A 56,548-nucleotide genomic window follows, 5' to 3' on the forward strand; every position below is an offset into this window, starting at 1 on the left:
CTGCTGTCGCAGGTGAAGAACGCCTATCAGCTCAACATGGATGGGCTGACGAAGCTGGCCGACGCGATCAACTACGTCGCCGACTCCGCGGGTGCATCCGAAAAGGATTTGATCGATATCCTCCTGCGCTCGGGCGCCACGGCGAAGACGTTCGGCCTCGGCGCCCAAGACGTCCTTGCCTTCGGCGCCTCGCTTCGAGAGGTCGGCATCGAATCCGCGATCGTCGGCACGTCGATGAAGGCGATCCTCACGAAGATGTCGGGGCTCGCCTCCAACAAGAAGGCCGTCAAGGCGCTCGATGCCATCGCCGGTAAGGGCTATTCGCGCAAGCTGCAACAGAAGTTTTATGAGGCGCCGGTTGAGGCGCTGACGACGTTCTTCGAGCTGACCAAGTCGCTCGGCGCGGAGCAGCGCTCCGGCCTTCTCACGGACTTCCTCGGCCTCGAATATGGCGATGATGGCGCCGCGATCGCGGAGAATGTCGACAAGATCATCGGCCGGCTGAAGGCGCTGGCGAACGAATCGAACTATGTCGGCAGCGTCGACCGCGCCTTCGCCTTGACGAGTGCCGACGCCGACGCCGCGCTCAAGCGATTGTGGAACAACATTTCCAGAATCTCGACGGGGTTTGGTTCGACCCTTCTTCCCGCGATCGCCGACTTCGCCAACGCTGCCTCGGATCGCCTGGGCGGGATCGGACGAGCGAACGACACGGTCGTGACGCGGATCGGCGCGGCCTGGCGCGGGCTCGCCGAAGGGCTCGGCCTCGGCGGCACCGACCTCTTTGCCGGTCTCCGAGCGCAGTTTGAGGCGTTCGATAGCTACCTTTTCGGGACCAAGATTCCCGAGGTCGGCAAGCGGATGGTCACCGCCTACGCGAAGATGCGAGCCGAGGCAGAGCGCGGTGGATTCGCGCTGCCGATTCCCAAGCCGAACGAAACCGACCGTTCCACCGATCTTCCGATCGACCCGACCCTGATCAAGGCGTTGCGCAATCAGGCCGGCGATCAGATCGAGGGGGTGACGGCGCGCTTCAGAGCACTCGGCGAGGCGCTGGCCGGCCTTTGGTCGGGCGACCTCTCGAAGCTCAACGACCTCGGGACGTCGCTCAAAAAGCTGACCGACGGGCTTGGCTTCTTCGGCACGGCGGGTGCGTTGACGGCGATCAGCATCTTAGAGCGCCTCGGCTGGGCCGCGAGCCTCCTCGCCCTAAAGCTCGCCTTCTCGCCGATCGGGAGCATCGCCATCCTCGCCGACGGCATCGTGCGCTTGCGCGATGCGCTGAAGGGGGCGGACAGCATCGCCGAGTTCTTCGACAACCTCGCCGATAATCCTTGGTGGGGTATCGCCACCGGCATCGGCGCCGTGGGCATCAGCCTATGGACGGTGACGAAGGCCTTGCGCGGAATGAAGGGGCTCTTCAGTGGCGGGTGGGGCTTCTTGAAGGCGCTCGGCGCCATCATCGGCCTGGGCGGTGTGGCGGCCGCGGGCGCCAAAGCGAAAGGGAAGGGCAAGGGGACGGGGAAGGGCACGGCGCCCACCGTCCCGACGCCCGAGGGCAAGCCGGCGGCGCCGCGCGGGCCACGCGTCGGGCGTGGTGCCGTTCGGGTCGGGGCCGGCGCGGTCGGTGCGCTCGGCGCCATTGGGCTATGGGACCAGATCCAGGAGGTCGCGAAGGGCGCACAGGCGAACCGTTCGGACGACGAGGGCAAGCTCGTCGGCGCGGTGCACACCCTCGGCCAGGGCCTCATCGGAGCGATCAACAGCTTGCTCGGGAAGTTCCAGGACTCGCCGCCGCGCGATTGGCAAAGCGAGTGGGCGAGCGGTGCCATCCAGCGCGACGTGGTCAACCTCGAGGCGCCGACGAGCCCGGAAGCGCTCGCCGAGGCCGAGGCGCGCGCCGAGCGCATCCTGACGCTGTCCAGAGAGATCGCCGCCATTCAGTCGGAGGCGAGCACCGCGCGGGGCATGCGGCCGACGGAAGAGCAAAAGGCATCCCTCGAGGCGGCGCGGTCCGAGCTCGACGGGCTCCTCGTCGGCGCCGAGGACAGCCTCCGGCAAAAGGTGGACTCGTTCATCGGCATTCTGCGCGAGGGCGGCGGGCAGACGTCCGCGGCGGCGCAGGCGATGGCCGAGGAGATCCGCAACGGCATCGCGCAGGGTATGGCCGGGGCCGTCTCCGAGGCGCAGAGCGGGGCGCTCCGCATCATCGGTGCGTTCGACGGTCTGAGCGGCCGGCTCTTTGCCTCAGGGGCAACGGCGGTGTCGCAGCTCGCCGCGGGGATGCGGTCGCGGGCAGGGGAGGTGAACGCGGCCTCGACGCAGCTCGCGCAGGCCGTGGCGAACAAGTTTCCGGCGAGTCCGGCGAAGGAAGGCCCGTTGCGCGAGCTTCCCTTGATGGGCCGCAAGATCGTCGAGCAGCTTGCCGGCGGCATGCGGTCTGGCCCCGCGTCCGCGGCGGCCACGGGCATTGCGGCCTCGATCGCCGCGGCGTTCCCGGCACACGCGGTGCAGGCGCCACCGGCGGCGCTCTCGGAGATCGTGGCGGGCATTCGGGGCATGTCGGGTGGCGTGGGCGCGGCCGGGTCCGGGCAGGCGTCCAAAGGCGTCGGTGACGTCTATGTCACGATCGGGGCGCCGCAGATTGTCGTCTCGGGTGGCAACGATCCGCGCGCCACGGCCGAGGAAGTCGGTCGCCGGCTGGCAGAGAGCACCGCCCTCGCGATCCGGGCGCACTTTACCGATCTGTTGTAGGGCGTCGGCGGCGGGGCGGGCTTACTGTTGAGTCCGCTCGCGCATCCGCTGTCCGATACGCGACACGGTCATTGCCGAGACACCGTAGAACTTAGCAATGTCACGAGTGCTGCGGCCTTCGCTGATAGCGCGCTCGATGCGGTCTGTCGTTTCGCTCGCCGTTTTCGGTCGGCCGCCTCGGGGTTTTCGCGCCAAGATCTGCTTTTGGAGACGCGCGATCTCGGCCGCTTGCTTGCTGATGGTGACCTCTTTCTGTGCCAGAAGGTCTAAGAGGTCCGCGGCGGCATCGACCAATTCAGTTGTATAGGCTTTCCAGGCTTCCTTTGAGCTGCCGCGCCCAGAGGCTGGAGGGTGGTTAACGACGAGCCTTTCGATCTTTTCGACCGGATCTTCCATTAGACCAGCTCCTCCGTAACATCATCCAATGATACCCCTTTGGCGAAAGGCTGCAACGACTGCACAATGTCGATTGCTGCGCCACAGAGCGCCGTGGGGAAGTTTCTCGCTGGTTACGGGGTGGGAGCTTCCGCTGTGCTCCAAGGGGATCCTCGCGCTCCTGAGGCGTTCGTCGCGAGTCGGGATTGATCGGCCTGCGAAGAAAAAGGCCGGCGCTCACACGCCGGCCGAGGTGCCCATGATTGGGTTTCGAATTGCCAGAGCATCACAGGCTCTATCGACCCGACGGGAGGTGCCGGATGTCGGGCTCGATAGCTGAGCAGGTAGAGCTGGTTTCCGTCGCGTAAAGCGAATCCTTCAAAATTCCTCAATCCGGCCAGGTTGTGGTCAACTTGATCCCGAACCCTTGAGGGAGAGCCATTAGGGGAGGTGTTGGACATGACGGACCTCGACCGGCGGACATGCCCAATCTGCAAATCGGCCTACACCATCAGCTACCATTTAGAATTTTCCGACCGTTGGGTGATCGACTGCGACCATTGCGGCCCTTTCGAAATCACCAATGCTTCGCTCGCGATCGTCGCGAGGCTTCCTGAAGCGGTTCGGCACGAATGGCTGGAACGAGCCCGTGAGGAGGTGTCCTCCGACCATCCGGTTCCGATGGTGTCGCTTTACCGGCTCGACCGGATCATGCTCGGCTGATCGATCGAGCCCAGGCGCCGGCGCCGTGAAACAGTTTTACCCGCAGAACATGGTGACGGGGCTCGGCGCCGTCGCCAGCTCTGTCGTCAAGGCATTTCGCGTTGCCGCTTCTCCATCTCCGTCAGCTTCCCCAAGATCCGCTTGCACAGCATCTTGTCGTTCGTGACCAGCGCGAGCATCAGCTCCACACCCTCGACGGTGAGCTTCGGCCGTTCGCCCCAAGCCTCATAGACGGCACGGGCTCGCGTCCTCGCCGACCATTCCCCCATAAGGCTCAGCACGTCCTCGGTCGGCACGTCCGCCGCCACCGCCAACGCCTCGGGCGTCATGCACACGCCGCCGGCCGTCATCCACACCTCGATGATTGGCTCACCCTTCGGCATCGGTATCCATTCTTTATGCGTCTCCGATTTCACTGCTTAGTTTCGTGACCAAGGCCCTCTAATCAATACAAGTTTTTTGGGGTGGGAACGTCCGTGAATCCACAGCGAGAGAACGAGTTTCCTTCCGCTTTGAAACTTAAGTCCAGATGAAAGCTTGGTTGGGCCGGCAAAATGAATAGATTTCTTGCTCTGGGGTGCTATTTCAAACGGTTTAATTTCTTCGAAGCTGGCTTCGATTCTGCTTGCTGTGCTCCCCCAGCGCGGCGTCCAAGATAGCTCCCAATTCGAGACAAATATTTTTGCTGACGACAGATTCACAATCGTTATCTCATCGTCGCCGTCCGGATCGCCGGTGAACCGGTGGGAGACACTTAACCGAACGCGTTCTTTCAAGAATTCTCGAGCCGCTAGAAGCGTGGATAGAACGGCCCCCCAACCACCGATAGCGAGTGCAATAAATTCGGGGTCCTTCCAACTCATGGGATTCTCCTAAGGCGAACCCCAGCGCCCCCGCCATTCTCGGGAATGAACTCGACGCCGGCGTCCTCAAGGGCGCCTCGAATGGTGGCGAGCGTGGTTTGCTTCACGGTCTCGCCCTTCTCGATCCGCACGATCGTGTCGTGCGAAACAAGGCAGCGTTCGGCCGCCTCACGAACCGTGAGTCCGAGCGCTGCACGCGCCATCCTAAGCTGCACTCCGTTCATTCTGAATTCCGTTCAGTTTCTGATTGACAGTCAGAAAGTGCCTCGATATCACTTTCTGATCATTATACAGAAATGGTTACCGGAGCAAGACAATGCCGAACCCATCCGTTTCGGCCGCCGGCGGAGCTATGCCCACGGCGGATCCCCTCCACCTTCTGCTCACGTCCCTCGTGCCCCTGGAACGCGATTGGCGCCGCCTGGCCGAGGCGACGAACACCGACGACGAGCAGGCACAGATCTATTACGCATCGGCCCTGAAGGACGTGCAGGACCGTTGGTGGCGCATCCTCAACGCCGCGTCCTGCTTCCCGGCGCGGACCACCGAGGGCGCGCTCTTTCAGATCAGCGCCGTCTGGCACCTGCTCGACGATCTCAACTGCCACGGCGACATGACCGTTCAGCAGGAATGCGTGGCCCAGGATGCCCGTCGCGCGGTCGACCGGCTCGTCGCCTCCGTCCGCGGGTATCTCAACGCCACGGCCCCGGAATCGCTTCAGAGCATGGGCCTGCCGGATTTCATTTCCTCGAGCACCGACCCGTGGCTCGACGTCGACGCTTGCCTCGACCTCGTCCAACGCGGCTTCAATCGGAAGGAGAACCAGAATGCAGACTGACCAGCTTCACGAGTCCGGCCTTACCGGTGCCGACGCGGTCCAACAGGCTCGCCAATTGGGGATGGACGTGGACATGAACCGGGTGGCGCACCTCGAGGAGGATCTCATTGCGCTCGTCAATCGCGCCGCGGCGCTCGACCTCGCGCTCGACGGCTACCAATGGCGTCACGATGCCGATTGCAACGACGACGACCTCATGGCGCTGCGCGACCTGTCGGAGAAGGTCCACCGCGGCGTGCAGGGACTGATTGCAACGCACGTGGCGGCGTTCAGCAAATGACCCAGAACGCACCACTCACCGACGCCCTCAGCTCCGTCATGGCGGCGAGGGACATCGTGCAGCTCATTCACATGGGCGCCGACAAGCTCCACGAGGAGCGTTGCAACGAGGCGAACGCGATCCAGCAGGCGGCCCGGATGGTGCTCGATCTCCTCGACGAGGCGACGGAGGAGATCGTCATGCGTCAGTCGCTGGATGCCTCGACCACTTAAGGTGTGGTAAAAATCACCATGGATTTCTGGGCCGGTGGATCGCCGGCCCGGTGACTTGCTTTCGTAAAACCCTGGTATCACAAGTCTGGGATTGTGGTTGCATGAACGAGTCGAGACTGCGCGCGTTTTAGACCTGCTTTAAATAAGCGGGGGGTGGCGTCGTGGACGGACTGAAGTCGATCCGGTGCATCGTCTGCGGCGCCCTTGGAACGATCTGGTCTCGTTCACCGAGCCAATCAGAATATCAAGTGGATTGCCCCGAATGCGGGATCTTTGAGATCGAATGCGAGTTCGAAACGACATTCGCCGCCCTCGATCGAGCAGAGCGGCGAATTCGTTTGCAGGCGGCACGCGGCCAACTTCTGTCCCCGATCGATGTCCCGCGCCTTCGGCGCTAGTTGGACGACGATTCAGTATCTCGCCTAAGACGATCGTCGCTCCTGGACTTACGTCTCGACGCTCGACCTAAGCGAGCAATTCCCGTATGGTGCTACCTGAATTGCGGCGCCGCCGACGATACTGTCGGGGAGGACGAGTAGACTATGGCCGACAATGAAAATTGAAAGCCTCGCGGGACACGGCGGCGTGGTGACGGTCTTCCTGTCCGATGAAAGCGAGCAAGAGCATCTCCTCCAGCTCAACAGCCAAGAGGTGGCCACGCTCGTCAGTATGCTCCAGAAGGCACTGGATGAAGCTCTGAACACGAATATGGCCGATCAGGAGTCCCTACTGGCACCCGCGATTGGAGTCACCTTCGGGCGAGGGCGCATGCCGGACGGCGAGCAGGTTCGCATTTTCCGTGTCACCCTCGATGGCAACATCCATCATGACTACTATGCGGCGGCGGGGACCGGGTTCGCGGACGCCGTGGCGACAATGGAGGAGGCGCTCGAGGATGTCTTCGACATCAGCGAGGTGCCACCGCCTTCACGCTTGTCGTGATGGCGATAGCCGAGGATCACAACGCCCTTCCGGTATCGGAATACCGCCCGTATCTGCTATATCTCGACCAGCAGAGGAGGCCGCCGCATGCCCGTCGCCGAAACAGTCACGATCGCCGGACACTCCTCTAAACCGCCCTCGGCGCCGCTCAGTGCCATCCTCGCCGACTACGGTGTCGAGATCCTTTCGTGCGAGATGACCCGCGCCAAGCCGCGCCAGACGTTCGCCAAGCGGACATTGGAGAAGATCCTCGGCCGCTATGGCGAGGCCCATCTTCGCGACACGCTCAACGTCATCCTCGAAAACGACCACCCGATGAACGGCTTCGCGCTCACCAAGCCGGTCGTCGAGGCCGTCTCGAGCCTACTCCTCGCTCATCCCGAATGGTTCCAGCGCGACGCGACCGCGTGGTTGGAGGTGATGGACCGGACCGACCTCGTCGCGCTCCACGAGCGTGCCAAGCGCAACAGGAGGGCAGCGGCGCCGCGGGCGGCAATCGCGACGTTGCTCTATGACGAGCTGCGCACCGCGTTCGAGGAGTCCGCCGAACCGTCGGCGCCGGCGACGATTGACCACGTGCACAAGCTGTCGGCCATCATGGCGGACGCTCTCCGGAGCGCCGAGTGGAGTGGGGGAGCGTGGCGGATTCCGAGCTGGGCGAACGGAGCAGTGCGGAAAGCGCTTTGTCGGCGGGGAATGGTCGAGGAGGGCGAGGGCGACGCGCTTACGGCGCTCGGCCGCGAGGTGATGGAGGAGCTGCTCGCGCCCGTGGACGACGTGGACCCGATGCGCGCGGCGGCCTGATCACCGTTCTCGTGCGGGGTTAGTATCCGACCCCGCCGATTTGGCGGGGTCATTTGTTCAGGCATTTTGTAAGAGGCGATCGCGGCCGTCGCAGGGGACCGAAACCTTTCTCGGTGCCGACGTGAAGCTCCTCGCCCTGTGGGAGAAGCATTCGCGGCGCGGGCGGGGTGGGCAGGTCGGCAACAGCAACGCCGCATCGGAAACGAATGTTGACATTGTACACGTTCGTTCAGACGGGAAACCCGCCCGCCGCACAGGCAACACCGCCTCCGCCGGCATGTGCCGCCTCCAGACGGCGGCAGAAACGCAAGATTCCGGTATCGAGCTTGGTCCCTCGGATGAGCGCCATGGCCTCGGGGCACACCTTGGCGCCGCGCTCGGCGTCTCGTCGGATCGAGCGCTCCTCGCGCCCTGTAGATCTCGCGGTTTCTTTGGCGAAAGTAGCAGCGGACAACTTGTCCGCCGCTGACGCATGTCGTGCTTTGCCCCCGGCGACATGCTCTTTCGTCTCCGGGTGCAGCTCCTCGTAGATCGCCTTCCGCCGCGCGGTCAGCTCCGCCCGTTCGGACGGAGACAGCTCCGCCCGACACAGGTTCTCGTCGATCTCCCATAAACGAGGGTCAGTCTCGTCGGGGTTGATGACGTGGAAGGTGGCGCTTTCAATCCCGAGAGGCCTCATCGCCTCCAGACGATGCGCGCCCGTGACGAGGATCAACGCGGCCTCGTCGTCATCAGCCTTTCGGCCGGACCTCGTTCTCATCCCGCTCGCCTTCGATGAGCGTGGGCGCGATTCCGTGTCGCGCCATGTCGCATCCATGTCGCGTGGAGCGGCCGGACCTTCTGGAAACTCCAGGAAATCCGGTGTCATTCGATGCAACATGACGCGACATGAAAAAGCGCCCAATCCGAAGGATGGGCGCCTCTAACGTTCTGATTTATCAGAGGAAATTGGTGGTAGCGGAGGAGGGACTCGAACCCCCGACACGCGGATTATGATTCCGCTGCTCTAACCAACTGAGCTACTCCGCCGCCGGTGAGCGCATAAATCTGGAATCGACGCCCGCTGTCAAGCGGTTCGACGGAAAACCAACAGGGTGATCAGCCCGGCTGGCGGAAGGTCCTCGCGTTTTTCCAATGTGAGGCCCGGAACGTCGAGAACGCCGTCGATCGGCATCGATGGATTCCAGCCGAGACGCTTGGAAAATGGGGTCAAAAGCCGGTCCGTGACCTGCCAGGGGCCGGACTTCGCCTCGAAGTGGCTGGCGATCATCACGATCCCGCCGGGGCGCACCACGCGGGCGAATTCGCGCATCACCTGCCGTGCGTCGGGCACGGCGGTGATCGTGAACATACACACCACGCCGTCGAAGGAGGCGTCGGCGAAGGCGAGGGACATCAGGTCCATCTCGACGATCGCCTCGACGTTCGGCAGACCCTTCGCCACCCGCTCGCGCGCGATCTTCAGCATGTCGTGCGAAAGGTCGACGCCGACGAGGGAGACGTTCGGATCGTAGAGCGAGAGCGCGGAGCCGGAGCCGACGCCCGCTTCCAGAAAGCGCCCACCCACCTCGTTGACGCGCTTTGCCGCGATCTTGCGGGCGGGGACCGTCGGGGTCGCGATCACCTCATAGACCGGCGCCCAGCGCGCATAGGCGGACTTCACGTCCTTTCCTTCCACGGAACGGGGCGTGGTCTTCGGACCGGACGGGTCGGATACGGTCATTGAGGATCCAGTTTACTCAAGCATGGATGGGGTGGGGGACGACAGGCGAGGTGGCGTCCGCCTTGTGCGCCTCGCGGATGAAGCCGCCGCCGAGAACTTCGGCCCCCGCTTCGTCGGAGGCGTAGAGGACGCACGCCTGACCCGGCGCCACACCCTCCTCGCCACCATCGATATCGACTTCGTATTCGGCGCCATTGCGGCGGATCGTGGCCGGACGGGGCGGCCGCGTCGACCGAACGCGCGCATAGACCGGCCGCGCTTCCTCCTCGCCGAGCGGCGTGCCGAGCCAGTTCGCGTCGCGCAGGACGACCCTGTGGGACTTCAGCGCCTCACGGGGGCCGACGATCAATTCGTTGGCCTCGGCGTCGATCTTGACGACGAAAAGCGGCTCGCCCACGGCGATATTGAGGCCGCGGCGTTGGCCGACCGTATAATTGATCACACCGTCATGCGTGCCGAGAACACGCCCGTCGAGATGGCGGATGGCGCCGGAGCGCGTCGCCTCGGGGCGCATCGCGGCGACGACGCGGGCATAGCGGCCATCGGGCACGAAACAGATGTCCTGGCTGTCCGCCTTGTCGGCGACGACGAGGCCCATCTCGGCCGCGAGCTCGCGCACCCGGTCTTTCGGCATCTCGCCGAGGGGGAAGCGCACATAATCGAGCTGCTCGGGCGTCGTCGCGAAGAGGAAATAGCTCTGGTCGCGCTTCTCGTCGTGCGGGCGGAAGAGGTGGCGCCGCCCGTCGATCTCGCGGCTCGTCACATAGTGACCGGTGGCGAGCGCGGAGGCGCCGAGCGTGCGGGCGGCGGCGAGAAGGTCGGTGAACTTGACGGTCTGATTGCAGGCGATGCACGGCACCGGCGTCTCGCCGCGGACATAGGCGTCGGCGAAGGCCTCGATCACGCCCTCATGAAAACGGCTCTCATAGTCGAGCACATAATGGGCGATGCCGAGCTTTTCGGCGACGAGGCGCGCATCGTGAATGTCGGAGCCGGCGCAGCAGGCGCCCTTTTTGCCTACCATCGCGCCATGATCGTAGAGCTGAAGCGTCATCCCGACGACTTCGAAGCCCTCGCGGGCGAGCAGCCCGGCGACGACGGACGAATCGACACCACCCGACATCGCGACCACGACGCGATGGTCGGCCGCCTTGCCGGGGAGGCCCAAGCTGTTTTCTGAATGAGGTGCCGTCGAATGCATAACGTCTGTTAGCTAAGCACAAACCTTCCTCACGGCAACGGATGCCGCAATTAGGTATGCGTTAAGCGACCCTGCGCTTTAACGGAGATCGAAATATCTGCTTCGTCGAGTGCGTCATGTCTGAGTATCCACAGCCACGTTATCGTTATGTCATCGGTCCGGACGGCACACCGCTTACCTTGGCCGATCTTCCCCCGGCCGACACCAAGCGCTGGGTCATCCGTCGAAAGGCCGAGGTCGTCGCGGCCGTCCGAGGCGGCTTGTTGTCCATCGACGAGGCGTGTGAGCGCTACACGCTGACCGTCGAGGAGTTCCTGAGCTGGAACGCGCTCATCGACCGGCACGGGCTTGCCGGATTGCGCGCGACCAAGGTCCAACATTATCGCGCCTGATAGCGCGTTTTGGGCCGGTCAGTCGAGGACCGGCGCAAAGTCGAGTTCGGTGATCTCGATCGAATCGATCGGACCATCGGCCCTACGGAAACCACGGCGCGTCATTCGCGCCGTGTTCCGTGCGAAATCTATGTCGATCAGCGCATAGCTGGCCATCGGATAGCGAGCCCCGTCCGACGAGGCCGAGGGAACGCCGACGATCGCCGCCCGCCCGCGCGGCGTGTCGAGCCACTTGAGCGAGGCCTCGTGCGTGTGTCCGTGCAGGACGAGATTGACGCACCCCGCCGAGAGAACGTCCCTGACATCCCCGATATCGGTGAGCCCGCGCCGCCCGGCCGCCAATCCGGCGTCGGGTGGATGATGGATCATGACCACCTTGAAGGCGTCGTCATGGCGGTCGAGAAGCCGGTCGAGCGCGGCGAGCTGCGCCGATCCGACGCGGCCGCTCGCATAAAGCGGCGGCGTCGCCACCCCGGTCGAGACGCCGAAGAGGGCGACAGGGCCGATTCGCCGGCAATAGGGAAACGATTCGCCATTGTCGCCGCGGGCATAGTCTCCCCAGAAATCCACCGCGCGCTTCACCGCGCCGGGGACATAGGCGTCATGATTGCCGGGAATCACCGAAACGTGGTCGGCCGGTCCGAGTGCGGTCAGCCACGCGGCCGACTGGGCGAACTCCTCGGGCAGCGCGATATTGACGAGATCGCCGGTCACGCACACGTGGTCCGGCGATTGCCGGGCGATATCGTCGACGATTTCGGCGAGGATGTCCTCACCGAGGGCATGTCTCCGGTTCTTCAGCCAATTCAGATAGCCGAAGACCCGTTTTGACAGGAGCGCCCTCGCAGAGGGAGAAGGAAGGGGGGCGAGATGAGGATCGGACAGGTGGGCCAAACGGATACGCGTCACGAAGCATCGTCCTTTAGCTCTTCCGGCTACGGTCGGTCCCCCGTCATCGCGGTCTGCCGGCTTCGGTTCAAGGCCCTTGGTCGATAAGTCCGAACTCCTGGGGAAAGTCGCCTGGCGGCTCGGGGCCCTCATTCGCCCGAAGGTGACGCTCGGCGTGCGCTGTGTCCTCATCGACGCGGCCGACAGGGTCCTTCTCGTGCGCCACACCTATTTGCCGGGTTGGCATTTCCCCGGCGGCGGCGTCGATCCGGGCGAGACCACGCGCGAGGCGGCGGTGCGCGAACTCTGGGAGGAAACCGGGATCGCGATGGAGGCGATGCCGGAATTTTTCGGCCTTTATTGGAATCGCGCCCTCGAACGGCGCGACCATGTCGCCGTTTATGTCGCAAGGGGCCACCCGCCGATCGACGAAGCGGTTTTCAAGCCGCACGCGAAGGAGATCGCCGAAGTGCGCCTTGCGCCGCTCTCGGCGCTTCCCGACGGGTTGACGGGCGCGACACGCCGCCGCCTCGACGAGCTCGTCGGCGGTGCCCCGCGCGCCGAGCTGTGGTGACAGGGCCGAACCGGCCGGACCTGAATAAGGCGGCCGGATCGGGAGCGCGTCGTTCTTAGACGGCCTTCATCGCGTCGAGGAACGAGGTCGATTCGCGGGACAGATTGTCGTTCGCCTCCCGCAACTCTTCAGTTGCCTGTGTGAGCGCGTTCGCGGTGGCGCGGTTGCCGGCGGAGAGCGATTCGACGCGGTTGATCGTCTGCGAGGCGGTTTCGACGCCGTTCGACGCCTGTTGCGCGTTGACGGTGATCTCGTGCGTCGCCGACTGCTGCTGCTCGGCGGCGATGGCGATCGAGGCGAAGGTTTCGTTGATATCGTCGATGACGCGGGCGACGTCGGTGATGCCCTCGACCACCCGGTTGATCTGACCCTGAATGGTCGTGACGTGGCCGGCGACCTCCTCCGTCGCGCGCCCGGTCTGCGTGGCAAGGCTCTTCACCTCCTGGGCGACGACGGCGAACCCCTTGCCCGCTTCGCCAGCACTCGCGGCCTCGATGGTGGCGTTCAGCGCGAGGAGGTTGGTCTTGTTGGCGATGCTGGAGATCGCGTCGACCACCTCGGTGATGCGTGAGCTCGCGGCCGCGAGTTCGCTCGCCCGCTTGGAGACGTCCGCGGTCGATCGCGCCGCCTCGCTCGCGCGGGCGGAGGATTGGGAGAGGCGGGCCGAAATCTCGGTGATCGACGATGTGAGCTGTTCGGCGGCGGAGGCGACCATCTGCACGTTGGCCGAGGCTTGCGTGACCGCGGCGGCGCCTGCGGTGAGCTGTATCTGGGTGCCGTTCACGGCGTCGACGATGGTGTGCACCTGTTGGCGCATCGAGCCGAACGTGCCGCTCATGCTGCTGATGGTGCCGAGCACATTGGTCTCGAAGCTGCGTGCGCTCTTCACCTGGTGGCTGTTGATCGACCAGGTGAGCAGCGCGCCGGAATAATCCCCTTGGCGATTGCGCAAAGGCGAGGTGCAGAGCGCCATGAACTCGTCCCCGAGCGCGATCTGCGCCCGCCAGGGCAGATTGGCAGGATCGGCGAGGATCGCACGCTGATGGGCCGGATTCTTGTGCAGGATGTCGATCGACTGACCGCGTAACGCCTCGACAGGGACGGGCAGATAATGCTCGATTCTGTGGAGCAGTTCGGTCGCGAACTGGTTGATGTAGGTGATGCGATAGTCATCGCGCGGATCGGCGAGGATGACCGCGATCGGCACCTGATCGATGATCTGAGCGCGCAAATAGGCATCGTCGAGTGCGGAGCGAAGGCGGCCGAGCGCCGTCCAGATCTGGCCGAATTCGTCCGTGCTGTTCGACTCGCGAACGGAAAAATCGGTGCGCCCTTCGGTGAGGTCGTTGAGGCGACGGGTGAACGCTGCGATCGGGACGGCCGTCGAGCGGACGAGCAAGGTGCCGACGAGCGCGGCGATCAGCGTCGCGCTCGCTGCAAGGATCAGCGTGTTTCGCTTCGTCGCGGCGATCACGGCGGGGGTCGTCTCGTCGACCGAACGCTGGCGGGAGAGTTCGCGCGCGTTCATCGCGGCGATCGTCTCCGCGAGATTGGCGAGGAGGGGGTCGAAGCGGGTCGAAAGGAGCGCCTCGCGGGCCTGTGTGACCTCCACCATGGCGGAGAACATCTCGTCTTGATGGGCGAGGAGGGCGAGGAGCGGGGCGGCTTCGCGCTGGTTGCGCGGGTCGGCCCCGGCGAAACGTTCGAGGCCGGCCATCGCTTTTGCGAACGCCGCGTGGGCCGCGTCCGCCGATTCCCGGTTGACGAGATAGCGCAAAACGCTCTGCTCGCCGATGAGGGTGTTGCGCTCGACCTCGCCGATTTCGCGCTGTTCGCCCAGCGAGTTGGCGGGAATGTCATGAAGGCGTGCAAGCTCGTTGGTGAGCTTTCGATCCGTCTCGCGCAATTCCCGTCTGAGGCGCACGCTCTCCTGTTGGACGCGTGCGACGTCCTCGAACAAGGCGCCGAACCCGCGAATATCGTCGGTTAGGCGCTGGGCGAGGGCGGCGGATGGTCGATCCGTCCCGCCGAGTGAGGCGGAGGCCGCGCCGAGTTCGCTCATCGATGCGATCTGCTCGCGAACCGTGTCGGCGGAGGTGTCGCCTTGAAGCGACACGAAATCGGCGAGGCTGGTGCGCAGCGCGTTCATGTTGCTTTCGAGCGATTTTAGCTGGAGGAGCCCGATGGCACTGGTGCGATAGGTCCCGAACAGGGCGTGGACCTCGCCGATGCCACGCCATCCGCCGATCGCGACGGCGACCAGCATCGACAGGATGAGCGCCACCGATGCGGCGAGCTTCCACGAAAGTCGCATGTTGTTGAGTAGGCTTCGCTTACGACCGTACGTCATCGGGCCTCGTCCAGATTGGCGATGGAGGGGAGCGGAAAGCGCATCAAGCGCGGGTGACGGTGCGTCCGCCGCATGGCGTGCCGCGCGCCGGTCTTGCTCTCGGCGGAGACATCGCGTTGCACGGGGGCACGGATCGGGGGCCTCGGACGGCCGGGGCGTGCCTGAATGGGGGCGATGACGGGTGTGGGCGAGCGCTGATCGACGCCGTTTTCGATGGCCCGCGCATGGCCGGAGCGCGGCCGGGGCCGGCTGGAAATGTCCGTCGATGCGGTGCCGCCATCGCTTACGCCCCGTTCGGTGTCCGGGTTCAAGCCGCATCGCGCGACGGCGCGCGCGGCATGAACGTTCCCGATCGAGGCTAGCGGGTGGGGCTGGATCGAAGCTGGATACTGCCCTCGCGGCGCGAGGCGGGGCGAGGATCGCGCGCGGATCGTGCCCGCGCCGTCACGTTATCGCGGCAGCGAGCCCGGCGTTGCCTGGGCCCAACGCGTCGGAATGCCCGCGGGCGCGGCCTCGGAGACCGCACGCGCCTCCATGAGGTCGAGCTTGTGGTGCACGATGCGGGCATAGGCGTAGCGGATGCGGTCCTCGAAATCGGGCGAGGCGGCGGCCTCGGCCTCGAGCGCGTCGAGGATCTCGCGGACGGCGGCGGCGCCTTTGTCGGCCGATAGCGAGAGGAGGGCGATATCGCCGCCGGCGCGCACCATCTGCTTGGTCGCTTCGATCGCATTCCAGTGGCTCGACACGGCATCCATCGACAGATCGTCCGAGACGACGAGGCCGTCATAGCAGAGCGTGTCGCGCAGAAAGCGGTCGATCGCGTTCGGGGAGAGGGACGCGGGCCATCCGTCCGGCCCGCTGAGGCCGTCGAGTTCGAGATGGCCGATCATGATCATGTCGGCCTTGCGGTCGACGATCATGTCGCGGAACGGGATCATCTCCTTGCGCGACCAGGTCGGCGTCAGGTCGGTCGCCCCGTCATGGCTGTCATCGGTGGACGAGCCGTGGCCCGGAAAATGTTTGAGCGCGGTCGCGACGCCGGCATCCCGGTGCGCGTCGACGAACGCCTCGCCATAGTCGACGACGGTTTGGGGATCGGCGCCATAGGCGCGTCCGAAGCGGGAGATCACCGGATTATCGGGATTGAGGTCGAGGTCGACGACCGGACCGAAATTCGCGGTGAAGCCGGCCGAAGCGAGGCTTTCGGCCATCGCGTCATAGGTTTCGCGCGCGGTATCGGGCGGGGTCTGGGCGACGTCGCGGGCCGACGGGGTGTCGGGCGCGCCTTCGCTCGGCTTCAGCCGCATCACCGCGCCGCCTTCCTGGTCGATCGCGATCATCGGCGGAAGGTCGGGGCTCGCGGCGAGGAGCCGTGCATTGATCGCGCGGACGTCCTCCGCGGTGCCGACATTGTGCCGGAAATAGAGGACGCCGCCGATTTCGGACGCGGCGAGCGCGTCGGCCGCGAGGGCGACGCCGGCGCTGTCGGCGGTCTTGCCCGAAAAGCTGACGACGAGAAGTTGGCCGATCATCTGCCGCAGCGGAACCTCACGCAGGTGACGCGGAAGGGCGGCCCAGGCGAGTTCTGGATGCGGCAACACGCATTGGCTCGCGAAACTCTCCACGATCGACGGTTTTGCGGACGGGACGGGCTCGAAATCGGCGCCCCGTTCGATGAGACCCCCGATCGGCGGGAAGGGAACCGTCGCTTGTGAGAGGGCAGGGCTCGTCATCATTGCGCTGGCCGTCAGCGCAACGAGCGTTCGAATCGGTCGACGCAAGTCGCTCATCGGTTCGCTCCCGTTTCCGGAGGGGCGCGACTCCCCGGTTACGACCCTATTACGAAATAGGGTTAACGCATCGTGAATGGCGGCGGTGGGCCGGGGATATCCCCGGCATCGTCTCACTCCGCGGCGATGCGCGTCCGTTCGCTCTGATACTTGTGGCGCGGACGGGCCTTCAAACGCAACTCCTTCAATTCCTCGCGGGCTCGCGGCGCATTGCGGAAGGCCTGATCGCGTCCGGCCCAATATTGCGGCGGGCAATCGACGTCGGTGACGCCGTATTCGGCGGCGGCGTGCAGCGTGAAGAACGGATTGACGAGGTGTGGCCGGGCGAGGGCGACGAGATCGGCCCGGCCCGCGGCGAGGATCGTGTTCACCTGATCGGCCGAGGTGATCGCGCCGACGGCGAGCGTCGCGATCTTTGCCTCGGCGCGGACCTGTTCGGCGAACGGGGTCTGGAACATGCGGCCGAAGATCGGCTTCGCCTCCGGCACCGTCTGCCCCGACGAAACGTCGATGAGGTCGACCCCATGCGCGATGAAGGCGCGGGCGATGTCCACCGTGTCGTCCCCGACGATGCCGCCCTCGGCCCAGTCCGTCGCCGACAGGCGGACCGACATCGGCTTATCGGCCGGCCAGACGGCGCGCATCGCGTCGAACACCTCGAGCGGGTAGCGCAGGCGATTCTCGATCGAGCCGCCATACTCGTCGCCGCGATGGTTGGTGAGCGGCGACAGGAAGCTCGCGAGAAGATAGCCGTGTGCGCAATGCAACTCGATCATGTCGACGCCGAGCCGCGCGCACCGCTCCGTCGCGGCGACGAAATCGGCTTTCACCGCATCCATGTCGGCCCGTGTCATCTCACGCGGCACCGGCGAGTGCGGATGATAGGGAAGGGGCGAGGCGGAGATCGTCTCCCAGCCGTCGGTCTCGAGCGGCTCGTCGATCCCCTCCCACATCAGCTTGGTCGCGCCCTTGCGGCCGGAATGGCCGAGCTGGATGCAGAATTTCGCCTTGGAATGCTGACGCACGAAGCCGACGACGCGCGCCCAGGCCGCCTCCTGCTCGTCGCTATAAAGGCCGGCGCAGCCGCGCGTGATCCGCGCCTCGGGCGAGACGCACACCATCTCGGTATAGACGAGCCCCGCCCCGCCCATCGCCCGCGTGCCATAATGGGCGAGGTGGAAATCCTGCGGCACCCCGTCGACCGCCGAATAGGTGTCCATCGGCGAGACGACGACGCGGTTCGCGAGCGTCATGTCGCGCAGGCGGAAGGGCTGGAACATCGGCGGCTTCGGGTGCGCCGTGTCGACGTCGAAGCCCGCCGCCTTCACGTCCGCGGCGAAATGCTGGGCGACCTTCGCGACGAACTCCGGCGCCCGAAGCTCCAGATTGTCGTAGGTGATCGCCTTCGCGCGGGTCATCAGGCCGAAGGCGAACTGGACGGGGTCCATGTCCCAATAGCGCTTCAGCCGCTCGAACCAGACGAGGGACACGTCGGCGGAGTGCTGGATCTTCTCCACCTCCTCCCGCCGGCCCTTCTCGAAGCCGGCGAGCGCCGTCGCGACGTCCGCATGGCGGGTGAGCGCGCCGTTTAGCGCGATCGCATCCTCCATCGCGAGCTTGGTGCCGGAGCCGATCGAGAAGTGGGCCGTCGCCTTGGCATCGCCGAGGAGGACGATATTGCCGATCGTCCACCGCTCGTTGCGGATCATCGGGAAGTTGCGCCACATCGAGCGATTGACGAGGAGGGGGTGACCGTCGAGCGCCTTGGCGAACACCTTTTGAAGATAGTCCGCGCTCTCCTGCTCGCTCATCGCGGCAAAGCCTGCCCGGTCATACGTCTCCGGGTCTGTCTCCATCACCCAGGTCGAGGCGCCCGGCTCGTATTGATAGGCGTGGGCGATGAAAAGGCCGTCATCATTGCGCTCGAAGAAGAAGGAAAAGGCGTCGAGCGGACGGGTCGAGCCCATCCATGAAAAGTGGTTCGGCCGCAGATCGGTCGACGGCTTGAAGTGCTCGATGAAATGCTGGCGCACCACCGAATTGATCCCGTCGGCGGCGACGACGAGGTCGTTTTCCTCGGCGAGAGCGAGCACCGCGTCGATCGACAGGTCGCGGGCGTTGTGGATCGCGACGCCGAGTTGCGCGGCGCGATAGTTGAGGAGTTCGAGCAGTGTCTTGCGCGAGCAACCGCAAAAGCCGTTTCCGCCGATGCGGAAGACTTCGCCTTTGAAGTCGACCTCGATATCGTCCCAATAGGCGAAACGGTCGGTGATCAGGCGGTAACTTTCCGCGTCGTGCGCCTCGAAATTCTGTAGCGTTTCATCGGAGAAGACGACGCCGAAGCCGAACGTGTCGTCCGGGCGGTTGCGCTCGTAGACGTTGATCTCGGCGCTGGGGTTGGCTTTCTTGTAGAGGATCGAGAAATAAAGGCCGGCCGGGCCGCCACCGATGACTGCGATGCGCATGTCCACCCCTCCTGCTGACAACATTATTTTAGACTTGAAGTAACATGACCACAAGCGCACAGTGCGAGCCATGACGGGACATGTGTTGATCACGGGTGGTGGCACGGGGCTCGGCCGCGCCGTGGCCGAGATGGTCGGAGCCTCGCAGCGCGTGTCGCTCATCGGCCGCCGCGCCGGGCCGATCGAGGAGACGGCGGGCACCTTGCAAGAGGCCGCCGCCTTCGCCGCCGACGTGACCGACGCGGACGCGCTCGCCGCTGCGGTGCGCGCCGCGGAGGAGCGTTTCGGGCCCGTCACCTCCCTCGTCGCCGCGGCCGGAATCTCCGACACCGCGCCCATCCAAAAGACCGAGCCCGACATGCTGCGCCGCCTTTTCGCGGTCAACGTGGAGGGCGTGCTCAACGCCGTCCGTGTCGTTCTGCCGGCGATGGTGGCGGCCAAGCACGGGCGCATCGTCACGATTGCCTCGACCGCGGCGCTCAAGGGTTACGCCTATGCGGGCGCCTATGCGGCCTCAAAGCATGCCGTTCTCGGCCTCGTCCGCTCCCTCGCGCTGGAGACGGCGAAGACCGGCGTCACCGTCAACGCCGTCTGCCCCGGTTTTGCCGATACCGACATGACGGCGACGAGCATCGAACGCATCATGGAGAAAACCGGCCGCAGCGCGGAGGCCGCGCGCGCCGCGCTCGCCGCAAACAGCCCGATGGGCCGCCTCGTCGATCCGCGCGAGGTCGCCGACACCGTGCGCTGGCTCCTCGGCGCGGACGCGAGCGCGATCACGGGCCAGGCGATCGTCGTCGCCGGCGGCGAGGTGATGTGATGGATCAACACACGCCGATCTCCGAGAGCGCCGACAAGCGCGACGACGCGAGCCCGCTGCGGCTCTGGCTGCGCCTGTTCGCGACGGCGAACATGGTGGAGGCGGAGCTGTCGCGCCGCTTGCGCGCCGAGTTTTCGATGACGCTGCCTCGCTTCGACCTGATGGCCCAGCTCGCCAAGTCGCCGGAGCCGCTCGCCCTCGGCGAGCTGTCGCGCCGGCTCATGGTGACGAACGGCAACGTCACCGGCCTCGTCGATCGCCTCGTCCATGACGGGCTCGTCGAGCGTCGCACCGCCCACAATGACCGGCGCTCGGCCCTCGTGGAGCTGACCGACGAGGGGCGGCTTTTGTTCGACGTCATGGCGGCGGCGCATCGGGGCTGGGTCGACGAGCTGTTTGACGGCCTCGGCACGGCCGACCGGGCCTTGCTCTCCCGCCTCCTGCGCGACGCGCGCGGCAGCGTCTCCACGGTCCTCGCCGGGGACAAGGTGCCGGGATGATCGCGCGGGGGACATGGCAGGCGCCGGCCGCGTAATCCGGCGACATGAAGGGGAGCGGTCCGCCCCGACCGAAACGGGCCGCGACAGGGGTTCAGGAGAAGACATGAGCGACCGTTTCAACATCACCTTGCCGATCGCGGATTATCGTCCGCAGCATTTCCTCCTCGAGGTGAAGGGCAAGGTCGCGACGATCACGCTCAATCGACCGGACCGGAAGAACCCGCTGACCTTCGAGAGCTATGCCGAGCTACGCGACCTCTTCCGCGCGCTCGCCTATGAGGACGCCGTGAAAGCGGTCGTGATCACCGGCGCGGGCGGCAATTTCTGCTCCGGCGGCGACGTGTTCGAGATCATCGAGCCGCTTCTTGGCAAGGACATGAAGGGTCTTTTGGAGTTCACCCAGATGACCGGCGACACGGTGAAGGCGATGCGCGCCTGTCCGCAGCCGATCGTCGCCGCGATCGACGGGGTGTGCGTCGGCGCGGGCGCCATCCTCGCGATGGCCTCCGACATGCGCTTCGGCACCGGCGAGGCGCGCGTCGCGTTCCTCTTCAACCGGGTCGGCCTTGCCGGGTGCGATATGGGTGCATGCTCGATCCTGCCGCGCATTGTCGGTCAGGGGCGGGCCTCCGAGCTCCTCTTCACCGGCCGCGCGATGGGCGGGGAAGAGGCCGAGCGCTGGGGCTTCTTCAACCGCCTCGAAGCGCCCGAGGCGCTGCTCGGCTCCGCCCAGGAGTTCGCCAAGCGCCTTGCCGACGGGCCGACCTTCGCGAACGGCGTCACCAAGAAGATGCTCCATATGGAATGGGCGATGGGCGTCGACGAGGCGATCGACCAGGAGGCGCTCGCCCAGGCGCTCTGCATGCAGACCGAAGACTTCCACCGCGCCTTCCACGCCTTCGCCAACAAGACGAAGCCGGTCTTCGAGGGCGACTGACGATGCACGCCGATCCTCTCGCCGAGACGCTGAGCTGGCCTTTCTTCGAGGAGCGCCACCGGCGCTGGGCGAAGCGGGTCGACGACTGGGCGGCGACGCATGCCGCCGCTTTATCCGACCATCACGATGTCGACGGCTCTTGCCGCCGTCTCGTCGCGGCGATGGGCCAGGCGGGTCTCCTCGCGCCGGCGGTCGGCGGCGCGGACGGGCTCGATGTGCGAACCCTCTGCCTCGCGCGGGAGACGCTGGCCCGTCACTCCGGCCTCGCCGATTTCGCTTTTGCGATGCAAGGGCTCGGCTCCGGCCCGATCACCCTTGCCGGCACGCAGGCGCAGAAGGCGGCCTATCTGCCCCGTGTCGAGGCCGGCGAGGCGATCGCCGCCTTCGCCCTCACGGAGCCGAAATCCGGTTCCGACGTCGCCGCGATCGAGACGACCGCGCGGATCGACGGCGAGAGCGTGATCCTCGACGGGGAGAAGACGTGGATCTCGAATGGCGGGATCGCCGATTTCTACATCGTCTTCGCCCGGACCGGCGAGGGTCCGGGTGCGCGGGGCCTCTCCGCCTTCATCGTAGACCATGACACGCCGGGCCTCGCGATCGCCGAACGGCTCCATGTGATCGCGCCGCACCCGCTGGCGCGCCTCACGTTCGAGGGGTGCCGCATCCCGCTCGCCAACCGGGTCGGCGAGGCGGGGTGCGGCTTCGGCCTCGCGATGGCGACGCTCGACGTCTTCCGCTCCACCGTCGGCGCGGCGGCGCTCGGCTTTGCCCGCGCGGCGCTCATGGCGACGTTGGAGCGGGTCCACACGCGCCATCTCTTCGGCGCGCCGATGGCGGAGCTGCCGCTTGCCCAGGAGGGCATTGCCGACATGGCGCTCGGGGTCGATGCCGCGGCACTTCTCGTCTACCGGGCGGCGTGGACCAAGGATTCGGGCGCCCCGCGCGTCACGCGCGAGGCCTCGATGGCCAAGCTCTTCGCGACCGAGACGGCGCAGACCGTCATCGACCGCGCCGTCCAGCTCCATGGCGGAGACGGCGTGCGCTCGGGCACGAAGGTCGAAGAACTCTACCGCGAAATCCGCGCCCTTCGGATCTACGAGGGCGCATCGGAAGTGCAGAAGATCGTCATCGCCCGACAGGCGCTCGCTGCCAGCGTACCGCCGGGGGCCAACTGAACGATGGCCATATGATCCCATCCGCTCACAAAGACACCTTCGCCCGCGACAATCTCCCGGCCGAGAAAGACCAGCCGGACTTTCTCAATCTCGACCGGCTCGGCTACCCGGATCGGCTGAATTGTGCCGTCGAGCTGATCGACCGACACCTCGAGACGGGGGGCGGGGACCGGATCGCGGTGATCGGCGAGGGGGTCGAGTGGACCTATGCGGCGCTCGCCGAGCGGGTGAACCGGATCGCCAATCATCTCGTCGCCGCGGGGCTCGAGCCCGGCAACCGGGTGCTCCTGCGCTCAGCCAACAATCCGATGATGGCGGCGATCTATTTCGCGATCATCAAGGCCGGCGGCATCGTGGTCGCGACGATGCCGCTTTTGCGGGCCAAAGAGCTCGGCGTGATGCTCGATAAGGCCGAGATCACGATGGCGATCACCGACGTGAAGATCCGCGACGAGCTCGACAAGGCGCTCGCCACGCGCAGCGGCACGGCGATCGTCTTCGGGACGCCCGAATTCGAGGCGGCGCTCGCCGCCGCAAGCCCCGAGTTCGCGGCCGTCGACACGGCGATCGACGATGTCTGCCTCATCGGCTTCACCTCCGGCACCACGGGCGTGCCGAAGGGAACGATGCACTTCCACCGCGACATGCTCGCGATCTGCGATTGCTACGCCAAGGAGGTGCTGCGCGCCTCGCCCGACGATCGCTTTATCGGCTCGCCGCCGCTCGCCTTCACGTTCGGTCTCGGCGGGCTCGTCCTCTTTCCCTGGCGGATCGGGGCGACGGCGATCCTCCTTGAAAAGGCCTCGCCCGACCATTTGATGCCGGCGATCGCGGCGCACAAAGCAAGCGTCGTCTTCACCGCGCCGACCGCCTATCGCGCAATGCTCGCCAAGCTCGGCGAGCATGATCTCGGTTCGCTGCGCAAGTGTGTGTCGGCCGGCGAGACGCTGCCGCGCGCGACCTTCGAGGCGTGGAAGGCGGCGACCGGCCTCACGATCCTCGACGGCATCGGCGCGACGGAGATGCTCCACATCTTCATCGGCGCGCCGGAAGAGGCCGTTCGCCCCGGCGCGACGGGCCTGCCGGTGCCGCATTATGAGGCGAAGGTGATCGACGAGGCCGGCGAGACGTGCCCGCCCGGCATTCCCGGGCGGCTTGCCGTGCGCGGGCCAACGGGCTGCCGCTATCTCGCCGATCCGCGCCAGGCCGACTATGTGATCGGCGGCTGGAACGTCACCGGCGACACCTACATCGTCGACGAGGACGGCTATTTCTGGTTCCAGGCCCGCTCCGACGACATGATCGTCTCCTCCGGCTACAACATCGCCGGGCCGGAGGTGGAGGCGGGCCTCCTGTCGCATCCGGCGGTTGCCGAGGCGGCGGTGGTCAGCGCGCCGGACCCGGAGCGCGGGCACATCGTGAAGGCCTATATCGTGTTGAGCGCGGGGCACACCGCCTCGCCCGAGTTGACCAAAGCGCTGCAGGATCACGTGAAAGCGGAGCTCGCCCCCTACAAGTACCCGCGTGCGGTCGAGTATGTGTCCGAGCTTCCGCGGACCGAGAGCGGGAAGGTGCAGCGCTTTGCCCTTCGTCGCCATGCTGAGGAGAAGGGAACGTGAGCCAGTCGCTCATTCGCGCCGTCCAACCGGAGGGATGGCCGAAGCCGGTGGGATACGCCAACGGGGTTTTGACGGACGGGCCGCTCGTCCATGTTGGCGGCCAGATAGGCTGGCGCACGGACCAGACCTTCCCGGAGGATTTTCTCGGCCAGGTCGAGCAGGCGCTGCGCAATGTCGTCGACGTTGTCGAGGCGGCCGGCGGCCGGGCCGACACGATCGCGCGCCTCACCTGGTACGTCACCGATATCGACGCCTATCGGGCGAGCCTGTCCTCGCTCGGCCCGGTCTATCGCGCCGTCATGGGTCGGCACTTTCCGGCGATGGCGCTCGTCCAAGTCGTCGGGCTCGTCGAGGCGGAGGCGATGGTCGAGATCGAAGCCGTCGCGCTGGTGCCGCAGGATGCGGCGGCGTGACGGCGCCGATCGAGGGATGGACGGCGCGTCCGCTGCCGGAGCGCGTCGTTCTCGAAGGGCGGCTCGTACGGCTCGAGCCGCTCGATGCGGCGCGCCATGCCGAGCCGCAATGGACCGCCCATCGCTCCGGTGACCCGGACGGGGCGTTGTGGACCTATCTCGCCTACGGCCCGTTCGCGAGCCTTGAGGCGTACCGCGAACACCTTACGAAGCAAGAGGCGAGCGTCGATCCGCTGTTCTTTACGGTGGTGCCGCGCCGGACGGGCGTCGCGGCCGGGGTGATGGGGCTGATGCGGATCACGCCGGAGCACGGTGTGATCGAGGTCGGCCACATCTGTTTCGCCCCCGGCCTTCGCCGCACGGCGGAGCCGACGGAGGCGATGCTTCTCCTCGGCGACTATGTGTTCGGCCGGCTCGGCTATCGCCGCTTCGAGTGGAAATGCGACGACGGGAACGCCCCATCGAAGCGCGCGGCGGAGCGCTATGGCTTCACCTATGAGGGGCTTTTCCGTCAGCACATGGTGGTGAAGGGCCGCAATCGGGATACGGCGTGGTTCTCGATCACGGACCGGGAATGGCCTGCGGTGCGCGCCGCGCTCGCGGCATGGGTGGCACCGGAGAATTTCGACGCGGCGGGCCAGCAGCGTCGCAAGCTGGAGGAGATCCGTCAGGCCGGAGCCTGACGGATCGGATCGTATCGGATCAACCGAACACGAGGTTCGGCAGCCACAGCGAGACGGCCGGAACGTAGGTCGTCAAAAGCAGCGCGACGAGCATCGCGAGATAGAACGGCCAGATCGTCGCGACCGCCTTCTCGATCCGCACGCCGCCGATCGTGCAGCCGACGAACAGGCACGCCCCCACCGGCGGCGTACACAGGCCGAGACCGAGATTCATCATCAGGATGATGCCGAACTGGATCGGATCGACCCCGATCTGCGTCGCGATCGGCAGGAAGATCGGCGTCGTGATCAGGATCAGCGCCGCCATGTCCATCACCATGCCGGCCATCAGCAGCATCAGGTTGATGAGGAGGAGGAGCACGATCGGATTGTCGGAGATCGAGGTCATCAGCGCCGCGAGCTGCGAGGGCACCGAGTAAAAGGCGAGCATATAGGCGAACGCCGTCGCGCACCCGACGAGGATCATCACGAGGCCGGTCGTCTTCGCCGCACGGGTGACGGAGAGGATGAAGCCTTCCCAAGTCAGTTCCCGATAGACGAAGGCGGTGACGAGAAGCGCGTAGATCGCGCCGATCGCACCGGATTCGGTGACGGTGAAGATGCCCGACAGAACGCCGCCGACGATGATGATGGCGGTGAAGAGCCCCGGCAAGGATGCGACGAAGGAAACGAACACCGTCCGAAAGCCCGGAAACGCCTCGGCTTTGTAGCCGTGCCGCAGCGCGAGGAGCCAGGCGACCACTGCAAGGCACAGGCACATCAACACGCCCGGAATGACACCGGCCATGAAGAGGCGCGAGATCGAGATGCCGCCGCCCGCCGCGACCGCATAGAGGATCATGTTGTGCGAGGGCGGAATGACGATACCGGCGATCGAGGAGGTGACGGTGACGTTCACCGCATAATCCGCGCGATAGCCTTCCTTCTTCATCATCGGGATGAGGATCGAGCCGAGCGCCGAGGTGTCGGCGACGGCCGAACCCGAGATGCCGCCGAACAGCATCGAGGACAGAACGTTCACGACGCCGAGACCGCCGCGGACATGGCCGACGAGGGCTGTCGCGAATTTCACGAGCCGTTGCGCGATCCCGCCGTGCATCATCAGTTCGCCGGCGAAGATGAAGAAGGGGATCGCGAGCAGCGAGAAGCTCGACGAGCCCTGCGCGATCCGGCGGAACATCGTCGTCGCCGGGAAGTCGGCGAAGACGAAGGAGGCGAGGGCGGCGACGCCCATCGCAAAGGCCACCGGCAAGCCGATCACGAGGCTCACCGCGAAGAGGCCCAGAAGAACGATAAGGCCTGTTTCCATTAAGACGCCGCGTCCTCGCCGTCCTTGAGGACGATCATCTTGAGCGCATGGATGAGGGAGAAGACGGCGATACCCGCCCCGCCGACGAGCAGCGGGATGTGACGCACACCTTCGGGGATGTGGATGAGGGGAATGTCACGCGACCAGTTGGACACCACGTTCGCCCAGGACGCCGTGGCCATCCAGGCGCCGAACACGGTGAGGACCACGTGGCAGGCGAAACGCATCGCGCGCTCGACCGGCTTCGGGAAACTTTCGCGGACGAAGTCGATCGACAGATGCTCGCCGGTGCGCACCGCATAGGCGGCGATGCCGAACGTCACGACGAGCATGAGAATGAGGCTCGAAGCCTCGACCCAGGTCGGCGACGCGTTCAGCACATAACGGCCGAAGACGAGCCAACCCGCCATCGGCACCAGCGCGAAGAGCGCGATCGATGCGACGACGAGATACGCGCCGGCTACATAGTAGCCGACGCGATCGATGACGAGAAGGATGCGGGACACCGTGTTGGTCCGGCTTATTCTTGCGCCGCCTGGACCTTTTCGACGAGCTCGGTGAGATCCGGGTTCGCCGCGAGGAAGGCGTCATAGACCGGCTGCATGAGCTCCTGGAACGGCGCCTTGTCTTCGATCTCGACGACCTCGACGCCGGCCGCGACGACCTTCTCTTTCGAGGCCTCTTCGCGCTTGGCCCATTCCTCACGCTGGAAGGCGGTGGCCTCCTGGCCGACCTCTTTCAGCATGGTCTGCTGCTCCTCGGAGAGGCTGTCGAAGAGCTCTTTGTTGATGCAAAGGCATTCCGGCAGGATGAGGTGCTGCGTGTTGGAATAGAATTTCGCGGCTTCGTAATGGCCCGAGGATTCGAACGAGGGGAAGTTGTTCTCGGCCCCGTCGATCACGCCCGTCTGCAGCGCCTGGAAGACGTCGGCATAGGGCATCGGGGTGGCGTTGCCGCCGAGCTGGGCGACCATCTGGACGTAGAGGTCATTGTTCATGACCCGGTACTTCTCGCCCTGCATGTCGGCCGGAGTCTGGATCAACTTTTCGCGATTATAGAAAGAACGCGCGCCGGAATCGAAGTAGCCGAGCGGCTCGAGGCCGATCTCGCGAAGACCCTCGGCCATCTCGTCGCCGATCGGGCCGTCCATCACCTTGTGCATCGAGGGCACGTCTTTGAAGATGAAGGGCAGCGAGGTGATGTTGACCGAGGGGGCGACGGCGCCGAGCGGGCCGAAGTTGAAGACCGCCCAGTCGAGCGCGCCTTCGCGGACCTGCTCGATGGCGTCGGGCTGGTCGCCCAGAACGCCGGAATGGAAGACTTTGGCGGTCAGCTCCCCGTTGGAGCGCTTTTCGATCTCTTCGGCGAAATATTCCATGCCGGTGGAGACGGGATACTCGGGCGGGTGGATGTTCCATCCGCGCCATTCGCGGGCTTCCGCGGTGCCGGCGCTGAATGCGACTGCGAGAAGAGCGGTGGCAAGTAGGGTGCGTTTTGGCGTCATAGGCGTCCTCCTGACGGCGCCACGAAGGCGCTCTGATAGTTGGCACGACTGGCAATCTTGGATCGCCATAGGCGGACCATGAACGCGATTTCGCCGGCCTTCAACCTCATTTCGTCGGACAAATGCGATTTTCATCAGACAAGCGGCTGCCCGTCTGATGCCGGTGTCGACTTTCCGGCACGAGATCGGCGGTGAAGGGCGGCGAGCCGTCGCACTCCACCGCCGAGCAATTATGCGAAACGCCGAGCGATCGGGGGCGAGAAACCGCCTGGCAGGCACTTCGTAACGGCGCCATAAAGCCGCCCCGCGAGCGCGGCCATATCGTCGCCTTTGAAGAAGGTGACATCGAGCGCCTTTTGCGCGCCGACCTCGAACACCCGCTTATAACGCTCGATCTGATCGTCCGGGCCGGTGGCTTTGCGTGGGTTATCAGACAACTTTACCGTCGGCCGCCCGTTCGCCGAAACGGCCTTGCAGACGAGGCTGAAGGGGGCGAGCGCATCGTTCTTCACGAGGCCGCGGAAATCGTTGGTGAGGAGCGTACCCCAACCGAACGAGACGCGCACGCGATCACGGAAGCGCGCCTGAAGGGACAGGATCGTGTCGACGTCGAGCGCGTCGGAGAAGATGATGCGCTTCTCGCGCGGGTCCTCGCCGCGTGCCTTCCACCAGGCGATCGCGGTCTCCGCACCCTCGACCGGATCGCCGGAATCGATGCGGATCCCCGTCCAGCCCGCGAGCCAGTCCGGCGCATGGTCGAGAAAGCCTTGCGTGCCGTAGGTGTCGGGCAGGATGATCCGCAAATTGCCGTCGTGCTCCTCATGCCAATCGGCGAGGACCTGATAGGGCGCCTCGGCGAGCGCTGCGTCACTGTCGGCGAGCGCGGCATAGACCATCGGCAACTCGTGCGCATTGGTGCCGATCGCCTCGACCTCCTGCCGCATCGCGATCAAGCAATTCGACGTGCCGGTGAAGGAGGGGCCGAGGCCCTCGATCATCGCCTGGACGCACCAGTCCTGCCAGAGGAAGGAATGACGGCGGCGCGTGCCGAAATCGGCGATCGCGATGTCGGGCACCTCGCGCAGCATCTCGATCTTCTGCCACAGCTTCGTCATTGCGCGGGCGTAGAGGACCTGGAGCTCGAATTTGCCCATTTCCTTGAGGACGGCGCGCGAGCGCAGCTCCATCAGGCAGGCGAGGGCCGGGATCTCCCACATCATCACCTCGGGCCAATCGCCCTCGAAGGTGAGTTCATATTGCCCGTCCCGCACCTCGAGTTCGTACGGCGGCAGCCGCAGCCCCTCGAACCACGACATGAATTCGGGGCTGAACATCTGGCGTTTGCCGTAGAATGTGTTGCCCCGCAAAAACGTGCTTTCGCCGCGCGACAGGGACAGCGTGCGGATATGGTCGAGCTGTTCGCGCAGCTCTCCCTCGTCGATCAGCTCGGCGAGGCGGATATGCTTAGATCGGTTGATCAGCGAGAAGACGACGGTCGTATCGGGGCGATTGCGCAGGACCGACTGGCACATCAGGAGCTTGTAGAAATCGGTGTCGATCAACGAGCGGACGATCGGATCGATCTTCCACTTGTGGTTCCACACCCGTGTTGCGATGTCGACCATTGGTCCTCCGCTCGCGCGCCCGCCGCCCTCTCGCGGAAGGGGCCATGAGCGGTGCGCGCCTCATCGTCGCTTGGTGGCCGGCTCCTGAAAGGGCCGGCGGGTTGCCTCGACCCTAGCGCGGTTTTCGGCCGGGTAAAATCTTACGCAGCGCGCGGGGAGGCCGTGCAAGCGCTGAAGCGGGCGGCCCGGCCGTGGTCAGTCGGCGGGGCGCCACTGGAGCGGGCGATATCCCGGCAAGCCGGCGAGGCGCTCGAGCCACCCGCCGACGGCCGGATAGAGCGAGAGGTCGAACCCGCCTTCCGCGGCGACATGGGTATAGGCGTAGAGGCAGATATCGGCGAGGGACGGGGCCGCGCCCGCGAGAAAAGGCGAGGCCGCGAGCCGCGTTTCCATCACGCCGAGGGCGCGATTTCCCTGCTCGAAGGTCTCGGCGAGGCGGTCGGCGGATGCCTCTCTGCGCATCGCGGCGTAGACGATGAGGGAGCGGCGGACGGCGACATAGGGCTCGTGGCTGTACTGCTCGAAGAACATCCAGGAGGCCATCAAGGCGCGCTCGAACGGATCGTCCGGCACGAAGGGGGTGCCCTCGCCGAGATAAAGGAGGATCGCGTTCGATTCGGGCAGCAGGCGCCCGTCATCGAGCTCGAGAAGCGGGACCTTGCCGTTCGGGTTCTTGGCGCGGAAGGCGGGGGTGGCGGTTCCACCGTCGAGGAAGGAGACCTCGACGTGACGGAATGGCCGGCCAGTCAGCGCCATCAGGAGGCGCGGCTTATAGCAGTTGCCCGAGTCGGTCATTCCGTAGATCGTCAGCATCGCCTCGCTCCGCAGCTGGGACGGCGACGGTGACGGATCGCAGGCAGCCGGTCCAATGCAAAGACGTGATCGGGTCGATCACCGCAACGGATGCGCGGCTGCCGGCGGCAGAGACTACATGATCTCCATCGTCACCTTGGCGAGCCCGTCATTGACCATGTCGAGGGCCGCCGCCGCGCCGCGCGACAGGTCGATCACCCGCCGGCCGACAAACGGGCCGCGATCGTTGATCCGCACCACGACGGAGCGCCCGTTCTTGGTGTTGGTCACTTTGACCTTGGTGCCGAAGGGAAGGCTTTTGTGTGCGGCGGTCATCGCGTTCATGTTGAAACGCTCGCCGTTCGCCGTCATCCGGCCATGGAAGCGCTTGCCGTAATAAGATGCGGTGCCGGAGCTCGTGGCCGCATGGGCCTCGGTCGGAATGGCGATGGTCACGGTCGGAAGGGCAATAGCGAATACAGCCGCGCACAATGCGGCCTTAGCGAAGAACGTCATGCAGTGTCCTATGATGTCGGATCCGCGGCGCCGTGGACGGCGTCGCGACCCTCATGCGGCGGGGTGCTGCCTCGGGTCTGTCCGGGTTGAACTCACCGCCCTTCGCTGCGGGCGGCGGGGGCAACTAGCCGCGTGGGGGCGGATTATGGAACCCCTTCGCCGGCGTCCGCTGCCAAATATGAACGAATTGTAACGGAACCTTTTCCCAGCCTCGGCAGCGCGATGTGGCGGGACGAAGCATAAAATTGCGTCGTTTCCGTCAATCGAGGGGCAGGAATGCGGAGCCTCCACCGATGACGCTCATAATGTTGCGATATCGCCCCAAACCCGCCGCGTGCGCGACAAACTGGCCGTGGTGGGCGGCCTGTGGAGGTAATGTGGAAAAGTCGCCCCGAATGTTACCGTAACGGGTCCCAAAAACGAAAAAGCCGGCACCAGGGTGCCGGCTCGTCATCATATGGGGCCGCGAAGGCGCCTCAGCGCACGATCGCGCCGAAGGCGGTCAGGCGGCGGCGGAGGACCGCGCGAGGGCGCATTGCGACCACAGCTCCGACAGCGCGTTGCAGAGATGGTCGATGTCGGCGTCCGTGTGGACGGGAGAGGGCGTGATGCGCAACCGCTCGGTCCCGCGCGGCACGGTCGGGTAGTTGATCGGCTGGACGTAGACCCCGTGCTGATCGAGCAGCAGGTCGCTGATCCATTTGCACTTGGCCGCGTCGTTCACCATCACTGGGACGATGTGGCTCGGATTGTCGAGCACGGGAATGCCGATCGCCTTCAACCGCGTGCGCACCTTGGCCACCATCGCCTGATGCGCCTCGCGCTCCGCAACGGAGGTCTTCAAATGCTCGATGCTGGCGCGCGCACCGGCCGCGACCGCGGGGGGCAGCGCCGTCGTGAAGATGAAGCCCGAGGCGTGCGAGCGGACGAAATCGCACAGATTGCGCGAGGCGGCGATGTAGCCGCCGACGACGCCGAAGGCCTTGCCGAGCGTTCCCTCGATCACCGTGAGGCGGTCCATCAGCCCTTCGCGTTCGGCGATTCCGCCGCCGCGCGGGCCGTAGAGGCCGACGGCGTGGACCTCGTCGAGATAGGTCATCGCGCCGTGCTTGTCGGCGACGTCGCAAAGCTCGGCGATGGGGGCGATGTCGCCGTCCATCGAATAGACGGATTCAAAGGCGACGAGCTTCGGCCGGGCCGGATCGATCGCCGAAAGGCGCCGGTCGAGATCATCGGGATCGTTGTGCGCGAAGACGTGCTTTTCGGCTCGGCTGTGGCGGATCCCCTCGATCATCGAGGCGTGGTTCTTCTCGTCGGAGAAGACGGCGCAATGAGGCAGCTTCGCCGCGAGCGTGCCGAGGGCGGCCCAGTTCGAGACATAGCCGGAGGTGAAGAGGAGGGCGGCGGGTTTGCCATGGAGGTCGGCGAGCGAGCGCTCCAGCTCCACATGATAGTGGTTGGTGCCGGAGATATTGCGCGTGCCGCCGGCACCCGCGCCGCAACGGTCGATCGCCTCGTGCATCGCGGCAAGCACCTTCGGGTGCTGACCCATGCCGAGATAGTCGTTCGAGCACCAGACCGTCACGGTGTCCGGCCCGTCGCCCCGATGATGACGCGTCGCGCGGGGAAATTGTCCGCGATGACGCTCGAGATCGGCAAAGACGCGGTAGCGGCCTTCGTTGCGCAGCGTGTCGAGGCTGTCAGAGAAGAATTTTTCGTATTCCATGATTCCCCACTCCGCCCTCTCTATAGTAACGCGATCCGGCCCTGACCACCCTTAAGCGTAGGATTGAAGGGCGGAGATTGTGCGAGCCATGCGTGCCGCGCGCGGGGGCGGAGGAGATCGGACAGCGCGCCGTGCCCCGCTGCCTGATCGCACTGGCCGGTCGCGGAAAACGTGCCGCAAATGCTGCGCTTTCCGCGCTCCGGCGGACCCGGCGGGTCGCCGCCGGGGCGGTGCGCCGGAGAGCGGCTCGATGCGTGACCGAGGTCGAAACGAGCGGCGTTCGCAGCGTCGCCGCCGCACTTTTGACGGCCTCTAGGTCAAAATGTCCAACGTGCGGGAATGGTGGGCGGGGCCACCGCCGCCGCCCGCGCCGCAATGACGGGGAGACCACCGCGATGGAGCGATTTACGGGAGGATGCCTCTGCGGCAAGGTTCGGCTCGTAGCCTCGGGCCGCCCCGACCGGGTCGGCCTCTGCCATTGTCTCGACTGCCGCAAGCATCACGGCGCGCTCTTCTATGCCGCCGCCATCTTCCCGCACGATGCGGTGTCGGTCGAGGGCGAGACGGTCGCCTATCACGGCCGCCATTTCTGCCCCCGCTGCGGCTCCTCGGTGTTCGCCCGCAGCGGTGACGAGATCGAAGTCCATCTCGGCACGCTGGACGAACCCGATCGGCTGATGCCGACCTACGAGAGTTGGACGATCCGCCGGGAAACTTGGTTGCCGGCCTTTCCCCTCGCGCATCATTATGAGCGTGACCGCGAAGGGGACGGGCGCGCGGAGGAGGCGCCTATCGCCGCGCCAGCACCCAGGCCTTGAGGTCGAAATCGCGCGCCGCCGCCTCGTCCGGGGTCGGCAATGGACCCGCCCCGCCGAGGATCCGCCGCGCGCTCATATGATCGCCGCCTTTGTTGACGGATTCGACACTGACGAGCCTGTCGCCCGCAAAGCAGAGGACGGAGCGGCCGGGGTCGCCCTCCTCACCGGTCAAGATCGCGGTGTCATAGCCGGTGGAAAGGCCCGCCATCTGAAGCTTCAGATCCCCCTGATCGCTCCAGAACCAGGGGACGGCGTGATAGGGGGCGGGCTTTCCCATCAGCCGAGCGGCCACGGTGCGAGCATGGTCGGTGGCGTTTTGAACCGATTCAAGGCGGACGATCGCACCCGTTCGCGGCTCAGGAAAGCTCGCGCAATCGCCGATCGCGGAGATTGCGGGATCGCTGGTGAGAAGCGTTTCGTCGACACGGATGCCGTTCTCGATCGCAAGGCCTGCCTCGCTCGCAAGCCCGGTGTTCGGCAGAACGCCGATCCCGACGACCACGATATCGGCCGGAATGCGCCGGCCCTCGGTCGTCTCGACGGCGACCACCCTCCCATTCTCCCCGACGAGCCCCGCGAGCCCCTGGCCAAGATCGAGCCGGACACCCCAACCCTCGTGCGCAGCGCGGAACAGCGCCGACATCTCCGGCGAGATCGCGCGCGCCATCGGCCGGTCGGCGAGTTCGAGGACATGGACCGAAAGACCCGCCGCGCGCGCAACGGCCGCGAATTCGAGCCCGATAAAGCCAGCCCCAACGACGACCGCGTTCTTCGCGTTGCCGAGATGGGCGCCGATCGCGTCGGCGTCCTCCAGCGTGCGCAGCATGAAGACGCCGTCGAGATCGGCACCCGGCACCGGCAAAGCGCGGCCATGCGCGCCGACGGCGAGGATCAGGTGATCATAGGGCACCGCGCCGTCGTCGGTGAGGACGCGGCGGTTGGTGCGGTCGATCTCGTGGGCGTGCGCCTTGCGCCGCTCGATCCGGCCGGTCTCGAAGAAGGCGTCGGGGCGGAAGGCGAGATTCTCGCGCGTGGTCTTGCCCATCATGTAGGCCTTGGACAGGGGCGGACGCTGATAGGGAAGGCCGTCCTCGGGGCTGAGAAGGACGATCTCACCCTCGAACCCCTCGCTTCGCAGTGAGGCCGCGGCCTGGAAACCGGCATGGCCCGCACCGATGATCACCACCCTTTCTGGCATAGTCCCCTCCTTGGTCCGCGCCGCGCCAGTCGACCGCAATATAGGTCGTCGCTCCGGCGGATGCGGCGTCAATCTTGGTCTTCTTCGCTGCAAATTCCGGTCATCTGGGCGCGGAAGCGCTCGATGAGCCATGCCGCGGCGGGGCCCGGCGGCGTATCGGTGCGGTAGATCGCGTCGAACTGGCAGCGCGCGCTCGTGCTTGCCGGAAGGTCGAGGCGGACGAGGCGGCCCGCCGCGAGATCGTCGCGCACCATGGGCTCCGGCATGTTGCCCCAGCCGATCCCTTCACGCAGCAGCATGTGCTTTGCGCCGAGATCGGCGAGCCGCCACACATGCGGGCTCATGACGGCGTACTCGAACCCTTCGGTAAGGTGCGATCGGTCGGTGAGGATGAGCTGGACGTGCTCGCGCACCGCGCCGGCGCTGATATCGGGCGCGGTGAGGGGGTGGCCGGGCGCCGCGACCGCGACGAGCTCGACCGCGCCGACCGTGATCCGCTCCAGCCGCCGCAGCGCCGCGGAGGTCGGCAGCGGCCCGCTGATGCCGATATTCGCCTGCCCGTCGAGAACGAGGTGGGCAATGCTGCCGAGCGCCTCGATCCTGAGGTTCAGCGTAACGGTCGGAAAGGTCGCCGCGAAGGCCTTCAGCGCGTCGACGACGCGGGCGGAGGGGACCATCACGTCGATGGCGAGATTGAGTTCGCCTTCGAGACCCTGGAGGAGGGCGGCGGCCTTCGCGCGCAATCCATCGACATGGGTGGTGATGGTGCGCGCCTCGACCGCGACCGCTCGCCCGGCCTCGGTGAGGACGGGCTTGCGCGTGGCGTTCCTGTCGAAGAGAGGAAGGCCGAGCTGGTTCTCGAGATTGGCGACCGTATAGCTGACGACCGACGTCGCCCGGCCGAGCACGCGCGCCGCACCGGCGAAGCTGCCGACATCGACCACGGTCAGAAAGACCTTGAGCTGGTCGAATGTCGGCTGGCCGGGCTGAAGCGGCATTTCAGGTTCCTCGAAAAGATCTGCGCCTGTTTTAACAGGCTCGTCGATCGGAGGAAGCGTCTGTGTCACCCCACCGGGCGCGGTCGCGCGACGGGGTCAGGGGAAGAGGCGCGCGGCGACTTCGGCGACGTGCTTGCCCTGGAAACGGGCGCCGTCGAGCTCATTCTCGCTCGGCATGCGCGATCCGTCACCGCCCGCGATCGTGGTCGCGCCATAGGGCGAGCCGCCGGTAATCTCGTCGAGCCGCATCTGGGCCTGGAAGGAATAGGGAAGGCCGACGACGACGAGGCCGAAATGGAGAAGGTTGGTGATGATCGAAAAGAGGGTCGTCTCCTGTCCGCCATGCTGGGTGGCGGTCGAGGTGAAGGCGGCGCCGACCTTGCCGTTGAGCGCGCCGGACGCCCACAATCCGCCGGCCTGATCGAGGAAAGCGGCCATCTGCGAACTCACGCGGCCGAAGCGCGTGCCGGTGCCGACGATGATCGCGTCATAGTCGGCAAGGTCGTCGATCTTGGCGACCGGTGCCGCCTGGTCGAGCTTGAAGCCGGCCTTCTTCGCCACCTCTTCGGGCGCCGTTTCCGGGACGCGCTTGATGTCGACGGTCGCGCCGGCGCTGCGCGCGCCCTCGGCGACGGCTTCGGCCATGCGCTCCACATGGCCATATGTGGAGTAATAAAGAACGAGGACTTTAGCCATGATCTTCCCCAAAACGGATGCCGCGAGACGGCGTTCGAGGGCGAAGGTGGCGGCCGACCAGTGTGCTGGAAACCCGAATAAATTAGAATAAGTTGTTCGATAAAGTTGAAAAGCGGCGCGCCTGGACTTCCGTCTTGGCTGATCCAATTGGCCTCAGCAAGACGGAACTCACGCAAAACGGCTCGGAGGTCCTGCGATGTGGCTCGACGGCTCCTGTTCATGCGGCGCGGTTCGTTTTGGCGTTGAAGCCTATGCGCCCGTGCCGTTCACGCGCTGCCATTGTTCGATATGTCGCAAGACGGCGGGCGGCGGCGGATATGCGATCAATCTCGGCGCCTATAAGGACACGATGACGGTGGAGGGCGAGGCGGACATCGGCGTTTTCCATGCTGTGATCGATGGCAAGGAAAGCGAGGCCGAGCGCCATTTCTGCCTACGTTGCGGCTCGGCTTTGTGGGTGTTCGATCCGAGTTGGCCGGATCTCGTCCATCCGTTCGCGAGCGCGATCGACACGGCGCTGCCGGAGCCGCCTCAGGTCGTGCACATGATGCTGGGGTCGCGGGCGTCCTGGGTGCGCGACGAGGCGCGCCCCGGCGACGCGTCTTTCGACGTCTATCCGGACGAGAGCCTCGAAGATTGGCATCGCCGGATGGGAATGCTCGACGCGCGGCCGACCAAGCGCGGCGGCTGACGCCCGACCATCGGGGCCGCATCACCGCGCCAAACCGCGTTGTGCGCCTCGGTTCACGGGCGTTTTGATGTGATCGGGCAGGGCGCCGAACCATCGGCCGGCCCGTCAGGTGGGTCGCGTGAGGCTGCGCAGAGGATCGGCGCAAGGCAAATTTATTCTATAAATTGAAAAAGACTGTTCGTCATAAAAGCGAATAGTCTTTAGTATTCGTACCAAGAAAACGGATCACCTACACCGATTGACATCGCGGTCAAGTCAACCGATAGTTGTTTTGATCTATCGGGTTTGGTGGCCGATGTCATTTATTTCACAATCACATATAGAAGACCAGCGATTGCTCGATCCCGTTCGCGGCGCCGTCGCAACTCGGTTGCGGATCGCACGGAGCGATGGTCACGCTGAGCGGGAATCATATCCCTTCTACCGGATATCGAAGAGATTTTTCGATATTTCGGTGGCACTGTTGCTTATTCCGTTTCTGATATTCTTCGCTTTTGTCTTGGTTATTGGAAATTCGATCTGGAATCCGGGGCCCCTCCTGTTCAGTCAGCGGCGAATGGGGTTCCGCTGCCGCCCGTTCACGATCATCAAATTCCGCACGATGACGGCATATGCGCGCCGTCCGCGTGGCCCCGAGGATCCGATCGAGGTTGAGCGCATCACCCCGCTCGGCGCCCTCTTGCGCCGCACCCATGTCGACGAGCTGCCGCAGATCCTCAACATTCTCCGCGGTGAGATGAGCCTTATCGGGCCGCGCCCCGATATGCTCGAGCACGCACGGTCCTATCTCGGCGCGGTTCCTCATTATCGGGCGCGATATGGCATCCGTCCGGGCCTCACCGGCCTTGCGCAGATCACCCTCGGCTATGGCGCCGGATCGCGCTTCACCACCGAGAAGGTGCGGCTCGATCTTGCCTATCGGCGCGCCGAGGGGTGGCGGATCGATCTCATGATCCTTCGGCGCACGGCCGGTCTCATTTTCGCCGGCAAGACCCTCGCCGCCGCGGCCGATTTCCAGCCCGATAGCGCCCCGGCCGGAACGGTGAGCCGTGACCGGCGGGGCCTCGTTCCGGCCGGCAGCCGCCGCCCGCGCCCCATCTTTTCCCATCAAAGCCTCGCGCTTTTGGGGCGATGGGGCCGCCTTCCAGCGCGATTGGCGGCCTTTCGCCGTCCCGTCGACGCTGTCGGTGAGGCGCCGGCTTTCGTCGGACGCAAGGCCGCGGGTGCCGCCGGTGCTGCGACGCCGCGAACGATGTTGCTGCATCCGGCGCGCGGCGGCCGGCGGGACGGTGGGACCGCGATGGCGGAGCGCGCCCAGGCCGCCCTCGGGTGGATCACCGCACTGTCGATCGCGCTCGCCCTCGCGGCCTTCGCGGCCGGCATCCCCGTCGAGGGGCATCTTGGTGCGGCGGTGATCCTCGCCCTCTTTCTCGTCCAGTCCGCCCTCGATCCGGTGCTGCAGCCGCCTGCGGCCACCGGCGCGCTTCGACGCCTTGCGATCCTGTGGCTGCTGCCGCTCGCCGTGATGGCCGTCCAACTTTCGCTCCGGTCGCCGACCCTTCTCGCCGGGGCGGTTGTAGCTGCCGACGATCTTGGCGCACCGATCCTGGAGGGGCCGATCGGCCGTGACGCGCTCGCGCGGCTCGCCGCCTATGCGATGATATTCTGGATGGCCCTGCGCGCCGCCGCCGACGGCGAGAGGGCGGCTGCTTTCGTCCGCGGCTTTGCGCTGTTTTCCGCGGCCGTGGCGCTCGTCGGCCTTCTCGGGTCGAACACCCTTGCCGCACGCCACGCTCTCGCTATTGGCGGGATGGCGGATGCCGAACAGGAAGCCTATCGAACCTTTGCGATCATCGGCCTTCTCGCCAATCTCGCGGCCCTCGCGCTCGCCTTCGACGAGCGGTCGCGGCATCGCCCTGACAAGGAGCCGACCGGCCCGCGGTGTCGCCATTTTTCCATCGGCGCGCCGGTCTTCACGGGCGGCGGCCTCCTCCTTCTCCTCGCATCGGTGCCGGTGGGACCGCCCGGCGGCCTCGTCATGGTGGGGCTCGGCATCGCGAGCTTCGCCGTTCTGGCATGGGGCCGGGGAACCATCGCGCGCCTCGGCCGGCATGGCCAACGCGCCGGCATCCTCGCGCTGATCCTCGCGGCGATCGCCTCGTCGATCGTGAGCGCGCATCTCGCGGGCGACGGTCTTGAGCATCAGCGTGCGACACTCGCAATCCAACTCGATGGGATCGCCGCCAGCCCATGGCTCGGCCTCGGTTCCGATCGGACCGCCACCTCCGACGTTCCGGGCATTGCCGGCGGGTTCTATGTCGAAACGGCCGCCATGCTCGGGATCCCCGCCTGCATCGTCTTCTTCGCCGGCCTCGCGCTGATCGGGCGGCACCTCGCGAAGGGGGCGATGGTTCGCCGCCGCGTCGCCGCGATCCCGGCATTCGCGTTCGCCGTCTTCGTGGTCGGCGCGGCCGAGAGCGTCGAGGGGGCGGGGCTCGGTGATCCCGTCATCGCCGCGCTCTTCGCGGCCGTTCTCGGGGTCGGATGGGCCCAATCCACCCCCGGAGCCGGCACCTCTCGGAGGAGCACATGAGGACGAACCGACCATCTGCCCGAACCGACCGGACAAACCTGCCGCGTTCCAGTCCGCGGCGAACCCTCCGGCGGGCGGACATTGCCGCATATGGCTTGCTGCCGGCGAAATTCGCGCTCGTCGTCCTCCTGCTCTGGAACGTGATCCCCGTGATGATGGCCGACGGGCCGCCCCGCGTCGGGGTGACGCCGGAACGCGCCCCGCAGGTTGAGGCGCGCACCGCCGTACCGCGCGCCTGGCGCGATCGACCGGCGAGGGAGAGCCTTACCGATCCGATGGAGCGTGCGGCGGCATCTCCACCCGGCCGCCGGCCAGATGCATCCACGACGCTCGCGAATGCGGCAGACCGAAGCGACAGCGACGGGCCGCCCACCCGGGTCGCCCCGTTGAACGTCGCCGTGAGTGACGACCCCGGCGCCGATCGTCCGAGGCGTGCGCTGGAGGCGGTGGCTTCGTCACGCAGTCCGTCCGCGGTGAGCGCCGAGCCGGCGGCCCCCGCGGATGGCGCACGCCGGCAAAACGCGCCGCTTCCGGTCGCCGTGTTGGATTGGCTCCCGAGCCGCGCCGTCATCGCGCCCGATCCGGCACCGAACTTTGCACCTTCGCAGCGCGTCGTGACAGGCGCCGAGCCCGCGCACACCGTGCCCGCCGAACGTGCCGCCGGTCCCGGCGCACACGCTGCCTCGGATCGCAAAATCCCCGACCTCGCAACCGGTCTCAGCGCCGCCGACAAGGCGATCGCCGCGGCCGATGGCAAGGGCGACGCATCGCCGGTTCGCAACCCAGCGCGCCCCGGCCCGGCTTTCGGAGACGGGGCATGACGATCGTGCCCTTCGCGCAAGGGGAGCCGCTGCGGATCGACACGCAGGGGCCGGCGGAAGGCGGGCTCGATCTGCGCGCCGTCCTCGCTTTCACATGGCGCGGGCGCTGGATCCTCCTCGTCAGCGTGTTCGTCGGGCTCACCCTTGCGGCCATCCATGTCGCGGGTGTCCAGCCGACCTACACCGCGACGGCGACGGTCCTATTCGGTCCGCAGGACCTTGCCATCGCCGCGCGCCCGGACGCTCCCCGGCCGCCGCCCCTCGATGCGGTGCGCAATCAGATCGAAGTGCTGCGCTCGACGAGCCTTCTCACCAAGGTCGTGGAGGCGCTCGATCTCGCCGGGGCGGCGCCTGCGACCGAGCGTGAGGGCGGGGGCGGATTTTTCGGCCTTTCGCGGCTCGTGCCGTGGACCTTTCTCGCCAATCTCGGCCTCGCCGGCCGGACCGATCTCGGCCAGGTGACGGATGCGGCGCGTCACCAGCGCGCCGTCGATGCCGCGCGCCGGCGCCTGGCGGACATCGTGTCCGTCGCGCCGGTGCCGCATTCGCGGGTGATCCGGATCAAGGCGAAGACCGCGAACGCCGACCGTTCGGCGCGCATCGCCAACGAGGTCGCCCGCCAATATGTGACAGCGCGGCTCGACGCCAAGCTCGACGCGACCCGCGAGGCGACGCGGTGGCTGAACGATCGTGTCGCGGAGCTGCGCGTCGAGCTCGAGGAGGCGGAGGCCGCGGTGGCCAATTTCAACGCCGATCTCGTCGGCCGTGTTGGTGAGAGCGCGGCCGCGTCCCGCCAGCGGCTCGGCGCGCTCAACCAGGACCAGGCGCGCGCCTCGGCCCGCCGCGCGAGCGCCGAGATTCGGCTCGGCCGGGCGAAGACGGCGCTCGCCAACAATGAGAGTATCGCGAGCGTTCCGGTCTTCGCCGCATCGGACACCATCGCTCGCTACCACGAACAGGAGCTCACCCTCCTTGGCGACCGCGCGACGCTCGCCAAACTCGTCCCCGACGGCCACGAACGGCTCGATGCGATCGACACCCGGATCGAAAGCGCCCGCTCCACCATCCGCAAGGAGGCGGGCCGCGTCGTCGCGACGCTGGAGAGCGAGGTGGAGATCGCCCGCGCCGAAGAGGCCGAGTTCGCGGCGAAGGTCCGTGCGATCGAGAGCCAGCTTCGCGTGCGCGACCGGTCCGAGATCCAATTGCGGCAACTCGAGCGCGAGGCCGATGCCAACCGGCTCCTCTATGAGAATTTTCTCGGCCGCCTCAAAGAGACGACGCAGCAGGAAACCCTCGAGGAAGCGGACGCGGTGATCCTGTCCCCCGCCGATGCTCCCACCTTCGCCGACAGCGAATCGACGAAACGCACCCTCGCGCTCGGCGCCACGGTCGGCGGGGCGTTCGGCTTTGTGCTGCTCATCCTTCTGGAGCGCCTCAACCGCACATTTCGCTCCTTCGACGAGGTGCAGCAGCTCACCGGATTGCCGCTCCTGGGCGCGATCCCCCAGCTTGCCGGCGAGCAGGGGCGCAACGATGTCATCGGCTACGTCTATGAAAGGCCGGCCTCCGCGCTCGCCGAGGCGGTCCGCAGCCTGCGGACGAGCCTCCTCTTTTCCAAGATCGACCACCCGCCGCAGGTGGTGATGGTGACTTCGACGGTCCCCGACGAAGGCAAATCGACGACGAGCCTCCTCCTTGCGATGACGAGCGCGCAGATGGGCAAATCGGCGATCATCGTCGATTGCGACCTGCGCCGCCCGTCGCTCCATCTCGGGATCGGGGAGGGGACGGCGGGCGCGGTGGGGCTGCGCGATGTCCTCGACGGCAGCGTCTCGCTCGACGAGGCATGTCGGCGCGAGGAGGACACCGGCCTTTTCGTGCTGACGAGCCAATCGGGCGGGCAACTCGCCGTCAACGCCGCCGATATCCTGGCGTCGGATCGTTTCGCCGCGATCATCGGCGAGCTTCGCGCCCGGTTCGACCTCGTGATCCTCGACACGCCGCCGATCCTGTCGGTGACGGACGGGCGCGTCGTCGCCCCGTTGGTCGATGCTGTTCTTTATTGTGTGCGTTGGGACCATACGGCCCGCGAGGCGGTGGCCGAGGGATTGCGGGAGCTCTCCCTCGTGAAATCGAGGGCGCCGGGCATGGTCGTGACCCGCGTCGACGTCGACAAGGTGACGAGCCTCGGCTTCAGCAATTACGGGTCGAGCTATTTTCGCGGCTACCGGAGCGACAAATATTATGAGGATTGACCGCGTGTTTGACGGCTCCGGGGAGCGGTGCGCCGTCGTGACCCGGAGGCGGCAACGGCGATCGCGTGGATGGCCGCCCGGTCCACCAACGCGTCGGACGTCGCGTTCGGCCACCGGCCCGCGCCGGTATTCTGCGTGGCTGACAGTGGGGCTGCGCCAACACCTCGCCGCCACGATCGAGGTCGAACGCGCTCACAAACCGAGCCTGACACGAAGGCGAGCGCCCGGTCGATCACCATGATCCACCATGATCCACCATGAGCCGCCACGTGCCGCCCCGCGCCGCGCGCTGCGCCGCCGAGCCTATGGCCGTGCCCGTCCTCCAAGGGCCGCACCCTTTGGCCAATCGCCGCGCCCTTCCGACGTCGGCCGGCTTTCCGGCCCGAAGGGACGCATCGCGGCTTGCCCTCGGGCACCCCCGCGCCGTGAGCGGGGCCCTTTGAACCCGCCTCCCTGAACTTCTCCTCGTGCCCCCCCTGAACCCGCCTTTGTGAACCGGCGCCCCGGATTTCATCCTCCGATGGCCGGTGCCGGTCGCGGCATTCGGCTTCGGCGGTAGCCGGAGCGGTCGGTGGCGAACCGTCCGATCGATGCCGGATGACATTCTGCGGTGAGGGGCACGGCATCAAGGCCAGATTCCGCGAGCGACATTACGGACATCGTGGGTGGATGGCGCGCGCGAACGACGGGTGGCGGTCTTCTGCAGTGTCGATTGCGGTCATGGCGGCGACCGGGGCGACCGTGACAATGGCGGCGACCGCGGCGATGGCGGTGAGCGCGGCGATGGCGGTGATCGGGGGGAAGGCGACCACCGGGGCGAAGGTGGTAACTGCGTCAAAGGCGGTGACCGATTCGATGGCGGCGACCGGCACGATCGCGACGACCGTAGCGATGGCGGGGGTCGCTGCGATGGCGATGACCCGGGGCGACGGCGGAAACCGCGCCGATGGCGATGACCGCGCCGATGGCGGCGCTGCGGGACTCGCGGTGCCGTTGAGAATGATAGCGACCGCGGGAAAATCGCGGCGGCTGCCCCCGTACGGCTCGGCGTCCGGCGCCAAGCGAGCCGGGCGGCGGGCCGGACCGAATCGGTTATGGTGCCGCCTCAATGGCCGGGTCGAGGCTCGCCGTCGTCGCACGTGCCGCACCGGACATCGATCGATGCATCGTCGACGGGGCGCGGCCGCGACGGTCGGCACCCTCTCTCAGGCCGCCATGATGAGAGGGAGCGAGGCATGGCCTACCATCCGATCGACAGCTACGCCGTGATCGGCGACATGCATTCCGCGGCTCTCGTCAACATCAACGGCTCGATCGACTGGCTCTGCCTGCCGCGCTTCGATTCGCCCAGCGTCTTCGCCGCGATCCTCGACGACGAGAAAGGCGGCTATTTCCGCATCCACCCGGTGGGGGCGGAGGACACCAAGTGGAAGCAATATTATTGGCCGAGCACCAACGTGCTCGTGACGCGCTTCCTTCTGCCGGAAGCGGCGGCCGAGCTCGTCGACTTCATGCCCGTCGGGCCGGACATGCGCTTCACGCCGACCCGGCGGCAGGTGGTCCGCCGCATCACCGCCGTGCGCGGCAAGCTCACATTGCGTCTCGTCTGCAAGCCCGCCTTCAACTATGCGCGCGATCCCCACACGGTCGAGCTTCACGATCGCGGCGCGCTCTTTCGCTCCGACGGAACGGGGCTCGAGCTCCTCTCCTCCGTGCCGCTTCGGATCGAGGGGGACGCGATCGTCTGCGAATTCACGCTGAAGGCGGGTGAGACGGCCGCGTTCGCGCTCTGCGAAGTGCGCCATGACGCCCGGGTCGAGACCCTTCCCGTGCTCGACGCGACGGAGGAGGCGTTTCGCGTCACCGTCAAATACTGGCGGGACTGGCTCTCCCAATCCACCTATCGCGGCCGCTGGCGGGAAATGGTGGAGCGCTCGGCCCTTGCCCTCAAGCTGATGACCTACGAGCCGACCGGCGCGATCGTCGCCGCGCCCACCTGCAGCCTCCCGGAGGAGGTCGGCGGAGAGCGCAACTGGGATTATCGCTATAGCTGGCTGCGCGATTCGGCCTTCACCATCTATTCGCTCGTCCGGCTCGGCTTCACCGAGGAGGCGACCCGCTTCGCCGACTTCCTGCACAATATCGCCGCCCATCCCTCAAATGACGGCTCCCTCCAGATCATGTACGGGATCGACGGGCGTCACGACCTCACCGAAGAGACGCTCGACCATCTCGACGGCTATCGCGGCTCGAAGCCCGTGCGGATCGGCAACGGGGCCTACGATCAACTCCAGCTCGACATCTATGGCGAGCTCCTCGACGCGCTCTTCCTCTATAATCGCGACGTGCGCCCGATCGGCCTCGATGCATGGCTGACGGTAACGCGCATCGTCGACTGGGTCTGCGACCATTGGGAGGAGCCCGACGAAGGCGTTTGGGAAACGCGCGGCGGTCGCCAGCATTTCGTCTATTCCAAGCTGATGTGCTGGGTCGCGATCGATCGCGGCCTCAGGATCGCGAACGATCGCTCGCTGCCGGCCGACGTCGTGCGCTGGCGCGAGACGCGCGATGCGATCTATTGGGAGATCATGAATGAGGGCTGGAACGAAGAGCTCGGCATCTTCGTCCAGCATTATGGCAGCGAGACGCTCGACGCCTCGAACCTCATGATGGTGATGACGTCGTTCCTGTCACCGGGTGAGACGCGGGCGAAACGGCTGATCGACGCGGTGATGAAGCTGCCAGAGGATGGCGGCCTCGTCGTCAACTCGCTCGTCTATCGGTACAATCTGCAGCACACCGTCGACGGCTTGAGCGGGGAGGAGGGCACGTTCAATCTGTGCACCTTCTGGCTCGTCAACGCGCTCGCGCGGATGGGGCGGACGGACCCCGCCCGGCTCGACGACGCGATCCTCATCTTCGAGCGAATGCTCGGCTTTGCGAACCATGTGGGCCTTTACGCGGAAGAGACCGGGCCGAGCGGCGAAGGCCTCGGCAACTTCCCCCAGGCCTTCACCCATCTCGGCCTCATCACCGCCGCGGTCAACCTCAACCGCGCGCTCGACGGGGACGATTGACAGCGGGGGCTCAGCCCACCTTCGCCCCGAGCCATGCTTCATAGTCGGAGACGAGGAGGTGGCGCGGCGCCTCGTCCTCCTCGATGTCGGAAAAGCGGCCGATTGGCGTTTCGAAGACATTGTCGGTCTCGTCATCGTTGACGGTCGAGACCTCGCCGATCAGGACGTCGCCCCCTTCGGCCCAGAAGGCGTGCCAGACGCCGGGCAGCAGCGTCACCGATTCGCCGGGCGCGAGGGCGAGATGCTCACCGGGTGACAGGCGCCGCATCCGCCCGTCGCACGGAACCTCGACCGGTGCGGCACGGTCGACCGAGCCGTCGGCGGCAGACATATAAGGCTCGATCACCAGGCGGGGGCCACCGCGATTGATGATGTCCTCGGCCTTCAGATTGTGCCGGTGCATCGGGGCGAGCTGGTGCGCTTTCGAGATCAGAAGCTTCTCGGCGTAGCACATGCCGCGCCCCCGCTGGAGATCGGCGAGGCGGCCATTGCGCAGCGTGAAGAGGAAGAGGCCCATCTCGTCATAGCGCCCCTCGCCATAGTCGGTGATGTCCCAGCCGAGACGGGCGTCGACGATCGCCGGGGTCGCCTCGCGCCGCATTGTCTCGGGGCTCCAATAGGCAAAGGGCGGGAGGACGAAACCGTGCTGACGGATGAAGGCGTCGGCCTCGTCCATGATGGCGTTGATGCGGCTGCGGTGCATGGGTCTCCTCCCGTATATTTTGGCTGGCGAGGCCGGCTCAGCGAAGGCCGCCGGCAAGACGGAGGCTGTCCGGGTCGCGGCGCAGGCGCAACATCGAATAGGCGCCGAAGGCCGGGCCGATGGCGAGGATCAGGAACACCCACTGCCAGGATCCGAAACGGATCGCGATTTCCGGCAACAGCCAGATCGTGAAGACGGTGAGGGCGAAGCCGAGCCCGACCTGGATCGAAAGCGCGGTGCCGACATAGCGCCGATCGGCGAGCTCGGTGACGGCGGCCGAGAATTGCGCCGAGTCGCCGACGATCGTGACACCCCAGACGAGCGCGATCGCGACGAAGAGCCAGACTGGTCCCGTGAACGCGAAGCCGATCGAGAGGGCGCAGAGGCCGGAGACGATCATCATGCCGGCCGTGGTCGCGGTGCGGCCGATCCGGTCCGACAGGACCCCGCCGAGAAGGCAGCCGACCGCCCCCGCCCCGATCATGGCGAAGGTGAGGAAGGAGGCGGCGGCGGCGTCTTCCCCCTGCGCGGCCAGTGCGACGCGGGCATAGACGAGGAGCCACGCCCACGCGCCATAAAGCTCCCACATATGGCCGAGATAGCCGAAGATCGCGAGGCGGAGCGGCCGGTCGCGGAAGACGGCGCCGATCTGGCGCGGGTCGAAGACGGCGCGGCCGAACGGGTACGGCCCCTCGCGGGCGAAGAGGAAGAAGATCAGCGCCGCAAGGAGCGCCGCGCCGGAGGTCGATGCGACCACCACGTGCCATTCGAGCGCGGTGGACAGGGCGCGCACCAGATGGGGGAGGGCGGAGCCGAGGGTGATCGCGCTGATGATCGCGCCGAGCGCAAAGCCGCGCCCGCTCACGAACCAGGTCGCGACGAGTTTCATCGCCGGCGGATAGACCGCGGCGAGCGCCGCCCCGGTGACGATACGCGCGAGGATGAGGGCGAGCGGCGAAGGGGCGATGAGCATTGCGGCGTTCGCCGCCGCGGCGACCAGCGCCGCCGCCCCCATCAGCCGGTTGAGGCGCACGATGTCGGGAAGGTTGACGAGGCTCGCCCCGATCGCGCCGGCGACGAAGCCGAGCTGCACGCCGTTGGTGAGCCAGGCGAGCATCGAGGGGGAGAGGTCGAAGGCGCGGGCGAGTTCGGGGGTGATCGCGGTCGCCGAGAACCAGGTCGTCAACGCGGCGACGACGGCGGTGCAGAGGATGAGGAGGGCGCGCCATCGGCCGCGCGCGGGAGCCTCGCCTTCGATCGGCATGGCCATGGCGTTTCCCGTGGATGCCCGTGGCGTCGGCATCGGCGCCCGCCGCGGGTCGTTGGCGACGACGGTGGCGTTGCGCGTGGACGTGGTCAACACACGGTGGTGCGATGCTGGATTGCAGTATCGCGGAGATCAACCGTCGGGGGCGGCGCAGTCGCCGGCATTGCGGGAGAGGCCGCGGAGCGGCGAGGCGATGATTGCCCAACGGCGCGTCTCGAATTCGGCGAGGACGATGGCGGCGCTCGCCTCGTCGAGGTCGACATGGTCGAGCGCGGCTTTGAGGTGGGCGATCAGCTCGTCAAAATGGATTTCGGGGATGGCGACCGCGCGGGGCGCGGCGAACTCGTCCTCGTCATCGAGCGGGGCGCCGTCGAGGAGGGATGCAATATACTTCACCTGCCGCTCGACGAGGCGGCGCATGTTGGTCTCGGCGAAGTAGGGGCTCAATCTCGGTGAGCTGAGCACGAAATCGTAGAAGCAGAAGATCAGTCTAGAAAGCGTTTCCGGCTCACCATTGCGCAGGATCATCGTCGCGCCTGTCTCCGCCCGGTGCGAAGATCCCTGTTGAAAGGGTTATTGGTTCTGTGACCGGAGCATAGCACGAGATCTCACGCGCAATTGCCGAAAAAATGTCCACATTGCGGGAAAATCGTTCAAGGAATTTAACGGCGAGCGCAATCGAAAGGGACGCCGGTGCGGCCGTCGCGACATGCGGGGCGGCACCGGCGGATTGCGCGTCGGGCGGCCGTCAGGCGGCCGATTTCGCGGCGAGGCGCGCTCTGATGCTGTCGACGTCGGCGCGCGGCGTCGCGGCGAAGAGGATCTTCGTATAGTCGTGCTGCGGATCGTTGAAGATCGTATCCCGCGTGCCGTGTTCGACCACTTCGCCATAGTACATGACCATCACCTCGTCCGCGATATAGCGAACGACCGAAAGGTCGTGACTGACGAATATGTAGGTGAGGCCGAATTCGTCCTGCAAGTCGGTGAGAAGATTGAGGATCTGTGCCTGGACGGAGAGGTCGAGTGCCGACACCGGCTCGTCGAGGACGAGGAGCGAGGGGTTCAACATCAAGGCGCGCGCGATCGCGATACGCTGGCGCTGGCCGCCGGAGAACATATGCGGGTAGCGGTTATAATGCTCCGGCATCATGCCGACCTTGGTCAGCATGTCGTGCGCCTTCTCGCGCCGTGCGGCCGCGCTCATCGCGGTGTTGAGCTTCAGCGGCTCGGTCAGGATGTCGCCGACCTTCTGGCGCGGGTTCAACGAGCCATAGGGGTTCTGGAAGACGATCTGAACCTTGCCGCGCATCTCCCGCGTGATCGACCGGTTCGCGATGTCGACCTCGGTGCCGTCGATCAGCAACGTCCCGGTGGTCGGCGGGTCGATCATCGCGATGATGCGGGCAAGGGTCGACTTTCCGCAACCGCTCTCGCCGACGATCGCGAGCGTCTTGCCGCGCTCGACCGTCATCGAGATGCCCTTCAGCGCATGGACGGTGCGGGCGCGGGAGAACATCGACCCGCCGACATGATAGTCGCGCGTCACGTCGATCGTCTGGAGCGCGATGTCGCTCATGGCCGCGTCTCCGCAGCATCGTCCCGATAGTCGGCGATGGTGGGCAGGCGCCCGCCGGTCGCGTTTTCCGGCAGCGCCGACAGGAGCGCCTTGGTGTAGGCGTTCGCTGGGTTCTCAAAAAGGGTGAGGACGTCCGCCTCCTCCATCTTGCGGCCCTTATACTGGACGATCACCCGGTCCGCCGTCTCGGCGACGACGCCCATATCGTGGGTGATGAGGATGAGGCCCATCCCGCGCTCCTCCTGAAGGCGCATCAGAAGATCGAGGATCTGCTTCTGGATCGTGACGTCGAGCGCGGTCGTCGGCTCGTCGGCGATCAGGAGCTTCGGCTCGCACGCGATCGCGATCGCGATCATCACCCGCTGGCACTGCCCGCCCGACATCTGATGCGGATAGGATCGCAGACGGTATTCGGGCTCGGGAATGCCGACCGCCTCGAACAGCTCGATCGCCCGTTGGCGCCGCGCTTTGCCCTTGAGGCCGAGATGGCGCGACAGCACCTCCTCGATCTGAAAGCCGGCGGTAAAGCACGGGTTGAGGCTCGCGATCGGCTCCTGGAAGATCATCGCGATGTCTTTGCCGATGATCTGCCGGCGCGCCTTCGCGGGCATCGCGAGGAGGTCTTTGCCTTCAAAGCGCATCGCGTCGGCGGTGACGGTTGCCGTTGGGGGCAGGAGGCCCATCACGGCGAGCATCGCGACGGACTTGCCGGAGCCCGATTCCCCGACGATCGCGAGGACTTCGCCGTTCCCGACCGAATAGGACACCCGGTCGAGCGCGGTGAAGGGGCCGGCCGCCGTGTCGAACACCACCGACAGGTTTTCGATTTCGAGGAGCGCCATCAAAATGGGCTCCCGGTCTTGGCCAATGACATCGTCACGGATCAGCTCCGTTTCAGCTTCGGATCGAGCGCGTCGCGCAGCCCGTCCCCGATCAGGTTGATGGCGAGCACCGTGATGAGGATCGCAAGCCCCGGAAAGGTGACGACCCACCAGGCCCGCAAGATGAACTCGCGCGCCTCGGCGAGCATCGTGCCCCATTCCGGCGTCGGCGGCTGGGCGCCCATGCCAAGAAAGCCGAGCGCGGCCGCGTCAAGGATCGCCGTCGAGAAGGACAGCGTCGCCTGGACGATGAGCGGGGCGAGGCAGTTGGGCAGGATCGTCACGAACATGAGCCGCAGATTGCTCGCGCCGACGACCTTGGCGGAGGTCACATATTCCCGCCTCGCTTCGGCAAGGACGGCCGCCCGCGTCAGCCGCGCGAAGTGCGGTTGGAACACCACCGCGATCGCGATCATCGCGTTGACGAGCCCCGGCCCCAGGATCGCGACGAGCACGAGGGCGAGGAGGAGCGAGGGGAAGGCGAGGATGATGTCCATGATGCGCATCGCGAAGACATCGACCCAGCCGCGAAAATAGCCGGCGGCGAGCCCGATCAAGATTCCCCCGGTGACGGCGATCATCACGACCGCGACGCCGATGAAGAGCGAGAAGCGGGCACCATAAATGAGCCGCGAGAGGATGTCGCGGCCGAGGGCGTCGGTGCCGAGCAGGAAGGCGCTCGATCCGCCATCCACCCAGAAGGGCGGCTTGAGGAGGGAGTCGCGAAATTGCTCGTTCGGTGAATAGGGCGCGAGGAGCGGCGCGAAGATCGCCGTCAGCACCAGGAGCGTGAACACCACGAGGCCGATCACCGCGCCTCGGTTCTGGCTGAAATAGTGCCAGAATTCGCCGAACACGGCCGCGCGTGTGCGCCAGGGGGACAGCTCGCGGGCGGTTTCGGCGTCGGCTTCCAGACGGTCTGTCATCGGTGGCGGATCCTCGGATTGATGAGGCCGTACATGAGATCGACCACGAGATTGACGAGCATGATGATGCCGGCGATCAAAACGAGCCCGCCTTGGACGACCGGATAGTCGCGCCGGGAGATGGAATCGACCATCCACTTGCCGATGCCCGGCCAGGAGAAGATCGTCTCCGTCAGGATCGCCCCCGCCATCAGGACGCCGATCTGCAGGCCGATCGTCGTGATCACCGGGATCATCGCATTGCGCAGCGCGTGCAGGCCGATGACGCGGCCCGGCGACAGCCCCTTTGCCCGCGCGGTGCGCACATAGTCCTCCGCGAGCACCTCGAGCATCGCCGAGCGCGTCTGACGCGCGATGACGGCGAGCGGGATCGTGCCGAGCACGATCGTCGGCAAAATGAGGTGCGCGACGGCGGAGCGGAAGGCGCCGGGCTCGCCCGACAACAGCGAGTCGATCGTCATGAAGCCGGTGACGCTCGGGAAGAAGTACATCAGCGAGATGCGGCCCGACACGGGCGTCCACCCGAGGGTGCCGGAAAAGAGGATGATGAGGAGGAGGCCCCACCAGAAGATCGGCATCGAATAGCCGGTGAGGGCGATGCCCATCGTCGCCTGGTCGAACCAGGAGCCGCGCTTGACGGCCGCGAGGATGCCCGCCGGAATCCCGATCACGACGGCGAAGATGATGGCGCAGAGGCCGAGCTCGAGGGTTGCCGGAAAGAGGGTGAAGAACTCTTGGAGCACGGGCCGCTTGGTCGAGATCGAGTTGCCGAAATCGCCCTGGAGAAGGCCCATCACATAATGGAAATATTGCTCCCAGATCGGCCGGTCATAGCCGAATTGGACGAGGAGTTTCTGGTAGCGGTCCGGGTCCATGCCGCGCTCTCCGGCGAGGAGAAGCACGGGATCGCCCGGAAGAACGCGCACGAAGGCAAAGGCCACGATCGTGATCCCGATGAAGGTCGGGATGATGAGACCGAGCCGACTGATGAAGAATCGCAGCATTGGGTGTCACGGGAGGAGGGGGTGCCGAGGCACCCCCTCGCGGCCCATTCTGGGCTTATTGGGTGAGCTCGACGCCGTCGAACCAGTGGCCCCCGAGGGGGTCCATGACATAGCCCGAGACGTTCTTGCTCATCGGCATGAAGACCACCGAGTGGGCGATCGTCGCCCAAGGGGCCTGCTCCTTGAAGACGACTTGCGCCTGCTCGTAGAGCTCGGCCCGCGCCTCTTGATCGGAGAGGATTTTCGCCTCCTGGATCAGCGCCTCGAAGTCCTCGTTGCACCATTGGGCGCGGTTCGAGCCGCCGACGGCGTCGCAGCCGAGAAGGACGGCGAGGAAGTTGTCCGGGTCGCCATTGTCGCCCGTCCAGCCGAGGAGGACGGCGCCATCGCGATCGACGGCGGAGGAGCGGGCGAGATATTCGCCCCATTCGAAAGAGACGATCTCGGCGTTGACGCCGACCTCGGCGAAATCGGCTTGAATCACCTCAGCCATGCGGCGGGCGTTCGGGTTGTAGGGACGCTGCACGGGCATCGCCCAGATTTTCATCGACAGATCCGTGACGCCCTCTTCTTCGAGCATCGCCTTGGCCGCGTCCGGGTCATAGGGATCGTCGACGATCGCGTCGTTGTAGGACCACATGGTGGGCGGGATCGGGTTCTTCGCTGCAACGCCCGAGCCTTGGAAAACGGCGTCGAGGATGGCCTGTTTGTTGATCGCCATGTTCAACGCCTTGCGGACCTTCGGATTGTCGAAGGGCTCCTGCTGGGTGTTGTAGGCGAGATAGCCGACATTGAGACCTTGCTGCTCCATCACCTCGAGATTGGCGTTCTCTTGGAGGGCGGCGATGTCGGCCGGGGCCGGGTAGGGCATCACGTGGCATTCGCCGGCTTCGAGCTTCTGACGGCGCACGCCGGCGTCGACGGTGATCGAGAAGACGAGATTCTTGATCGGCTGCTCACCCTTCCAATAGTCGGGGAAGGCCTGATAGCGGATCGCCGCGTCCTGCTGATAGGCGACGAAGGAGAACGGGCCGGTGCCGACCGGCTGCTGGTTGAGCAGCTCCATCGTGCCGGCCTCTTCGAGCTGGTCGGCATACTCTTTGGAGAGGATGGAGGCGAAATCCATCGCCATGTTGGCGATGAAGGGGGCTTCGGGCCGGTTGAGGACGAATGTGACCGTGTAATCGTCGACCTTCTCGATGCTGTCGATCAGGTCCGGCATCGACATGCCGTTGAAGTATTCCCAGGAGATGCCCGGCGAATATTCATACCAAGGGCTGTCTTCGAGGCGCTGACGGTCGAAGGAGAAGATGACGTCGTCGGCGTTGAAGTCCCGCGTCGGGGTGAAATAATCCGTCGTGTGGAAGGGCACACCTTGGCGCAGGTGGAAGGTGTATTGCGTGCCGTCCTCGGAGACTTCCCAGCTTTCGGCGAGGCCGGGCTCGGTCTCCGACGTGCCGCGCTTGAACTCGACGAGGCGGTTATAGATCGGCTTGGAGGACGCGTCGAACGTGGTGCCGGCGGTGTAGGGGGCGGGGTCGAACCCTTCGGGCGAGCCTTCCGAGCAGTAGACCAGCGTTTGGGCGAACGCTGAACCCGACGCGGCGCATACGAACGCGGCGCTGGCTAAAAGCAATGATGCTCTGCGCATTGGTTTCTCATCCTTGAATGTTGCTCCCCGCCTTTCGATCCGCGTGATGCGCGGTGTCCCCGAAGCGGTTCGCGGCGAATGCAAACAGCAAACACGGCGCAGGTCAATCGAGGCGTGCGTGGGCATCGGCACGCAATTTTGCGTGAAGTGGCGCGTGGGATTGGATTCGCCCGCCATCGGCCCATTCGGCGGACCGGCGTAAGGGGCGCGCTCGGGCGATTTGGAGCGGCGCTTGTGGCCCCGGACCGAGGGTTGGCGAGCCGTCCTCCGGTGCGCGCGACCCGCTCTAGGTTGGCGGTATCGCTGGAGGTTTGGGCAATTCAGCGTTTGGCGCTGAGCGGTCGGGGAGCATGACGCAGCCCGCATTCCAGGCCATGATTGTCCTCGGCGAGCGTGTTCGCCGTGAGGGGCGGCCGCGTCCCTGACGGACTCGGGCGCGGCGTGTGAATGGCCTTTGGATATCCGATCCTGATATCGTTCCCAACGCCGCCGGCTTTCGGAACGAGTTCGGATAGGCTTGATCCGATCCTCTCGCCTTTCCCTCCCTTGCGATGATCTCCCAACCGGAAAGGCGACGAAAGATCGAGCGCTCGTCAGCGCAGAATGGGGCGGCGCACCGCGCACGCGCGTCGCCGCCATTCATCGTCCCGCTCATCGCCGCCGGCCGCCACCGCCGGTGCACATGGCCGCCCGGCTCGGGCACGCACCCCGGCCGAGCAGCCGACCAGCGGCGCCTGACGACACCTTCAATTGAGGGTGCTTTGAAAGGTCGAGCGGAGGGCCTGCCGGATCTTGGTCGCCATCTCGGCGCGCCGATAGGGCTTGGCGAGGATGATCGCGTCGGAAGAGAGCCCCGCCCGGGCGGCTTCTTCGGCGAAACCCGATGTGAAGACGATCGGCATGTTCGGCCGGCTGCGGCGCACAGCGTTGGCGAACTGGGCGCCGTTCATCCCGCCGGGGAGAAAGAGATCGGTGAAGATGAGGTCGACGTGCTCGGCGGCCTCCAAAATGTCGAGCGCCTGCGGACCGCTCGACGCCTCGATGACGTTGTAGCCCTGACTTGCGAGCACGTAGGCGGTGTAGTGGCGAACATAATCCTCGTCCTCGACGAGAAGGATCGTCTCACGCGGCGGGGCGGTGGGCCGGGTCGGGATGTCCTCCTCGGCGAGGAATGTCGGGAGCGCGATGGGGCGGCGGTCCTCGACTTCGGTTTCGGCTTCGATGGCGTAGATGGCGCCGGAGCGGATGAGATAACAGTCGCCGAAACCGACATCGTCCGTCGCCAATCGGGTTTTCGAGATGGCGAGGCGGGGATACACGGCGCCACTTTCGTCGAGCCCGATCCGGATCACGACATAGTCGCCACCGGGCACGACCGGGGCCGCGAGATTGGGTGGCGGCTCAATCCCCACGATGGCCATGTCGACGATGAATGTCCCCGTCGACCAGTCGCAGATCTCGCTTGCGTCGACCGACAAAGTGAGGAGCGCGCTGTCGCATTTGGCGGCCTGCTTGGCCGCGTGCCACAGGGGATCATTCCGGATCCCGTGCACCGTGATGTCACCATCGCAAAGGCGAGCCAGCAGGCTCTTCACCCCGTCGATAAAGAGGCTGAGGTCGGACACGTCCGGCAGGAGGCCGCGAAGGTTGGCCGTTGTGCCGTCAGTCTCGCCGGTGAGGGGCGTGGGCTCGGCCGCCTTGGAGATCGGCGACGGCGGGACGACGGCCATGGTCATCGGCGGCACGGCCGCGCGCGCCAAGAGGGCGTTGGTCTCTTCAATGGTGCGCATGAGAAGCGTGTTGATGCGCGAAAGATCTCGGGTGAGGTCGTCCTGAGCCGCGGGCACACTCAAACTCCATTTCTGACGCCTGGTCCCACCGAGTGGGCAAGAAGTGTGACTCGATCGAACCACCTCTTGCTCTGTTCGGCAGTGTCTCAATTGTGTATCGTGTAGGGAAATTGTTGTGGCGCGAGTGGTATTGGTCAATTAACGAGAAGATGATCGTGGTGATTTGCGTGCGATATTCAAAATAAAAAGCAAAAACCATGTACGCGTGTAAATGAATATTGGCATGAGCGTTCGTTTGTGATGCGAGGGTAGGGCGAGCCCGGCCGGCATTCCCCGTCGGGGCGGTCATCCGCCGGGTGTCAGTGCGATGCGGTGGTTCGGATACAATCTGCCGGCCGTTTCGATAAAGGCCGGCTTCGATCTCGGCCCCTTCGCGACATCATTCACTTCGCGATCGCGGTCGCTTCGCGACCAGGGCTGCCGACTTGGTCCGCTGTTGTGTGGTGTTCCGCCATGGGCGCTGGCGCTATGGAGCTGCTGCCGCAACAGGCGCCGCCAAGGGGCTCACATGGGCAATGCTGACTTGGGCGCTCCCGACGTCCGTCATGGTGACATCCAAAACGCCGACATCCAAGATGCGACATCCAAGACGCCGACAGCCATTCCCCCGGCATTCATGGCCCCGACACCCGTTGCCCGACATGCGTCGTACGTTGCGCGAAAAGGCGGTCCGATGGTGCCGGGCGGAGTGCCGATGGAGTGGGTGCGCGCGAGCGGTCGACCGGCGCGGTCTTCTTACCGGAC

54 protein-coding genes and 1 tRNA gene are annotated in these 56,548 nt (G+C 65.9%); 22 read left to right on the forward strand and 33 right to left on the reverse strand.

Annotated elements, in window-relative coordinates; translation table 11 throughout:
* Window positions 1-2,754: phage tail tape measure protein (locus L1787_RS05990; protein ID WP_235707766.1), on the forward strand; the 2,754-nt coding region annotated here is incomplete at its 5' end.
* 21 nt (window positions 2,755-2,775) lie between these two features.
* Here the strand turns inward: L1787_RS05990 and L1787_RS05995 are convergent.
* Window positions 2,776-3,150 carry a helix-turn-helix domain-containing protein gene (locus L1787_RS05995; protein ID WP_235707767.1) on the reverse strand — a complete coding sequence of 125 codons (375 nt, stop codon included), beginning with the start codon at window positions 3,148-3,150 and terminating at the stop codon, window positions 2,776-2,778.
* A 438-nt stretch (window positions 3,151-3,588) separates the two neighbouring features.
* On the opposite strand from L1787_RS05995, the gene L1787_RS06000 reads away from it, so the two are divergent.
* Complete coding sequence (locus L1787_RS06000) at window positions 3,589-3,852, forward strand: hypothetical protein (RefSeq protein WP_235707768.1); 264 nt, start codon at window positions 3,589-3,591, stop codon at window positions 3,850-3,852.
* Window positions 3,853-3,938: 86 nt separating this feature from the next.
* Here the strand turns inward: L1787_RS06000 and L1787_RS06005 are convergent, their stop codons facing one another.
* Genes L1787_RS06005 through L1787_RS06015 form a run of 3 tightly spaced genes read right to left on the reverse strand, consistent with a single transcriptional unit; the run spans window position 3,939 to window position 4,939 of the window.
* Entirely contained in the window at window positions 3,939-4,235 is a 297-nt protein-coding gene (locus tag L1787_RS06005; protein WP_235707769.1) for a hypothetical protein, read from the reverse strand.
* Between the two features lie 36 nt (window positions 4,236-4,271).
* Window positions 4,272-4,715: a hypothetical protein gene (locus tag L1787_RS06010; RefSeq protein ID WP_235707770.1), complete on the reverse strand. Its 444-nt coding sequence runs from the start codon at window positions 4,713-4,715 to the stop codon at window positions 4,272-4,274.
* Complete coding sequence (locus L1787_RS06015; RefSeq protein WP_235707771.1) at window positions 4,712-4,939, reverse strand: helix-turn-helix domain-containing protein; 228 nt, start codon at window positions 4,937-4,939, stop codon at window positions 4,712-4,714. Before L1787_RS06015 ends, L1787_RS06010 begins: the two co-directional genes overlap by 4 nt.
* A 128-nt stretch (window positions 4,940-5,067) precedes the next feature.
* Here L1787_RS06015 and L1787_RS06020 point away from each other — a divergent pair, with 128 nt between their 5' ends.
* From L1787_RS06020 to L1787_RS06040, 5 genes are all read left to right on the forward strand, one after another.
* Entirely contained in the window at window positions 5,068-5,553 is a 486-nt protein-coding gene (locus L1787_RS06020) for a hypothetical protein (protein ID WP_235707772.1), read from the forward strand.
* Entirely contained in the window at window positions 5,543-5,833 is a 291-nt protein-coding gene (locus L1787_RS06025; RefSeq protein ID WP_235707773.1) for a hypothetical protein, read from the forward strand. Before L1787_RS06020 ends, L1787_RS06025 begins: the two co-directional genes overlap by 11 nt.
* A complete protein-coding gene (locus L1787_RS06030) occupies window positions 5,830-6,045 on the forward strand; it encodes a hypothetical protein (protein ID WP_235707774.1) in 216 nt (71 codons plus the stop codon). Before L1787_RS06025 ends, L1787_RS06030 begins: the two co-directional genes overlap by 4 nt.
* A gap of 552 nt (window positions 6,046-6,597) precedes the next feature.
* Window positions 6,598-6,987, forward strand: coding sequence for a hypothetical protein (locus L1787_RS06035; RefSeq protein ID WP_235707775.1), 390 nt, complete (start codon window positions 6,598-6,600; stop codon window positions 6,985-6,987).
* Between the two features lie 87 nt (window positions 6,988-7,074).
* The gene (locus L1787_RS06040; protein ID WP_235707776.1) at window positions 7,075-7,791 is read left to right on the forward strand and encodes a hypothetical protein; all 717 of its coding nucleotides are present in this window, start codon (window positions 7,075-7,077) and stop codon (window positions 7,789-7,791) included.
* A 229-nt stretch (window positions 7,792-8,020) separates the two neighbouring features.
* Here the strand turns inward: L1787_RS06040 and L1787_RS06045 are convergent, their stop codons facing one another.
* The 4 genes from L1787_RS06045 to mnmA all read right to left on the reverse strand — a co-directional run bounded on the left by L1787_RS06045 (window position 8,021) and on the right by mnmA (window position 10,715).
* A complete protein-coding gene (locus L1787_RS06045; protein ID WP_235707777.1) occupies window positions 8,021-8,506 on the reverse strand; it encodes a ParB N-terminal domain-containing protein in 486 nt (161 codons plus the stop codon).
* A 237-nt stretch (window positions 8,507-8,743) separates the two neighbouring features.
* Window positions 8,744-8,820 (reverse strand) — tRNA-Met (locus L1787_RS06050).
* 37 nt (window positions 8,821-8,857) lie between these two features.
* Window positions 8,858-9,514 carry a class I SAM-dependent methyltransferase gene (locus L1787_RS06055; protein ID WP_235707778.1) on the reverse strand — a complete coding sequence of 219 codons (657 nt, stop codon included), beginning with the start codon at window positions 9,512-9,514 and terminating at the stop codon, window positions 8,858-8,860.
* A gap of 16 nt (window positions 9,515-9,530) precedes the next feature.
* A complete protein-coding gene (gene mnmA, locus L1787_RS06060) occupies window positions 9,531-10,715 on the reverse strand; it encodes a tRNA 2-thiouridine(34) synthase MnmA (RefSeq protein WP_235707779.1) in 1,185 nt (394 codons plus the stop codon).
* Window positions 10,716-10,831: 116 nt separating this feature from the next.
* On the opposite strand from mnmA, the gene sciP reads away from it, so the two are divergent.
* Window positions 10,832-11,107, forward strand: a complete 276-nt coding sequence (gene sciP, locus L1787_RS06065) for a CtrA inhibitor SciP (RefSeq protein ID WP_235707780.1) — start codon at window positions 10,832-10,834, stop codon at window positions 11,105-11,107.
* A gap of 18 nt (window positions 11,108-11,125) precedes the next feature.
* Here sciP and L1787_RS06070 read toward each other — a convergent pair whose 3' ends face one another.
* On the reverse strand, window positions 11,126-12,016 hold the full coding sequence (locus L1787_RS06070; protein WP_235707781.1) for a metallophosphoesterase family protein: 891 nt from the start codon (window positions 12,014-12,016) through the stop codon (window positions 11,126-11,128).
* A 76-nt stretch (window positions 12,017-12,092) separates the two neighbouring features.
* Between L1787_RS06070 and L1787_RS06075 the strand changes: the two genes are divergently transcribed.
* Window positions 12,093-12,569, forward strand: a complete 477-nt coding sequence (locus L1787_RS06075) for an NUDIX domain-containing protein (protein WP_235707782.1) — start codon at window positions 12,093-12,095, stop codon at window positions 12,567-12,569.
* A gap of 55 nt (window positions 12,570-12,624) precedes the next feature.
* On the opposite strand, the gene L1787_RS06080 is transcribed toward L1787_RS06075, so the two are convergent.
* The 4 genes from L1787_RS06080 to L1787_RS06095 all read right to left on the reverse strand — a co-directional run bounded on the left by L1787_RS06080 (window position 12,625) and on the right by L1787_RS06095 (window position 19,174).
* Window positions 12,625-14,919 carry a methyl-accepting chemotaxis protein gene (locus L1787_RS06080; protein WP_235707783.1) on the reverse strand — a complete coding sequence of 765 codons (2,295 nt, stop codon included), beginning with the start codon at window positions 14,917-14,919 and terminating at the stop codon, window positions 12,625-12,627.
* Entirely contained in the window at window positions 14,916-15,230 is a 315-nt protein-coding gene (locus L1787_RS06085; RefSeq protein ID WP_235707784.1) for a hypothetical protein, read from the reverse strand. Before L1787_RS06085 ends, L1787_RS06080 begins: the two co-directional genes overlap by 4 nt.
* A 138-nt stretch (window positions 15,231-15,368) precedes the next feature.
* Window positions 15,369-16,655, reverse strand: a complete 1,287-nt coding sequence (locus tag L1787_RS06090; RefSeq protein WP_235707785.1) for a glycoside hydrolase family 3 N-terminal domain-containing protein — start codon at window positions 16,653-16,655, stop codon at window positions 15,369-15,371.
* Between the two features lie 167 nt (window positions 16,656-16,822).
* On the reverse strand, window positions 16,823-19,174 hold the full coding sequence (locus L1787_RS06095) for a bifunctional salicylyl-CoA 5-hydroxylase/oxidoreductase (protein WP_235707786.1): 2,352 nt from the start codon (window positions 19,172-19,174) through the stop codon (window positions 16,823-16,825).
* A gap of 70 nt (window positions 19,175-19,244) precedes the next feature.
* Here L1787_RS06095 and L1787_RS06100 point away from each other — a divergent pair, with 70 nt between their 5' ends.
* The 7 genes from L1787_RS06100 to L1787_RS06130 all read left to right on the forward strand — a co-directional run bounded on the left by L1787_RS06100 (window position 19,245) and on the right by L1787_RS06130 (window position 25,324).
* Complete coding sequence (locus L1787_RS06100) at window positions 19,245-19,994, forward strand: SDR family NAD(P)-dependent oxidoreductase (RefSeq protein ID WP_235707787.1); 750 nt, start codon at window positions 19,245-19,247, stop codon at window positions 19,992-19,994.
* Window positions 19,994-20,494, forward strand: coding sequence for a MarR family winged helix-turn-helix transcriptional regulator (locus tag L1787_RS06105; protein WP_235707788.1), 501 nt, complete (start codon window positions 19,994-19,996; stop codon window positions 20,492-20,494). The genes L1787_RS06100 and L1787_RS06105 overlap by 1 nt, the downstream gene beginning before the upstream one ends.
* 103 nt (window positions 20,495-20,597) lie before the next feature.
* Window positions 20,598-21,431 (forward strand): enoyl-CoA hydratase family protein, encoded by an 834-nt coding sequence (locus L1787_RS06110; protein ID WP_235707789.1) that lies wholly within the window; start codon window positions 20,598-20,600, stop codon window positions 21,429-21,431.
* Between the two features lie 2 nt (window positions 21,432-21,433).
* Entirely contained in the window at window positions 21,434-22,609 is a 1,176-nt protein-coding gene (locus tag L1787_RS06115; protein ID WP_235707790.1) for an acyl-CoA dehydrogenase family protein, read from the forward strand.
* Window positions 22,610-22,620: 11 nt separating this feature from the next.
* Window positions 22,621-24,228 carry an AMP-binding protein gene (locus tag L1787_RS06120; RefSeq protein WP_235707791.1) on the forward strand — a complete coding sequence of 536 codons (1,608 nt, stop codon included), beginning with the start codon at window positions 22,621-22,623 and terminating at the stop codon, window positions 24,226-24,228.
* On the forward strand, window positions 24,225-24,641 hold the full coding sequence (locus L1787_RS06125) for a RidA family protein (protein WP_235707792.1): 417 nt from the start codon (window positions 24,225-24,227) through the stop codon (window positions 24,639-24,641). Before L1787_RS06120 ends, L1787_RS06125 begins: the two co-directional genes overlap by 4 nt.
* Window positions 24,638-25,324, forward strand: coding sequence for a GNAT family N-acetyltransferase (locus tag L1787_RS06130; RefSeq protein WP_235707793.1), 687 nt, complete (start codon window positions 24,638-24,640; stop codon window positions 25,322-25,324). Before L1787_RS06125 ends, L1787_RS06130 begins: the two co-directional genes overlap by 4 nt.
* A gap of 19 nt (window positions 25,325-25,343) precedes the next feature.
* Here the strand turns inward: L1787_RS06130 and L1787_RS06135 are convergent, their stop codons facing one another.
* The 7 genes from L1787_RS06135 to hemA all read right to left on the reverse strand — a co-directional run bounded on the left by L1787_RS06135 (window position 25,344) and on the right by hemA (window position 32,796).
* Window positions 25,344-26,633 carry a TRAP transporter large permease gene (locus tag L1787_RS06135; protein ID WP_235707794.1) on the reverse strand — a complete coding sequence of 430 codons (1,290 nt, stop codon included), beginning with the start codon at window positions 26,631-26,633 and terminating at the stop codon, window positions 25,344-25,346.
* A complete protein-coding gene (locus L1787_RS06140; protein WP_235707795.1) occupies window positions 26,633-27,139 on the reverse strand; it encodes a TRAP transporter small permease in 507 nt (168 codons plus the stop codon). Before L1787_RS06140 ends, L1787_RS06135 begins: the two co-directional genes overlap by 1 nt.
* A 14-nt stretch (window positions 27,140-27,153) precedes the next feature.
* Complete coding sequence (locus tag L1787_RS06145; protein ID WP_235707796.1) at window positions 27,154-28,137, reverse strand: TRAP transporter substrate-binding protein; 984 nt, start codon at window positions 28,135-28,137, stop codon at window positions 27,154-27,156.
* Window positions 28,138-28,367: 230 nt separating this feature from the next.
* Window positions 28,368-29,762 carry a nicotinate phosphoribosyltransferase gene (gene pncB / locus L1787_RS06150; protein WP_235707797.1) on the reverse strand — a complete coding sequence of 465 codons (1,395 nt, stop codon included), beginning with the start codon at window positions 29,760-29,762 and terminating at the stop codon, window positions 28,368-28,370.
* 195 nt (window positions 29,763-29,957) lie between these two features.
* Complete coding sequence (locus L1787_RS06155) at window positions 29,958-30,575, reverse strand: glutathione S-transferase family protein (protein WP_235707798.1); 618 nt, start codon at window positions 30,573-30,575, stop codon at window positions 29,958-29,960.
* Between the two features lie 114 nt (window positions 30,576-30,689).
* Window positions 30,690-31,070, reverse strand: a complete 381-nt coding sequence (locus L1787_RS06160; protein WP_235707799.1) for a septal ring lytic transglycosylase RlpA family protein — start codon at window positions 31,068-31,070, stop codon at window positions 30,690-30,692.
* A gap of 502 nt (window positions 31,071-31,572) precedes the next feature.
* On the reverse strand, window positions 31,573-32,796 hold the full coding sequence (gene hemA, locus L1787_RS06165; protein ID WP_235707800.1) for a 5-aminolevulinate synthase: 1,224 nt from the start codon (window positions 32,794-32,796) through the stop codon (window positions 31,573-31,575).
* A 395-nt stretch (window positions 32,797-33,191) separates the two neighbouring features.
* Between hemA and L1787_RS06170 the strand changes: the two genes are divergently transcribed.
* Window positions 33,192-33,614, forward strand: coding sequence for a GFA family protein (locus L1787_RS06170; RefSeq protein WP_235707801.1), 423 nt, complete (start codon window positions 33,192-33,194; stop codon window positions 33,612-33,614).
* On the opposite strand, the gene L1787_RS06175 is transcribed toward L1787_RS06170, so the two are convergent.
* From L1787_RS06175 to wrbA, 3 genes are all read right to left on the reverse strand, one after another.
* Window positions 33,586-34,812, reverse strand: coding sequence for an NAD(P)/FAD-dependent oxidoreductase (locus tag L1787_RS06175; protein WP_235707802.1), 1,227 nt, complete (start codon window positions 34,810-34,812; stop codon window positions 33,586-33,588). The genes L1787_RS06170 and L1787_RS06175 overlap by 29 nt on opposite strands.
* Before the next feature lie 68 nt (window positions 34,813-34,880).
* The gene (locus L1787_RS06180) at window positions 34,881-35,810 is read right to left on the reverse strand and encodes a LysR family transcriptional regulator (protein ID WP_235707803.1); all 930 of its coding nucleotides are present in this window, start codon (window positions 35,808-35,810) and stop codon (window positions 34,881-34,883) included.
* 96 nt (window positions 35,811-35,906) lie between these two features.
* On the reverse strand, window positions 35,907-36,506 hold the full coding sequence (gene wrbA / locus L1787_RS06185; protein ID WP_235707804.1) for an NAD(P)H:quinone oxidoreductase: 600 nt from the start codon (window positions 36,504-36,506) through the stop codon (window positions 35,907-35,909).
* Between the two features lie 196 nt (window positions 36,507-36,702).
* On the opposite strand from wrbA, the gene L1787_RS06190 reads away from it, so the two are divergent.
* The 4 genes from L1787_RS06190 to L1787_RS06205 all read left to right on the forward strand — a co-directional run bounded on the left by L1787_RS06190 (window position 36,703) and on the right by L1787_RS06205 (window position 42,866).
* Complete coding sequence (locus tag L1787_RS06190) at window positions 36,703-37,197, forward strand: GFA family protein (protein WP_235707805.1); 495 nt, start codon at window positions 36,703-36,705, stop codon at window positions 37,195-37,197.
* A gap of 295 nt (window positions 37,198-37,492) precedes the next feature.
* Window positions 37,493-39,790 (forward strand): sugar transferase, encoded by a 2,298-nt coding sequence (locus tag L1787_RS06195; RefSeq protein WP_235707806.1) that lies wholly within the window; start codon window positions 37,493-37,495, stop codon window positions 39,788-39,790.
* A gap of 95 nt (window positions 39,791-39,885) precedes the next feature.
* Entirely contained in the window at window positions 39,886-40,611 is a 726-nt protein-coding gene (locus tag L1787_RS06200; protein ID WP_235707807.1) for a hypothetical protein, read from the forward strand.
* A complete protein-coding gene (locus tag L1787_RS06205) occupies window positions 40,608-42,866 on the forward strand; it encodes a GumC family protein (protein WP_235707808.1) in 2,259 nt (752 codons plus the stop codon). Before L1787_RS06200 ends, L1787_RS06205 begins: the two co-directional genes overlap by 4 nt.
* 650 nt (window positions 42,867-43,516) lie before the next feature.
* Here the strand turns inward: L1787_RS06205 and L1787_RS06210 are convergent.
* Window positions 43,517-43,927, reverse strand: coding sequence for a hypothetical protein (locus L1787_RS06210; protein ID WP_235707809.1), 411 nt, complete (start codon window positions 43,925-43,927; stop codon window positions 43,517-43,519).
* A 174-nt stretch (window positions 43,928-44,101) separates the two neighbouring features.
* Here L1787_RS06210 and L1787_RS06215 point away from each other — a divergent pair, with 174 nt between their 5' ends.
* Window positions 44,102-45,943 (forward strand): glycoside hydrolase family 15 protein, encoded by a 1,842-nt coding sequence (locus tag L1787_RS06215; RefSeq protein WP_235707810.1) that lies wholly within the window; start codon window positions 44,102-44,104, stop codon window positions 45,941-45,943.
* Between the two features lie 10 nt (window positions 45,944-45,953).
* On the opposite strand, the gene L1787_RS06220 is transcribed toward L1787_RS06215, so the two are convergent.
* The 9 genes from L1787_RS06220 to L1787_RS25965 all read right to left on the reverse strand — a co-directional run bounded on the left by L1787_RS06220 (window position 45,954) and on the right by L1787_RS25965 (window position 55,801).
* Complete coding sequence (locus L1787_RS06220) at window positions 45,954-46,646, reverse strand: D-lyxose/D-mannose family sugar isomerase (RefSeq protein WP_235707811.1); 693 nt, start codon at window positions 46,644-46,646, stop codon at window positions 45,954-45,956.
* A gap of 37 nt (window positions 46,647-46,683) precedes the next feature.
* Entirely contained in the window at window positions 46,684-47,916 is a 1,233-nt protein-coding gene (locus L1787_RS06225; protein WP_235707812.1) for an MFS transporter, read from the reverse strand.
* Between the two features lie 129 nt (window positions 47,917-48,045).
* On the reverse strand, window positions 48,046-48,441 hold the full coding sequence (locus tag L1787_RS06230; RefSeq protein WP_235707813.1) for a truncated hemoglobin: 396 nt from the start codon (window positions 48,439-48,441) through the stop codon (window positions 48,046-48,048).
* Window positions 48,442-48,661: 220 nt separating this feature from the next.
* A complete protein-coding gene (locus L1787_RS06235; RefSeq protein WP_235707814.1) occupies window positions 48,662-49,492 on the reverse strand; it encodes a dipeptide ABC transporter ATP-binding protein in 831 nt (276 codons plus the stop codon).
* Complete coding sequence (locus tag L1787_RS06240; RefSeq protein WP_235707815.1) at window positions 49,489-50,334, reverse strand: ABC transporter ATP-binding protein; 846 nt, start codon at window positions 50,332-50,334, stop codon at window positions 49,489-49,491. The genes L1787_RS06235 and L1787_RS06240 overlap by 4 nt, the downstream gene beginning before the upstream one ends.
* A 41-nt stretch (window positions 50,335-50,375) precedes the next feature.
* Complete coding sequence (locus tag L1787_RS06245) at window positions 50,376-51,299, reverse strand: ABC transporter permease subunit (RefSeq protein ID WP_235707816.1); 924 nt, start codon at window positions 51,297-51,299, stop codon at window positions 50,376-50,378.
* Window positions 51,296-52,303 (reverse strand): ABC transporter permease subunit, encoded by a 1,008-nt coding sequence (locus tag L1787_RS06250; protein ID WP_235707817.1) that lies wholly within the window; start codon window positions 52,301-52,303, stop codon window positions 51,296-51,298. Before L1787_RS06250 ends, L1787_RS06245 begins: the two co-directional genes overlap by 4 nt.
* Window positions 52,304-52,358: 55 nt before the next feature.
* Window positions 52,359-53,954 carry an ABC transporter substrate-binding protein gene (locus L1787_RS06255; protein WP_235707818.1) on the reverse strand — a complete coding sequence of 532 codons (1,596 nt, stop codon included), beginning with the start codon at window positions 53,952-53,954 and terminating at the stop codon, window positions 52,359-52,361.
* 746 nt (window positions 53,955-54,700) lie between these two features.
* On the reverse strand, window positions 54,701-55,801 hold the full coding sequence (locus L1787_RS25965) for a response regulator (protein ID WP_235707819.1): 1,101 nt from the start codon (window positions 55,799-55,801) through the stop codon (window positions 54,701-54,703).
* Window positions 55,802-56,548 lie beyond the last annotated feature (747 nt).

It is taken from the genome of Acuticoccus kalidii, assembly GCF_021556395.1.
Classification (GTDB): domain Bacteria; phylum Pseudomonadota; class Alphaproteobacteria; order Rhizobiales; family Amorphaceae; genus Acuticoccus; species Acuticoccus kalidii.

Excerpts from the sequence above, each read along its gene's own strand:
- L1787_RS05995 (WP_235707767.1), bottom strand. The coding sequence starts at position 3,150 with ATGGAAGATCCGGTCGAAAAGATCGAAAGGCTCGTCGTTAACCACCCT.
- L1787_RS06000 (WP_235707768.1), top strand. The coding sequence starts at position 3,589 with ATGACGGACCTCGACCGGCGGACATGCCCAATCTGCAAATCGGCCTAC.
- L1787_RS06005 (WP_235707769.1), bottom strand. The coding sequence starts at position 4,235 with ATGCCGAAGGGTGAGCCAATCATCGAGGTGTGGATGACGGCCGGCGGC.
- L1787_RS06010 (WP_235707770.1), bottom strand. The coding sequence starts at position 4,715 with ATGAGTTGGAAGGACCCCGAATTTATTGCACTCGCTATCGGTGGTTGG.
- L1787_RS06015 (WP_235707771.1), bottom strand. The coding sequence starts at position 4,939 with ATGAACGGAGTGCAGCTTAGGATGGCGCGTGCAGCGCTCGGACTCACG.
- L1787_RS06020 (WP_235707772.1), top strand. The coding sequence starts at position 5,068 with ATGCCCACGGCGGATCCCCTCCACCTTCTGCTCACGTCCCTCGTGCCC.
- L1787_RS06025 (WP_235707773.1), top strand. The coding sequence starts at position 5,543 with ATGCAGACTGACCAGCTTCACGAGTCCGGCCTTACCGGTGCCGACGCG.
- L1787_RS06030 (WP_235707774.1), top strand. The coding sequence starts at position 5,830 with ATGACCCAGAACGCACCACTCACCGACGCCCTCAGCTCCGTCATGGCG.
- L1787_RS06035 (WP_235707775.1), top strand. The coding sequence starts at position 6,598 with ATGAAAATTGAAAGCCTCGCGGGACACGGCGGCGTGGTGACGGTCTTC.
- L1787_RS06040 (WP_235707776.1), top strand. The coding sequence starts at position 7,075 with ATGCCCGTCGCCGAAACAGTCACGATCGCCGGACACTCCTCTAAACCG.
- L1787_RS06055 (WP_235707778.1), bottom strand. The coding sequence starts at position 9,514 with ATGACCGTATCCGACCCGTCCGGTCCGAAGACCACGCCCCGTTCCGTG.
- mnmA (WP_235707779.1), bottom strand. The coding sequence starts at position 10,715 with ATGCATTCGACGGCACCTCATTCAGAAAACAGCTTGGGCCTCCCCGGC.
- sciP (WP_235707780.1), top strand. The coding sequence starts at position 10,832 with ATGTCTGAGTATCCACAGCCACGTTATCGTTATGTCATCGGTCCGGAC.
- L1787_RS06080 (WP_235707783.1), bottom strand. The coding sequence starts at position 14,919 with ATGACGTACGGTCGTAAGCGAAGCCTACTCAACAACATGCGACTTTCG.
- L1787_RS06090 (WP_235707785.1), bottom strand. The coding sequence starts at position 16,655 with ATGATGACGAGCCCTGCCCTCTCACAAGCGACGGTTCCCTTCCCGCCG.
- L1787_RS06095 (WP_235707786.1), bottom strand. The coding sequence starts at position 19,174 with ATGCGCATCGCAGTCATCGGTGGCGGCCCGGCCGGCCTTTATTTCTCG.
- L1787_RS06100 (WP_235707787.1), top strand. The coding sequence starts at position 19,245 with ATGACGGGACATGTGTTGATCACGGGTGGTGGCACGGGGCTCGGCCGC.
- L1787_RS06105 (WP_235707788.1), top strand. The coding sequence starts at position 19,994 with ATGGATCAACACACGCCGATCTCCGAGAGCGCCGACAAGCGCGACGAC.
- L1787_RS06110 (WP_235707789.1), top strand. The coding sequence starts at position 20,598 with ATGAGCGACCGTTTCAACATCACCTTGCCGATCGCGGATTATCGTCCG.
- L1787_RS06115 (WP_235707790.1), top strand. The coding sequence starts at position 21,434 with ATGCACGCCGATCCTCTCGCCGAGACGCTGAGCTGGCCTTTCTTCGAG.
- L1787_RS06120 (WP_235707791.1), top strand. The coding sequence starts at position 22,621 with ATGATCCCATCCGCTCACAAAGACACCTTCGCCCGCGACAATCTCCCG.
- L1787_RS06135 (WP_235707794.1), bottom strand. The coding sequence starts at position 26,633 with ATGGAAACAGGCCTTATCGTTCTTCTGGGCCTCTTCGCGGTGAGCCTC.
- L1787_RS06145 (WP_235707796.1), bottom strand. The coding sequence starts at position 28,137 with ATGACGCCAAAACGCACCCTACTTGCCACCGCTCTTCTCGCAGTCGCA.
- pncB (WP_235707797.1), bottom strand. The coding sequence starts at position 29,762 with ATGGTCGACATCGCAACACGGGTGTGGAACCACAAGTGGAAGATCGAT.
- L1787_RS06155 (WP_235707798.1), bottom strand. The coding sequence starts at position 30,575 with ATGCTGACGATCTACGGAATGACCGACTCGGGCAACTGCTATAAGCCG.
- L1787_RS06160 (WP_235707799.1), bottom strand. The coding sequence starts at position 31,070 with ATGACGTTCTTCGCTAAGGCCGCATTGTGCGCGGCTGTATTCGCTATT.
- hemA (WP_235707800.1), bottom strand. The coding sequence starts at position 32,796 with ATGGAATACGAAAAATTCTTCTCTGACAGCCTCGACACGCTGCGCAAC.
- L1787_RS06170 (WP_235707801.1), top strand. The coding sequence starts at position 33,192 with ATGGAGCGATTTACGGGAGGATGCCTCTGCGGCAAGGTTCGGCTCGTA.
- L1787_RS06175 (WP_235707802.1), bottom strand. The coding sequence starts at position 34,812 with ATGCCAGAAAGGGTGGTGATCATCGGTGCGGGCCATGCCGGTTTCCAG.
- L1787_RS06180 (WP_235707803.1), bottom strand. The coding sequence starts at position 35,810 with ATGCCGCTTCAGCCCGGCCAGCCGACATTCGACCAGCTCAAGGTCTTT.
- wrbA (WP_235707804.1), bottom strand. The coding sequence starts at position 36,506 with ATGGCTAAAGTCCTCGTTCTTTATTACTCCACATATGGCCATGTGGAG.
- L1787_RS06190 (WP_235707805.1), top strand. The coding sequence starts at position 36,703 with ATGTGGCTCGACGGCTCCTGTTCATGCGGCGCGGTTCGTTTTGGCGTT.
- L1787_RS06195 (WP_235707806.1), top strand. The coding sequence starts at position 37,493 with ATGTCATTTATTTCACAATCACATATAGAAGACCAGCGATTGCTCGAT.
- L1787_RS06205 (WP_235707808.1), top strand. The coding sequence starts at position 40,608 with ATGACGATCGTGCCCTTCGCGCAAGGGGAGCCGCTGCGGATCGACACG.
- L1787_RS06215 (WP_235707810.1), top strand. The coding sequence starts at position 44,102 with ATGGCCTACCATCCGATCGACAGCTACGCCGTGATCGGCGACATGCAT.
- L1787_RS06220 (WP_235707811.1), bottom strand. The coding sequence starts at position 46,646 with ATGCACCGCAGCCGCATCAACGCCATCATGGACGAGGCCGACGCCTTC.
- L1787_RS06225 (WP_235707812.1), bottom strand. The coding sequence starts at position 47,916 with ATGGCCATGCCGATCGAAGGCGAGGCTCCCGCGCGCGGCCGATGGCGC.
- L1787_RS06230 (WP_235707813.1), bottom strand. The coding sequence starts at position 48,441 with ATGATCCTGCGCAATGGTGAGCCGGAAACGCTTTCTAGACTGATCTTC.
- L1787_RS06235 (WP_235707814.1), bottom strand. The coding sequence starts at position 49,492 with ATGAGCGACATCGCGCTCCAGACGATCGACGTGACGCGCGACTATCAT.
- L1787_RS06240 (WP_235707815.1), bottom strand. The coding sequence starts at position 50,334 with ATGGCGCTCCTCGAAATCGAAAACCTGTCGGTGGTGTTCGACACGGCG.
- L1787_RS06245 (WP_235707816.1), bottom strand. The coding sequence starts at position 51,299 with ATGACAGACCGTCTGGAAGCCGACGCCGAAACCGCCCGCGAGCTGTCC.
- L1787_RS06250 (WP_235707817.1), bottom strand. The coding sequence starts at position 52,303 with ATGCTGCGATTCTTCATCAGTCGGCTCGGTCTCATCATCCCGACCTTC.
- L1787_RS06255 (WP_235707818.1), bottom strand. The coding sequence starts at position 53,954 with ATGCGCAGAGCATCATTGCTTTTAGCCAGCGCCGCGTTCGTATGCGCC.